General features: G+C 37.1%; 58 protein-coding genes, 1 other RNA gene, 3 pseudogenes and 1 other annotated feature (1 of these 63 cut by a window edge). Of the genes and pseudogenes, 3 read left to right on the top strand and 59 right to left on the bottom strand.

Features of this window, described 5'->3' with window-relative positions; translation table 11 throughout:
• Positions 1-471: 471 nt before the first annotated feature.
• A complete protein-coding gene (gene rpsT / locus APS80_RS05400; RefSeq protein ID WP_059107257.1) occupies positions 472-723 on the top strand; it encodes a 30S ribosomal protein S20 in 252 nt (83 codons plus the stop codon).
• Positions 724-792: 69 nt separating this feature from the next.
• Here the strand turns inward: rpsT and holA are convergent, their stop codons facing one another.
• The 34 genes and pseudogenes from holA to APS80_RS05235 all read right to left on the bottom strand — a co-directional run bounded on the left by holA (position 793) and on the right by APS80_RS05235 (position 31,256).
• Positions 793-1,767, bottom strand: coding sequence for a DNA polymerase III subunit delta (gene holA, locus APS80_RS05395; protein ID WP_059107256.1), 975 nt, complete (start codon positions 1,765-1,767; stop codon positions 793-795).
• 74 nt (positions 1,768-1,841) lie between these two features.
• Entirely contained in the window at positions 1,842-2,267 is a 426-nt protein-coding gene (locus tag APS80_RS05390) for a ComEC/Rec2 family competence protein (RefSeq protein WP_059107255.1), read from the bottom strand.
• Positions 2,249-3,859, bottom strand: a complete 1,611-nt coding sequence (locus APS80_RS05385; RefSeq protein WP_169791255.1) for a ComEC/Rec2 family competence protein — start codon at positions 3,857-3,859, stop codon at positions 2,249-2,251. Before APS80_RS05385 ends, APS80_RS05390 begins: the two co-directional genes overlap by 19 nt.
• A 212-nt stretch (positions 3,860-4,071) precedes the next feature.
• On the bottom strand, positions 4,072-4,533 hold the full coding sequence (locus APS80_RS05380) for a ComE operon protein 2 (protein WP_059107253.1): 462 nt from the start codon (positions 4,531-4,533) through the stop codon (positions 4,072-4,074).
• 129 nt (positions 4,534-4,662) lie between these two features.
• The gene (locus tag APS80_RS05375) at positions 4,663-5,361 is read right to left on the bottom strand and encodes a helix-hairpin-helix domain-containing protein (protein WP_059107252.1); all 699 of its coding nucleotides are present in this window, start codon (positions 5,359-5,361) and stop codon (positions 4,663-4,665) included.
• 55 nt (positions 5,362-5,416) lie between these two features.
• Complete coding sequence (locus APS80_RS05370; protein ID WP_059107251.1) at positions 5,417-6,133, bottom strand: class I SAM-dependent DNA methyltransferase; 717 nt, start codon at positions 6,131-6,133, stop codon at positions 5,417-5,419.
• Between the two features lie 2 nt (positions 6,134-6,135).
• Entirely contained in the window at positions 6,136-6,489 is a 354-nt protein-coding gene (gene rsfS / locus APS80_RS05365) for a ribosome silencing factor (protein ID WP_059107250.1), read from the bottom strand.
• The gene (gene yqeK, locus APS80_RS05360) at positions 6,490-7,074 is read right to left on the bottom strand and encodes a bis(5'-nucleosyl)-tetraphosphatase (symmetrical) YqeK (protein WP_059107249.1); all 585 of its coding nucleotides are present in this window, start codon (positions 7,072-7,074) and stop codon (positions 6,490-6,492) included.
• Complete coding sequence (gene nadD / locus APS80_RS05355) at positions 7,067-7,636, bottom strand: nicotinate (nicotinamide) nucleotide adenylyltransferase (protein WP_059107248.1); 570 nt, start codon at positions 7,634-7,636, stop codon at positions 7,067-7,069. Before nadD ends, yqeK begins: the two co-directional genes overlap by 8 nt.
• Positions 7,636-7,926, bottom strand: coding sequence for a ribosome assembly RNA-binding protein YhbY (yhbY, locus tag APS80_RS05350; RefSeq protein WP_059107247.1), 291 nt, complete (start codon positions 7,924-7,926; stop codon positions 7,636-7,638). The genes nadD and yhbY overlap by 1 nt, the downstream gene beginning before the upstream one ends.
• 18 nt (positions 7,927-7,944) lie before the next feature.
• Complete coding sequence (gene aroE, locus APS80_RS05345) at positions 7,945-8,742, bottom strand: shikimate dehydrogenase (protein WP_059107246.1); 798 nt, start codon at positions 8,740-8,742, stop codon at positions 7,945-7,947.
• Positions 8,743-8,754: 12 nt separating this feature from the next.
• Positions 8,755-9,861: a ribosome biogenesis GTPase YqeH gene (yqeH, locus tag APS80_RS05340; protein ID WP_059107245.1), complete on the bottom strand. Its 1,107-nt coding sequence runs from the start codon at positions 9,859-9,861 to the stop codon at positions 8,755-8,757.
• 3 nt (positions 9,862-9,864) lie between these two features.
• Positions 9,865-10,389: a YqeG family HAD IIIA-type phosphatase gene (locus APS80_RS05335; protein WP_059107244.1), complete on the bottom strand. Its 525-nt coding sequence runs from the start codon at positions 10,387-10,389 to the stop codon at positions 9,865-9,867.
• An 11-nt stretch (positions 10,390-10,400) separates the two neighbouring features.
• Complete coding sequence (locus APS80_RS05330) at positions 10,401-11,093, bottom strand: 5'-methylthioadenosine/adenosylhomocysteine nucleosidase (RefSeq protein ID WP_059107243.1); 693 nt, start codon at positions 11,091-11,093, stop codon at positions 10,401-10,403.
• A 259-nt stretch (positions 11,094-11,352) separates the two neighbouring features.
• A pseudogene (locus APS80_RS05325) lies at positions 11,353-12,578 on the bottom strand (NRAMP family divalent metal transporter).
• Positions 12,579-12,581: 3 nt separating this feature from the next.
• Entirely contained in the window at positions 12,582-13,340 is a 759-nt protein-coding gene (pxpA, locus tag APS80_RS05320) for a 5-oxoprolinase subunit PxpA (protein ID WP_059107242.1), read from the bottom strand.
• Complete coding sequence (locus APS80_RS05315) at positions 13,340-14,698, bottom strand: acetyl-CoA carboxylase biotin carboxylase subunit (RefSeq protein ID WP_083498171.1); 1,359 nt, start codon at positions 14,696-14,698, stop codon at positions 13,340-13,342. Before APS80_RS05315 ends, pxpA begins: the two co-directional genes overlap by 1 nt.
• 29 nt (positions 14,699-14,727) lie before the next feature.
• Positions 14,728-14,955: pseudogene (locus tag APS80_RS11175) on the bottom strand (acetyl-CoA carboxylase biotin carboxyl carrier protein); the annotation flags it as partial.
• Between the two features lie 116 nt (positions 14,956-15,071).
• Positions 15,072-15,180 (bottom strand): annotated as a pseudogene (locus APS80_RS11170) (acetyl-CoA carboxylase biotin carboxyl carrier protein subunit); the annotation flags it as partial.
• Positions 15,181-15,183: 3 nt separating this feature from the next.
• The gene (locus tag APS80_RS05305; protein WP_059107239.1) at positions 15,184-16,188 is read right to left on the bottom strand and encodes a 5-oxoprolinase subunit C family protein; all 1,005 of its coding nucleotides are present in this window, start codon (positions 16,186-16,188) and stop codon (positions 15,184-15,186) included.
• Positions 16,178-16,912, bottom strand: a complete 735-nt coding sequence (gene pxpB / locus APS80_RS05300) for a 5-oxoprolinase subunit PxpB (RefSeq protein WP_059107238.1) — start codon at positions 16,910-16,912, stop codon at positions 16,178-16,180. Before pxpB ends, APS80_RS05305 begins: the two co-directional genes overlap by 11 nt.
• Before the next feature lie 355 nt (positions 16,913-17,267).
• Positions 17,268-17,744 carry a transcription elongation factor GreA gene (gene greA / locus APS80_RS05295; RefSeq protein ID WP_059107237.1) on the bottom strand — a complete coding sequence of 159 codons (477 nt, stop codon included), beginning with the start codon at positions 17,742-17,744 and terminating at the stop codon, positions 17,268-17,270.
• A 23-nt stretch (positions 17,745-17,767) separates the two neighbouring features.
• Positions 17,768-18,391 carry a uridine kinase gene (udk, locus tag APS80_RS05290; protein ID WP_059107236.1) on the bottom strand — a complete coding sequence of 208 codons (624 nt, stop codon included), beginning with the start codon at positions 18,389-18,391 and terminating at the stop codon, positions 17,768-17,770.
• Positions 18,388-19,620 (bottom strand): peptidase U32 family protein, encoded by a 1,233-nt coding sequence (locus tag APS80_RS05285; protein ID WP_103170828.1) that lies wholly within the window; start codon positions 19,618-19,620, stop codon positions 18,388-18,390. Before APS80_RS05285 ends, udk begins: the two co-directional genes overlap by 4 nt.
• A 54-nt stretch (positions 19,621-19,674) precedes the next feature.
• Positions 19,675-20,598: a peptidase U32 family protein gene (locus APS80_RS05280; protein ID WP_059107234.1), complete on the bottom strand. Its 924-nt coding sequence runs from the start codon at positions 20,596-20,598 to the stop codon at positions 19,675-19,677.
• Positions 20,595-21,236 carry an O-methyltransferase gene (locus APS80_RS05275; protein WP_059107233.1) on the bottom strand — a complete coding sequence of 214 codons (642 nt, stop codon included), beginning with the start codon at positions 21,234-21,236 and terminating at the stop codon, positions 20,595-20,597. Before APS80_RS05275 ends, APS80_RS05280 begins: the two co-directional genes overlap by 4 nt.
• A 459-nt stretch (positions 21,237-21,695) precedes the next feature.
• Positions 21,696-22,016 (bottom strand): DUF1292 domain-containing protein, encoded by a 321-nt coding sequence (locus tag APS80_RS05270; protein ID WP_059107232.1) that lies wholly within the window; start codon positions 22,014-22,016, stop codon positions 21,696-21,698.
• A gap of 15 nt (positions 22,017-22,031) precedes the next feature.
• Positions 22,032-22,460, bottom strand: a complete 429-nt coding sequence (gene ruvX, locus APS80_RS05265; protein WP_059107231.1) for a Holliday junction resolvase RuvX — start codon at positions 22,458-22,460, stop codon at positions 22,032-22,034.
• A 12-nt stretch (positions 22,461-22,472) separates the two neighbouring features.
• Entirely contained in the window at positions 22,473-22,727 is a 255-nt protein-coding gene (locus APS80_RS05260) for an IreB family regulatory phosphoprotein (RefSeq protein WP_059107230.1), read from the bottom strand.
• 79 nt (positions 22,728-22,806) lie between these two features.
• Positions 22,807-25,437, bottom strand: coding sequence for an alanine--tRNA ligase (gene alaS, locus APS80_RS05255; protein ID WP_059107229.1), 2,631 nt, complete (start codon positions 25,435-25,437; stop codon positions 22,807-22,809).
• 331 nt (positions 25,438-25,768) lie between these two features.
• Positions 25,769-28,198 carry an SF1B family DNA helicase RecD2 gene (gene recD2 / locus APS80_RS05250; protein ID WP_059107228.1) on the bottom strand — a complete coding sequence of 810 codons (2,430 nt, stop codon included), beginning with the start codon at positions 28,196-28,198 and terminating at the stop codon, positions 25,769-25,771.
• 1 nt (position 28,199) lies between these two features.
• Positions 28,200-28,868 carry a tetratricopeptide repeat protein gene (locus tag APS80_RS05245; protein WP_059107227.1) on the bottom strand — a complete coding sequence of 223 codons (669 nt, stop codon included), beginning with the start codon at positions 28,866-28,868 and terminating at the stop codon, positions 28,200-28,202.
• Between the two features lie 132 nt (positions 28,869-29,000).
• Positions 29,001-30,113: a tRNA 2-thiouridine(34) synthase MnmA gene (gene mnmA, locus APS80_RS05240; RefSeq protein ID WP_059107226.1), complete on the bottom strand. Its 1,113-nt coding sequence runs from the start codon at positions 30,111-30,113 to the stop codon at positions 29,001-29,003.
• Positions 30,114-31,256 (bottom strand): cysteine desulfurase family protein, encoded by a 1,143-nt coding sequence (locus APS80_RS05235; protein WP_059107225.1) that lies wholly within the window; start codon positions 31,254-31,256, stop codon positions 30,114-30,116.
• Between the two features lie 311 nt (positions 31,257-31,567).
• Here APS80_RS05235 and APS80_RS05230 point away from each other — a divergent pair, with 311 nt between their 5' ends.
• The gene (locus APS80_RS05230) at positions 31,568-32,569 is read left to right on the top strand and encodes an LLM class flavin-dependent oxidoreductase (RefSeq protein WP_059107224.1); all 1,002 of its coding nucleotides are present in this window, start codon (positions 31,568-31,570) and stop codon (positions 32,567-32,569) included.
• A gap of 238 nt (positions 32,570-32,807) precedes the next feature.
• Here the strand turns inward: APS80_RS05230 and APS80_RS05225 are convergent, their stop codons facing one another.
• Both APS80_RS05225 and cymR read right to left on the bottom strand, forming a co-directional pair.
• On the bottom strand, positions 32,808-32,993 hold the full coding sequence (locus APS80_RS05225) for a CsbD family protein (RefSeq protein WP_059107223.1): 186 nt from the start codon (positions 32,991-32,993) through the stop codon (positions 32,808-32,810).
• A 306-nt stretch (positions 32,994-33,299) separates the two neighbouring features.
• Entirely contained in the window at positions 33,300-33,719 is a 420-nt protein-coding gene (gene cymR, locus APS80_RS05220; protein ID WP_059107222.1) for a cysteine metabolism transcriptional regulator CymR, read from the bottom strand.
• Positions 33,720-33,811: 92 nt separating this feature from the next.
• On the opposite strand from cymR, the gene APS80_RS05215 reads away from it, so the two are divergent.
• Entirely contained in the window at positions 33,812-35,092 is a 1,281-nt protein-coding gene (locus tag APS80_RS05215) for a replication-associated recombination protein A (RefSeq protein ID WP_059107221.1), read from the top strand.
• A 220-nt stretch (positions 35,093-35,312) separates the two neighbouring features.
• Here the strand turns inward: APS80_RS05215 and ssrS are convergent.
• From ssrS to APS80_RS05110, 23 genes are all read right to left on the bottom strand, one after another.
• Positions 35,313-35,502: non-coding RNA, 6S RNA (gene ssrS, locus APS80_RS10595), on the bottom strand.
• Between the two features lie 70 nt (positions 35,503-35,572).
• Positions 35,573-37,339: an aspartate--tRNA ligase gene (aspS, locus tag APS80_RS05210; protein WP_059107220.1), complete on the bottom strand. Its 1,767-nt coding sequence runs from the start codon at positions 37,337-37,339 to the stop codon at positions 35,573-35,575.
• A gap of 15 nt (positions 37,340-37,354) precedes the next feature.
• Positions 37,355-38,623, bottom strand: coding sequence for a histidine--tRNA ligase (gene hisS, locus APS80_RS05205; RefSeq protein ID WP_059107219.1), 1,269 nt, complete (start codon positions 38,621-38,623; stop codon positions 37,355-37,357).
• 333 nt (positions 38,624-38,956) lie between these two features.
• The gene (locus tag APS80_RS05200; protein ID WP_059107218.1) at positions 38,957-39,832 is read right to left on the bottom strand and encodes an N-acetylmuramoyl-L-alanine amidase family protein; all 876 of its coding nucleotides are present in this window, start codon (positions 39,830-39,832) and stop codon (positions 38,957-38,959) included.
• Complete coding sequence (gene dtd / locus APS80_RS05195; RefSeq protein WP_059107217.1) at positions 39,829-40,281, bottom strand: D-aminoacyl-tRNA deacylase; 453 nt, start codon at positions 40,279-40,281, stop codon at positions 39,829-39,831. The genes APS80_RS05200 and dtd overlap by 4 nt, the downstream gene beginning before the upstream one ends.
• A 13-nt stretch (positions 40,282-40,294) precedes the next feature.
• Complete coding sequence (locus APS80_RS05190) at positions 40,295-42,484, bottom strand: RelA/SpoT family protein (RefSeq protein WP_059107216.1); 2,190 nt, start codon at positions 42,482-42,484, stop codon at positions 40,295-40,297.
• Positions 42,485-42,813: 329 nt separating this feature from the next.
• Complete coding sequence (locus tag APS80_RS05185; protein WP_059107215.1) at positions 42,814-43,332, bottom strand: adenine phosphoribosyltransferase; 519 nt, start codon at positions 43,330-43,332, stop codon at positions 42,814-42,816.
• Between the two features lie 16 nt (positions 43,333-43,348).
• On the bottom strand, positions 43,349-45,628 hold the full coding sequence (recJ, locus tag APS80_RS05180; RefSeq protein WP_059107214.1) for a single-stranded-DNA-specific exonuclease RecJ: 2,280 nt from the start codon (positions 45,626-45,628) through the stop codon (positions 43,349-43,351).
• A 265-nt stretch (positions 45,629-45,893) separates the two neighbouring features.
• Positions 45,894-48,170, bottom strand: a complete 2,277-nt coding sequence (secDF, locus tag APS80_RS05175) for a protein translocase subunit SecDF (RefSeq protein ID WP_059107213.1) — start codon at positions 48,168-48,170, stop codon at positions 45,894-45,896.
• Positions 48,171-48,480: 310 nt separating this feature from the next.
• A complete protein-coding gene (gene yajC, locus APS80_RS05170) occupies positions 48,481-48,741 on the bottom strand; it encodes a preprotein translocase subunit YajC (protein ID WP_059107212.1) in 261 nt (86 codons plus the stop codon).
• A 15-nt stretch (positions 48,742-48,756) separates the two neighbouring features.
• Positions 48,757-49,896 carry a tRNA guanosine(34) transglycosylase Tgt gene (gene tgt / locus APS80_RS05165; RefSeq protein ID WP_059107211.1) on the bottom strand — a complete coding sequence of 380 codons (1,140 nt, stop codon included), beginning with the start codon at positions 49,894-49,896 and terminating at the stop codon, positions 48,757-48,759.
• 20 nt (positions 49,897-49,916) lie between these two features.
• Positions 49,917-50,942, bottom strand: a complete 1,026-nt coding sequence (queA, locus tag APS80_RS05160) for a tRNA preQ1(34) S-adenosylmethionine ribosyltransferase-isomerase QueA (RefSeq protein ID WP_059107210.1) — start codon at positions 50,940-50,942, stop codon at positions 49,917-49,919.
• A 1-nt stretch (position 50,943) separates the two neighbouring features.
• On the bottom strand, positions 50,944-51,951 hold the full coding sequence (ruvB, locus tag APS80_RS05155; RefSeq protein WP_059107209.1) for a Holliday junction branch migration DNA helicase RuvB: 1,008 nt from the start codon (positions 51,949-51,951) through the stop codon (positions 50,944-50,946).
• Positions 51,952-51,979: 28 nt separating this feature from the next.
• Positions 51,980-52,588, bottom strand: coding sequence for a Holliday junction branch migration protein RuvA (ruvA, locus tag APS80_RS05150; RefSeq protein ID WP_059107208.1), 609 nt, complete (start codon positions 52,586-52,588; stop codon positions 51,980-51,982).
• A 14-nt stretch (positions 52,589-52,602) separates the two neighbouring features.
• Complete coding sequence (locus APS80_RS05145; protein ID WP_059107207.1) at positions 52,603-53,058, bottom strand: ACT domain-containing protein; 456 nt, start codon at positions 53,056-53,058, stop codon at positions 52,603-52,605.
• An 11-nt stretch (positions 53,059-53,069) separates the two neighbouring features.
• Positions 53,070-54,362 carry a GTPase ObgE gene (obgE, locus tag APS80_RS05140; RefSeq protein WP_059107206.1) on the bottom strand — a complete coding sequence of 431 codons (1,293 nt, stop codon included), beginning with the start codon at positions 54,360-54,362 and terminating at the stop codon, positions 53,070-53,072.
• 120 nt (positions 54,363-54,482) lie between these two features.
• A complete protein-coding gene (gene rpmA / locus APS80_RS05135; protein ID WP_059107205.1) occupies positions 54,483-54,767 on the bottom strand; it encodes a 50S ribosomal protein L27 in 285 nt (94 codons plus the stop codon).
• Between the two features lie 11 nt (positions 54,768-54,778).
• A complete protein-coding gene (locus tag APS80_RS05130; RefSeq protein ID WP_059107204.1) occupies positions 54,779-55,099 on the bottom strand; it encodes a ribosomal-processing cysteine protease Prp in 321 nt (106 codons plus the stop codon).
• Positions 55,100-55,101: 2 nt separating this feature from the next.
• Positions 55,102-55,410, bottom strand: a complete 309-nt coding sequence (gene rplU, locus APS80_RS05125) for a 50S ribosomal protein L21 (RefSeq protein ID WP_059107203.1) — start codon at positions 55,408-55,410, stop codon at positions 55,102-55,104.
• Between the two features lie 12 nt (positions 55,411-55,422).
• Positions 55,423-55,497, bottom strand: a sequence feature (ribosomal protein L21 leader region).
• A gap of 29 nt (positions 55,498-55,526) precedes the next feature.
• Positions 55,527-56,051 (bottom strand): rod shape-determining protein MreD, encoded by a 525-nt coding sequence (gene mreD, locus APS80_RS05120; protein WP_059107202.1) that lies wholly within the window; start codon positions 56,049-56,051, stop codon positions 55,527-55,529.
• Positions 56,051-56,893 carry a rod shape-determining protein MreC gene (mreC, locus tag APS80_RS05115; RefSeq protein WP_059107201.1) on the bottom strand — a complete coding sequence of 281 codons (843 nt, stop codon included), beginning with the start codon at positions 56,891-56,893 and terminating at the stop codon, positions 56,051-56,053. Before mreC ends, mreD begins: the two co-directional genes overlap by 1 nt.
• A gap of 534 nt (positions 56,894-57,427) precedes the next feature.
• Entirely contained in the window at positions 57,428-57,577 is a 150-nt protein-coding gene (locus APS80_RS10845) for a hypothetical protein (protein WP_169791254.1), read from the bottom strand.
• Positions 57,578-57,647: 70 nt separating this feature from the next.
• A protein-coding gene (locus APS80_RS05110; protein WP_059107200.1) for a DUF4930 family protein crosses the window boundary here: on the bottom strand, positions 57,648-57,671 show its 3' end. Its footprint extends 438 nt past the window's final position; 24 of the gene's 462 nt are visible here — the last part of the coding sequence; the start codon falls outside the window, past its right edge — the gene reads right to left on this strand; its stop codon occupies positions 57,648-57,650.

The raw sequence follows: 57,671 nt of genomic DNA, 5'->3' as shown, positions 1-57,671 counted from the left end.
TATTCTAACCGATTTAAATCTTCAATATCGTAGTAATGTTAACGTTTTTACTACGCGAATGCAACTTACTTTTTAGTTCTATGATTAAACAGTTGCTGTTACAAGGTCATTTGACTTCAACATTTTGTAAAATATGCTATGATGACTCAAAGTGCATCATTTTTATCATTTATGAATCATATTATTTGAACTGCAAAGGTTCTTTATTACATGATCATGAATCAGATCATCATCAATGAATCTACAACGTTAATTATAAAGCTAATGCGCTGTGTTTCCAACTGGAGAAATCGCACAATGTGTAAAACAAGCTATTTTTATTTTATCTGATCTGGTGTATGAATCGCTTGAGTGAACCAGAGATGTTATACTCAAAAATCATTGCACAAATACCTTTGCTTTGGTAAAATATTTCTTGTTGTAATTAAATTTGAATTTGATGCCTTAGCGCACTTTTAGGAGGTGACAGATATGCCAAATATTAAATCTGCAGTAAAACGCGTTAGACGTACAGAAACAGCTGAACAACGCAATAACTCTCAAAAAAACCAAATGCGTACAGCAGTAAAAAGAGCGAAATCAGCTATCGAAACTAACGCAGACAATAAAACTGAATTAGTAAACTTTGCTACTAAAAAAGTAGATAAAGCTGCTAAAAACAACTTAATCCATTCAAACAAAGCTGATCGTATTAAATCTTCATTAATGACAGCTAACAAATAAGAATGACTGAGTTAAACAAAAGAAATGACAAACTGCAAGGTCTTTAGGACTTAGCAGTTTGTCATTTTTTTATAGGGATAAAATAAAAAGTTCTAAAATTAAGTTTTTATCCATGTAAGAAGATTTTAGTTTATAGTCTGTCTCTGCACAGCTATCAATAATATTGAGTAATGACGGCAATGCATATCGGCGAGCTTGATTCCAAGCTAGTTTCACTCGATAAGGATGAGCATTGACCGTTTTAGAAATCTGTTGATTACTATAACCTTTTTGTTGCAAAATCTTGCATTGATAATATAAGCGATAATTATTCGTGATTAATGCGAGCAGTTTAATCGGTTCCTCTTTCATCGCTATCAAATCTTTCACTAATTGAACTGCTTTTGCTTTTTTATTCTGTTGAATATAGTCCGTTAATAAGAAAACATTCTGTTCTAAACTTCTATTGACGATTTGTTTCACATCATCTTTATTAACAGTATTGCGATCTCCTAAAAACAAAATTAATTTTTCTAATTCTTGCTTAACGATGTTGTAATTGATACCTGTCAATTCTATAAATAAGTTGAGCGCATCTTCTTTGATATCTTTATATTCATGATTCAAATATTGCTTAATCCACTGTTTCATATCTTGTTCAGACATTTGCTCTATTTTACTGAGCCGCGTATGTTTTTTTAATGTTTTAACTACTTTTTTTCTTTCATCTAGCTTCGCTTGATATACTTCAAATACGATTAAATTTTGGCCATCATATTTTTCTAGAAATTCCGTCAGAGCTGAAGTATTGGGTTGTTGATCTTTAGCGACCTTTTCCCCTGTAAACACAAAAGCATTCTTCACTAAAATAGCTTTCTTATCTGAGAAAAAAGGCAAAGTTAAACTTTCCTCTATAATTTGGTTGATATCATGATCATATAAATTATATTTTACAAAATTGAAATCATCTTTTTCTTCGCCTAAGTATTTTTCAATTAATTGATTAGATTCCTTTTCGACCAGTTCAGGCACTTCACCATAAACCGTTACGATATTGTCACTCAACGTCAGCACCCTTTCTACTTTTCACAGATAAATACTATATCATAGTTAGCTAAAAATACAGTGTAAAGCATTCACTAACGTGCTGTTTGGATGTGTAATGGGTGTGCTAAAGTAAGCGTCACTTCCCCAACTTCTGCCGTATTAATAATGGTAGATTGATGATCGAGTAATAAAGCTTCCACTTCTTCGTTTGGTAATTTATAACGGTTTTGATTACCAGATGAAATGAGGCTAATATCAGGTTGAATCGTACGTATAAATGCTTCACTCGAGCTCGTTTTACTTCCGTGGTGTCCTACCTTTAAAATATCTATTTTAGGCAGCTCGTATTTTTTTAATAAAATGGCTTCGTTTTCCTTCGTCGCATCTCCCATAAAAAGGACATGGTAATGGTCAATTTCGAGAAGCGTGATAATCGACTGTAAATTTGCATCTTCACTTGTTGGCACTGTAGCATCTAATAATTTTAGTATACCGTAAGTTAATGATATATCTGACATATCTCTGACATATCTCTGAAATCACTCACATGTGTGTCTAATTTAGCTGCGTAATGTTTTAAATAAGCCAATTGTTCAGGATTGAAACTGTCCACATTAATGATGAGTTGTTTTACATGGATTTGTGTCATGATATAATCTAGCTCTCCGATATGATCCGCATGGGGATGGGTAATAATTAAATAGTCGAGCTTCGTGATTCCTCGCTTTTTAAATGTAGACAAAATTTGATACTTACTAATTGAATGATTATTAACTTCGTTCTCCCGTATTGCCTTACCACCAGTATCTATCATGACTGTTTCACCAGCTTTATTTTGAAATAAAAAAGCATCACCTTGTCCCACATCTAACATTGTAAGTTGATTGGTATGTTGAAGTGGCACTTTTGTTATGATAACTGCAAATATCATGAACATGAAGACTGCACTAACAAAGCGACGTTTCACAAAATAATGAAGCACCATTAGTAAGGCAAATAAGACGAAACACAACCATATAGAACTAAGTTCTGGAATAAACCACTTAAATTTTACAAAGTACAAACAGATATCGACGCATTGGTCATGAATGAAAAACAGAAAATTAAGTAGCTGGTCTAATAAATAAAATGGAAACGGTAAATGAAGTAAAATAAACCGGAGTAAAGCGAGCGGAAATAGTAAAAAAGTATAGAAAGGCACAAAAAGTAGATTTGAGATGAGGCCCATCCATTGAATTTCATTAAAGTGGAAAGCGCTAATCATAAAAGAGCCTAATTGAGCTATAAAAGTGAGGTAAAGCAAGTTGAGCCAACCTTGTTGAGTTCGTTCAAAAAGTGGTTTTGATAATAAGATAAATAGAGTGATTAAAAAAGAAAATTGGAAGCCAATATCATATATAAAGTGAGGAAAAATTAAGCTGATAAATACGAAACATAGCCCTAATGTATCGACACCTTGGTGCAGCCATTTTCGCGGTAAAAAGAGTATGAATAATACTGTAATAATAGACCTCACCGCACTAGGTGCTAAATCAGTGTATAACCCAAAGACAATCAAAACGACACAAAGTACTATTTTGATAAACACAGTGGGTACACGTAAACCTATTAACACCGTAAAAATAATGGCACTCAGAGCAGTCACGTGTGAACCACTGACTGCTAATAAATGATAGATACCTATCGCTTTAACATCTGTGAGTTCTTGCTCATCCAATTGAGATACATCACCAGAAATTAGCGCTACAATTCGACCTGGAAAATGGATAGCTGTCTCTTGTAATTGATCAGTTATGAACTTTTGATGCTGCTTTAAATAATCGTGCTGCCTTTCAGGCGTCGCAGTACAACTACCAAAGTCCACGGACTTGATAAATAAGTGAAACGGACTATGAATGTGATCGTTAATAGGCTTGAATTGTCCTCGAATCTGACACGTTAAATGAAACAGTTGTTCCCCGTGACCTAAAGCATCTTGCTCTTTTTTAGGATAATAACTATACTTAAAACGCTCATTTCGTACGTTCACAAAACCTTTGAACTGATTCCCTTTTTTAACGGGCTGTTGTGTAAATGTCGCTACGCCTTGATATTCACTTTGTTGTTGCATCTTATTGAACTGCGCGGTCTGAACTTTTTCATGATGCTGAAAATAAAAATGACTCAACACAACTACAGCAAAACAAAGCAGTAAGAATATGAACGTAAAACGTTTTTGAATCGCTATGAAAATCAATATGGCAGCTAAAAAAGTGCCAGAGGTTTGACATGTAACCATAAAATACCAATTAAAAAACTTAGTGCAAGATAAAACAATATGTCCTATTGATCCAATAAATATTGTGCTACATGTGCTTTATCAAATGGAATTCTTTTATATTTTACTCCAGATTGTTCTAATAATTTTATAGCGTATTCATGGTTGTGATAATCTTGCGCGTAATAAATTTCTTTAATTCCTGCTTGAATAATGGATTTCGTACAATTTAAACAAGGAAAATGTGTGACGTAAATCGCTGCCCCTTCAGTTGACACACCTTGCTTCGCACATTGCAAAATCGCATTCATTTCAGCATGTATCGTTCTGATACAATGGCCATCTTCAATCAAACATCCCTCATCAATACAATGCACTTCACCTGCAACAGATCCATTGTAACCACCTGCGATGATACGATGATCTTTAACGATGGTTGCCCCTACAGATAAGCGTTGACATGTGGATCGTAATGATAATAAATGGCTTTGTGCCATAAAATATTCTTCCCATTTAATGCGTTCCATATCTGAAATACACACTATATCCGACTATCAAGAAGCTATTGCCTTAATAATGGGTATAGTTACTCCTTTCTATTGTCTATTTATCCTATCATTTAGATTAATCGTTAGATGACTGAGATGCAACAATATTTATATTGTGAGATAAGGTGCGAGATTTTCAAAAGTCTTCTCACCGATGCCTTTCACTTCTTTAAGTTGATCGATGGAAGAAAATGAACCTTGTGTTTCTCGAAATTCAATAATCGCTTTAGCTTTTGACGGCCCAATGCCAGGTATGGTCTGCAGTTCTGTTTCAGTCGCTTGATTAAGGTTCACTTGCGGTTTATCGGTAGTACCTGTTTGTGGCGTACCAGCAGCACTTCCGCTTGTCGATGTCGTAGCAGTAGCTGTATTTGATGGTTGATCCGCTTCACCCTTTTTAGGTATATAAATCAATTTTTGATCGACTAACTTTTCGGATAAATTGATCGTAGATAAATCTGCATCTTCATTGACTTTCGCTTTGTCGAGTAACTGCTTCATGCGATCACTGATCTTCATTTGATAAATATTTGGATGTTTGACTGCACCTTTAATATCCACATATATATCCTCAATCTTCTCGTTTTGTTTTGCGTAACCTTCTGCTTGTGTTTGTTTATATGTCGGAGATGACTTTTGCTTTGTTCCATTTTCAGCTTGTAACAGTGCAGTCGATTCAAACGGAGCGTCATCTATATCCTGATGTGACCATGTAAAAGCCATAAATAAGATCACACATACTACACCTATTAAAATGAACCATTTCCACTTGTTGAGCCATTGTTGTATCGTTTCCCAGTTTGTCATTATAAAAAATCACTCCTTTCTCTATATACACGTAGAAAGAAGTGATTTTACTTTTTTATTTAGTTACGATGAAGAATAAACGATGTCCTTTGTCACTATGGTTTTGAACATCAAAGTCTACAAATGTTTCAATATGTTTAAACCCAGCTTGTAACAACATTTGTTTATAATCATCTTCTGCATATGTACGTTGATAATGTGATTCGTCAAAACGACGATACGTACCATCTGCTTGCGCTACAAAAAATGACATATCGTGCCAAACACTATCAGGTTCTTCACCCTTAACTGCTTCCCAAGCTAAAAAGACTTGGTCAGTCTCATCGATATAACATTGGTCATTAAACAGTGTCGACATTTTATACAGTGTATGTACATCAAACATGAATACACCATCATCTTTTAAATGATGAAAGACGCGTTCAAACGTTTGTTGTACATCTTCTGTCTCACCCAAATAGTTTAACGAATCACAAAAAATAGTAATTGCATCAAACTGTTGTTGCAAGTCAAAATCAGTCATGTCGCCTTCAATCCAATTAACTGCATTAGATTTTTCTCTGGCAACCGCTAACATATCTACACTTAAATCCATACCAGTGACATGGTCAAATTGATTGAGTAATGTGGTAAACGAACCCGTACCACACCCCAAATCTAGAATTGAATGTTTTTGATTACTAAATTGTGTTACGATGTCCAACCACGTTTCATAAGGCTGATCCATCGTTAACTGATCATAAAATGAACTCATTTCTTCGTACTGGACCATTTTTAATAAACAGCCTGTCCGTAAGAACCTAATGGAGCATCTTGATATAATTTCTCTAGATTATAATAACTGCGTTCATCTTTATGGAAAATGTGAACAACGACATCAGCAAGGTCAATCAAAATCCAACGTGCTTCGTTATAGCCTTCCATGCGTTTCACTTCAATACCTGCTTCGTGAGCTGCATCTTTCACTGCTCTCGCGATGGATTGAACTTGTCGTTCATTATTACCATGACTGACTACGAAGTAATCCGTCATATCACTGATGCCTTTCATATCCAAAGAAATTACATCTTCTGCTTTTTTATTTTCTGTTGCTTTCACAGCAATATCTAATAATTGTCCCGAATTCATTTAATCATCCTTTACTCTTTCATCACTATAATTATAATAATTCAAACATGCAAGGGTATCGTCATAAACGTTAATGTCTTTACTAATCAAGTGTAACACAGTGCGCTTAGAAATTTCATAAATTGTTTTATCTAAGCTACCTTGATTGTATGCCATATCGCGGATTTCTTCAACGCCTGGGGTTTTTCTACCTGGTTCAATATAATCCGCAATAAATACTAGTTTTTCTGTTTTTGTCATTTGTGCACGTCCAGTTGTATGATAATGGATCGCTAGCAAAATTTCTTCATCTGTAATACCAAATTGTTCCCGCATAATCACAGATGCTACAGGTCCATGTAAGATTTCTGCACCGTAGCTCAATAAGTTTTGATCTAAATCGTATTGTCTTACGATTTGGTACATGGAACTCAAATCATCATATTTGCAGTAATCGTGTACGATACCTGCAAGCTCAGCTTTCTCTGCGTCTCCTTCATATATTTCTGCGAGTTTCACGGCTGTATCCGCAACTCTTAAAGAGTGTTCATATCGTTTTTTCGGTAACTTGTCTTTGACAGCTGCTTTAGCTTCTTCACTATTCATATAAACCTTCCTCTCTAATATATTGTTCAACGGTTGGAGGAACAAGTACTTGAATATTTTGTCCGTTTTGAATTCGTTTTCTAATCATACTTGAACTGATGTCGATTCGAGGTATATTCACAGCTAACATCCCCGCTTCAACGTCTTGAGAAGATTGATTTCGGTTTACGACCACAAAGGTCACCATTTGTTTCAATTCTTCAATTCGATACCATTGATCCAACTGATCATATTGATCAGTACCAATGACCACGTAAACGTTGACGTCACCATAATTATCTATGATTTCTTTAATCGTATCAAATGTATAGCTTTGTCCACCACGCTCTAATTCTGTATGATTAATTTCTCCAAATTGTAAAATATCAATCACTGATTCGATCATATGTACGCGATATTTCGAATCTAAGAAAGCATCATGCGTTTTCAACGGCGACATATAACTAGGCAAAAATATAAACTCGTCTGGTTGGATTTGATGATAAACTTCACTAGCGACGACCATGTGTGCAGTGTGGATTGGATTAAATTGCCCACCATATATAACAATTGAATGTGTCATTATGGGAGTTCAATCTTTTTATTTTCAGTAGATTCTTTATAGAGCACGATCATAGAGCCAATCACTTGGACAATTTCACTCTCTGTTGTTTCACTGATGGTTTGAGCTAAATCATCTTTATCATCAAAATTATTTTGTAATACATGTATTTTTATCAATTCACGTTTTTCTAAAATGTCGTTAAGTTGTGCCACCATATTTTCATTCACTCCACTTTTACCAACTTGGAAAGTAGGTTCGATATGATGCGCTTTACTTCTTAAAAATCTTTTCTGTTTCCCAGTTAACATCTGTTTGTCTCCTTTTCTTTATAAATGTTGTAAAACCGTCTCTTTCATAATATCAATACTTGCTTGATGACCCGTCCATATTTTATAACTTTCTGCACCCTGATATACAAACATATCTAAACCGTTATATATAGGATTCCCTTTTTGTTCAGCATCTAACAAAATCGGAGTTTTCGCTGGAATGTAGACAATGTCACTGACCAGTGTCTCTGGTGCTAAGTGATCGAGTGAAATCACTTGTCCTGTATCACCATTCATTCCCGCTGGAGTTGTGTTAATAATGATATCAAACTGTCCAAGTGCGTTTTCCGCTTCTTCTAAAGTCATCTGATTAACGTCAAGTGACCAGTGTTCAAAGCGACGCATCGTTCTATTTGCGACTGAAATCGGATTTGATACTACTTCGTCTAATGCATGTGCAATTCCTTTACTTGCGCCTCCAGCTCCTAAAATTAAAATACGTGCCTCGTTCAAGTTAGGATAGACTGAATTTAGACCCTTAACATAACCAATACCATCTGTGTTATATCCAATCCAACGACCGTCTTGAATATGCACCGTATTGACGGCACCAATATCACGTGCTTTCGAATCAATATCATCTAAATATGGTATAATACGTTCTTTGTGTGGAATAGTGACGTTAAACCCATCCAATTCCTTTTCAGTGATAATATCTTTAATGTGATGAAAATGTTGTTCGGGGATATCTAAAGCTTCATAGGTATGATTTTCTCCTAATACACTAAAATTCTCATTGTGCATGACTGGAGATAACGAATGTTTAATTGGATGTCCGATGACAGCGAACTTCACACTTACACCACCTTACATAATTGATTTTCTTAAGATGACATCTACTGCTTTTGGTACACGTACAATCACTTTCGCACCTGCTTCTATCGTAATAAAACCTAAACCAGCAATCATGACATCTTTTTTCTCTTTACCTGTCTCAAGACGTACAGCTTTCACTTGTTCTAAATCGAATTGAGCTGGATCACTTGGCGGTGCAAGTACAGAACCAAGTTGGTTTCGCCACAAATCATTCGCTTTTTCTGTTTTAGTACGATGAATATTTAATTCATTAGAGAAGTAACAAATTAACGGACGTTTACCTCCACTGACGTAATCAATTCTAGCTAATCCACCAAAAAATAATGTCTGTCCTTCATTCAACTGATAGACGCGCTGTTTGATTTCTGATTTCGGCATGATTGTTTTGAGTTCTTTATCCGTAACATAATGTGTCATTTGATGCGCTTGGATAATTCCAGGTGTATCGAACATAAAGTGTGTTTCATCTAATGGGATATCTATCATGTCTAACGTGGTACCTGGGAAACGAGATGTTGTAATGACATCTTTTTCGCCCATTGTCCGTTCGATTAATTTATTGATGAGTGTAGATTTCCCAACGTTCGTTGTACCGACAATATAGATGTCTTCATCTTGACGAATGCGATTGATCGCATCGAGTAAATCTTCAATACCTTGGCCTTTTTTAGATGAGAGTAACACGACATCTTCTGCGACAAGGCCATACTTGCGAGATGTTTTCTTCAACCATTCTTTCAGGCGGCGTTTATTCATTTGTTTTGGTAATAAATCAATCTTATTCGCAGCTAAGATAATCTTTTTATTACCGACGATGCGTTTTAATGCATTAATGAATGAACCTTCGAAATCAAAGACATCGACGACATTCACCACGATACCTTTTTGATCTGCTAAGCTATTTAACAAATCTAAAAAGTCATCACTATCTAAACCAACATCTTGAATCTCGTTGTAATTTTTCAAGCGAAAACAACGCTGACAAACGACATCTTCTTTGAACAAATTATGTTCAGGTACATAGCCCGGTGCACTTGGATCTTCTGATTGTAAAGGTGCACCACAACCTATACATTTTAATACTTCTGTATCAGACAAATACTATTCCTCCCACTTAATATATCCTCTATTTTTAAAGTGATGTAACAACCGTCTTTCAATAATACGATTACACTTCGTCATCATACCGTCCGTAGATTTAATAGGCACGACCATGATCGTATACAGATGGTTCCGATTACCACCAAATACATCTGTTAACATTTGGTCACCAATGACGACGACTTCTTCAGGTTTTAACCCCATTTGATGGACCGCTTTTTTAAATGATTTACCCATTGGTTTACGTGCTTTGAAAATATAATCCACATTGAGTGCTCGCGCAAAACTAGCTACTCTTTCTTCGTGATTGTTTGAAACAATCGTAACCGTTATATCTGCTTCTTTAAGAGATTGAAACCAGTTTTTAATCTCTTCTGTCGGTTCTGCCACGTCCCAACCAACTAAGGTATTATCTAAATCCGTTATAATGCCTTTAACTCCAGTCTCTGCTAATTGTTGAATATCAATTTCAAACACCGATTGCACGTACTGATTGGGCATAAAATTACTTTTTAATAATCCCATTTCTTGTCACCTTATTCATCTAAACTTTCGATTAAGTATCTTACCATGTCACTTGAAGATTTGGCTGCTTCACCTAAAAATTCATCAAATGTTACATTAGCTTCACCGTTTGATTTATCAGAGATCGCTCTCGTAATAATAAATGGTACATCAAATTGGTAACAAGTTTGTGCGATGGCACCCGCTTCCATTTCTACTGCAAGTGCTTGATTAAAATGACGTTTGATCGTTAAACGTTGGTCATTTGTACCGATAAAACTGTCACCTGAAACGATTAAGCCAGTGTGTGCAACAAGTTGTTGTGCTTCAATCGCATCAATCGCTTTTGCAAGCAACTGTTGATCTGCATTATAGACAGCTGGCATATCTGGTAACTGTCCTAAAACATAGCCAAAAGCACGGGCATCTGCATCGTGATAACCCACTGTTTCACTCACTACGACATCACCAATATTCAATTTATCATCCAACGCACCCGCTGATCCTGTATTAATAATGATAGAAGGATTAAATTCATTGATGAGTAGTGCAGTTGAGATGGCTACGTTAACTTTTCCGATACCACTTTGCGTTAACACAACAGATTTGCCTTTTAACGTACCTTTATAAAATTTAACATGAGCAATATTGATTTCTTCTAATGATTGTAATTCATCTTTTAATATAGCGACTTCCTCTTCCATCGCACCAATAATACCTATCATGCCTGTCACCTCTACTATATATATTTACTTTAGCTATTTTATCATATTTAAGAATAGAGCTCGATATCAGATCGTTGTTCTATCTTATTTTACCTGTTTACGAAAATCAACAAACATCTTTCGTTTGAGTCTTCAATACTTTGAACAAGGAATGGCCTATGATACAAGCACTTATTATACAGTGCACAAAAAAGAACTTAAAATAAAACATGACGTTTCAAATTAAGTTCTTCATCACATCTATCCCTTTTAATTATCATTATTTAAAAAGATCTAATAAGCCTTGTAATGAGAAAATACCGGCAAAAATCGTGATGACAACAGCTACAATACCGAAAACGAGCATCCAAGTTGGATGGCGATAGTCACCAACGATTGAGCGACGTTTACTCGCAATTAAAATCGTACCTAATGTAATTGGTAAGATTAAGCCATTTAAAGCACCTGCGATAATCAATAATGTCACCGGTCTACCTACAGATAAGAAAATAATTGTTGAAATAACAATGAACGTAATGACAATTAAGTTATTTTTATTAAATAATGATTTATGCATTGTCTTAATGAATGTCGCACTCGTATAAGCAGAACCAATCACTGAAGACATCGCTGCTGCAAATAAAACGATACCGAAAATATTTTTACCTATTGGGCCAAGCACATGTTCAAAGACTGATGCAGGTGGATTTTCCGAACTAAGCGTTACGCCTGTTACGACAACACCTAAGACAGCTAAGAATAACAATGCACGTAGAACGCCCGTTGTTAAAATACCAGTAATCGCTGCTTTATTAACAAAAGGTAGAAAATCTTGACCTTTAATGCCCGAATCTAAAATTCTGTGGGCACCAGCAAAAGTGATATAGCCACCTACAGTCCCACCAACTAATGTGATAATAGGTAAAACAAGTGCAAATGGTTGTTCAGGTAACACCATATGTGTCAGTGCTTCACCATAAGGTGGCTTGCTTTAAACATAACAAACGCTACGATAATAATCATGAGCACACCTAAAAACATTGTGACAACGTCCATGATTTTTTGGCCGCTCTTACTCACGAAGATGAGGATTGCTAAGACAGCTGTAATCGCTGCGCCCCATTTGACATCTAAGCCAAAGATCGCATTTAGACCAAGTCCTGCACCTGCAATATTACCGATATTAAAAGCAAGGCCTCCAATACCGATTAAGATGGAAATGAACGTTCCTAATCCTTTAAAAACATCATTCGCAATTTCTTGTCCTCGTTCACCTGTAACTACGAGCACACGCCAAATATTAATCTGTGCACCAATATCTATCAAGATTGATAGTAAAATCGCGAAAGCAAAACTAGCTGCAAACTGTGCTGTAAAAACCGCAGTTTGCGTTAAGAACGCAGGACCAATGGCCGATGTCGCCATCAGAAAGACTGATCCTAGCAATAGCCTCCTGTGATTTTTTGTGATTTTAAACGCCTCTGTTTGAGGTTTCTTTTCTCCCATAGTTTAACCCCCTAATTGTGTAATCGAAATACCTTCTTTCGATAACGCTTTTCTAATTTGCGTGACGAACTCTAAAGCATGTGCACCATCGCCGTGAACACAGATGGTATCTGCTTGTAAATCTATTTCTTTACCAGTTCGACTGATGACTTTGTTTTCAGTCACCATTTTTAATACTTGTTGAATGGCTTCGTCTGTATCTGCTATCACAGCATCATCCTCCTTACGGCTTACGAGTTGTCCATCTTCTTCATAACGACGGTCAGCAAAGACTTCTGATGCTGTGTTTAATCCGATTGCTTTAGCTTCAGAAATTAACAACGTATTTGATAATCCTACAAATATCAATGATGGATCAAAATCATATACGGCTTGCGCAATTGCTTGAGCAATATCCTTATTACGTGCGCCCATTTGATATAACGCACCGTGTGGTTTGACGTGATTCATTTTAACGTCATGAATACTGCAAAAACCTTGCAACGCACCTAATTGATAGACCACGATGTTATAGATTTCTGCTGCTGAGATATCCATATTACGACGACCAAAACCTTGAAGATCAGGTAAGCCTGGGTGAGCCCCAATGCCTACGTCATGTTGTTTTGCGAGTTCAACTGTTTCATTTAAAACGTTCCAATCACCTGCATGAAAACCACAAGCGACATTGGCTGAAGTAATCAATGGAATAATCTGTTGATCTCCACCGAATCCATAATTACCAAACGCTTCACCTAAGTCACAATTCAAATCCACTTTCATCATGATTCCTCCTTCGCGATTTGATAACGATCTAAGAATTTAATATCGACATCTTTCGCATCATTTTCCACATAAACTGGATATGAAAGTACAGCATATAAGAAGTCAGCTGTAGTTGTGAAACCATCTATGACCATTTCATCTAACGTCATTTTCAACTTGTGAATGGCTTCAGCACGTGTCGTCGATTTTACGATCACTTTAGCAACTAAAGAATCATAGTAAGGTGAGACACGATAACCTTGATATAAGAGTGAATCGACACGTACGTTAAATCCTTGTGGTAAATGTAATGCGTCCACACGCCCTGGTGTCGGCTGGAAGTTTTTCTGTGGATTTTCAGCATTTATTCGCGCTTCAATCACGTGACCGTCAAACTGAATATCTTCTTGTGTAAATGGCAATGTGCCATGCACCATTAAATATAATTGTGCCTGTAATAAATCTCTGTTGGCTCTCATTTCTGTCACGGTATGTTCAACTTGAATCCGTGCGTTCATTTCTATGAAATAATACGCGTCTTCTGTCACGAGAAATTCGATGGTTCCTGCGCTACGATAATCTGGAGCTTTCGCAACTTTTACTGCGTCTTCACACATGTTTTGTCGTTTTTCGTCTGAAAGTGCAGCACAAGGTGATTCTTCGATGAGTTTCTGATTTTTACGTTGGACAGAACAATCACGTTCTCCTAAATGTATGTATTCAGATTGGCCATCGCCTAAGACTTGGACCTCTACGTGCTTAGCTACTGGGATAAATGCTTCTACGTATACACGGTCATCATTAAAGTACTTTTTACCTTCACTTTTAGCTTCTTTTAAGGCTTTTGGTAATTCTTCCGCCGTTTTTACGATACGAATACCTTTACCGCCGCCTCCGCTAGCTGCTTTTAGCACGACAGGAAAATCAATGTCTTTAGCGATTTCCTCTACTTCTTCCACGGTGCTCACTGCATCGGTTGAACCAGGTATAATCGGTACACCTGCTGCATCTACCGTTTGTCTAGCCGTAATTTTATCTCCCATCATTTTCATTGTCTGTTGCGTTGGTCCGATAAAGTAAATATCATTTTCTTCTACTTTTTTAGCAAATGATGGGCTTTCTGATAAAAAGCCATAGCCTGGGTGAATAGCATTAGCGCCAGTAATCATAGCTGCTGAAATAATACGGTCTTCATTTAAGTAACTATCTAATGGATTTGCATCTCCAATACAAACAGCTTGATCTGCTAAACTGACATGTAAGCTGGATTCATCACCTTTAGCATAAACTGCTACTGTTTCTATATTCATTTCTCTACAGGCTCGAATAATTCGAACTGCGATTTCTCCTCTATTTGCGATTAAACAACGATACACTGCTTTCGCCCCCATTTGTCAAAAGTTGATTATTTTACCTTGATAATCGTCTGATCATACTCCACATTAGATCCATGATCCACAAGGATTTCTTCTACTGTACCCGAAACATCACTAGTGACTTCATTCATGACTTTCATCGCTTCAATATAGCCTACGATGTCACCTTCGTTAATTTGATCTCCGACTTTAACGACTGGTTCAGTCAATTCTTTTTCATCTTGAAGATAGAATGTGCCAACCATTTGCGTTTTAATTGCTTTAAGATCATCTGAAGCCGCTGATGCTTGGTCACCTGAAGAGGTATGCGCACTATTTTCACTACCAGAAACGACTGATGTTTGTTCGACTTGCTGTGGTGCTTGTTGTTGATCTTGAGTAAAATCTAATTCTATTTCATGTTCATAGTCTTTGTATTTAAACTTTTGTACTTCATTATCTTTAACTAGTTTAATTATTTTTTCTACTTGTTCAAAATTCATTATCTATTCTCCTCGTAACAATTTTTGTAATCTTTGAGACGTCGTTCTTAACTGTGACAAAGTGAACAACGGCGCCGAATCTATTTGATCTAATTGTTGTTTGAATGCTTGAATTTTTTCGTTATAACGTTTTGTAGCTTCTTCCGTTGATATCCATTCAAAATTGATGGTATCTCCTGGCTTTTTCTGTGCTAAGAATGGAAGGTCTGCTTTGCAAACCGTCGCGATTTTCGTATAACCGCCTACCGTTTGTTTGTCATTGAGTAAAACGATAGGATTGCCATCATTTGGTACTTGGATACTACCTAATGCTACAGGTTCAGAAATAATATCTGAACTGTTTTTAGGCGCTAAATTAACACCTTGTAAACGGTAACCCATGCGGTCTGCTTGATCAGAAACCGTAAAATCATTGTTAACGATGGTTGCTTTGGCTTCATCTGAGAATGCGTCGAATTGCGGACCTTCAATGATGTGAAATCGAGATGTGTCTTCTGGCAAGAGTGATACATCACTACCTAAACCAGCATATTTGTGATATCCTTCATGATCACTCATTTGAATGATGTCGTTTGCTTTTAGCACGCGTCCATGAAAGCCACCTATACCACTTCGCGTATGAGTGGAATAACTGCCAGCTACGCATGGAACATCTATTGGATTACCAAAGTGGATATAAGCTCTGACACCTTCTACCGCTTGATTCAACGCGAGTACATCACCTTTGTCAGCCATGATGACACTTTGATTAGCAACAGGTTGATCATTTAACGTTGCTTTAAAATGTGCACCCGTAATCACAAATGTATTCGGTTCTAAAAATTCAATCGTTGGACCAATCATCGCGCATTCGATAGCTGGCCCTTCATTATGGATCAAAGCCTGTCCAAGCTGAAAATGTAATGGATCTAATGCACCAGCAGTTGAAAACCCTTGGTCTTGATAACCAAAACGACCAAGATCTTGAATCGTTGAAAATAAACCAGGTTTAACAATTTTAATGCTCATGACTAACTTTCACCCACTTTTCCATCACTTGTTCCCCGTTCTCTTGAGCAGAAACAATTTCATCATAAGTTTCTTTGTCTATTTCATAGAATTTTATGTAATCACCAGGTTGATACATAACCATTGGATCTTGATCCATATTCAATACTTTAACTGGTGTACGGCCTATAATCTGCCAGCCACCTGGAGAAGCACTAGGGTATAAACCGGTTTGATTGTTCGCTATACCGACAGAGCCTGCTTCTAGTTTAGTTCTAGGTTCCGAACGTCTTGGTGTATGAAGTCGTTCGTCTAAGCCACCTAAAAACGGGAATCCAGGCATGAAGCCTAACATATATATTAAATATTGATTCGCTGTGTGTAAGCGGATTACTTCGTCTGTAGAAAGCTGATTATGTTCCGCAACCGCTTCGATATCTGGTCCGTATTCATCTCCATAAAGGACGGGTAAATGAATCACACGTTTGGAAGCTTTCTCTTCAGCCATGTTTTCAAGTTGAGTTTCAGAGATGTCTAATGACTCTAGTACAGCTTGCGGTGTGCTCACAGTCATATCTATGATGAGCATCACCGCTCTATAGGAAGCAACCGTCTCAACGATGGCTTCATGTTGTTGCTTATGTATGTAATTTACAAGTAATTGAACTTTGTCATATGTTTTGGGATCTATTTCATCTTCGAAATAAATCATAATCGTTTCTTCGTTAATAACTTGAAAGTCCAAAAAGAAATCCCCCTTTTAAGTCCTTAGTGAACTTTAGAATATACAATACAAACTAATTATATCATCTTACAATATTAATTGTTTAATAAAGATTAGTTATTGAATTGCATAATGTATACTTATTGTAACACGACAGTGTAATACATAGAAATTATATTTCATTCCATTTAGAACATTCTGACTTTTGTCACACCTTTATACCAGTAGTTTTAAAAGTCACATATACTATTCTATTTTTATTTAGCCATCATATCAACTATATCTGTTCATAATAAACAGATTTATGTATTATAACACTCAAAATATGTAAAAATTCCCAAACAAATCCACCATTTGTTTGGGAATAGAGTTATTTTTATTCAATACCAACGATTTTAACATCGATTTCAGCACCATTTGGTAAAGCTACACGTACTTCATCGTTTAAGTGTTTACCAATTAAACTTTGTGCCATTGGTGATTCGTTTGAAATTTTACCATTAAATACGTCTGCTTCTGCAGAACCTACAATTTTATAGCTTTCTTCTTCGTCACCAGGTAGTTCAACGAATGTAACTGTTTTACCGATTTGAACGACATTGTTATCGCCGTTATCTTCAATAATTACAGCGTATCTAATCATGTTTTCAACACGTTGGATATCTTGTTCGATGAAGCCTTGTTCATCTTTTGCTGCATCGTACTCAGAGTTCTCAGAAAGGTCCCCGAAAGAACGTGCTACTTTAATTTTTTCTACGATTTCAGGTCTTTTAACTGTTTTTAATTCTTCTAATTCTTGTTCTAGTTTTTCATAACCTTCACGAGTCATTGGGTATTGTTTTTGATTTTCCATAGTTTCATCTTCCTTTACTTTATTTATTGTTTACTGACTAATGTTTGTATTTTCGTCGTCATGATATCGATAGCAACCTTATTACTGCCACCTTCTGGAATAATGATATCTGCATATTTCTTCGTCGGTTCGATGAATTGGTTATGCATAGGTCGAACCACGTTTAAATATTGGTTAATCACTGATTCCATGGAGCGACCGCGTTCTTCAGTATCTCGAATGAGACGTCTGAGGATACGCAGGTCTGCATCGGTATCGACATATATTTTTACATCCATTAAATCACGTAATGTTTTGTTTTCAAGGGTGAAAATACCTTCCACTATGATAACATCTTTAGGTTCAAATGTAATCGTTTCACTACTGCGTGTATGATTGGTGTAATCATATGTCGGTACATTGACGACCTTGCCTCTACGTAAATCCTGTAAGTTTGAAATTAAGAGATCATTATCAAATGCAAATGGATGATCGTAGTTCGTTTCCAATCTCTCTTCAAATGTTAAATGAGATTGATCTTTATAATAGTAATCTTGTGCGAGTAATGCAACACTATACCCTTCAAGATTTTTCATGATTTCATTTGTCACGGTTGTCTTTCCTGAGCCTGAACCGCCTGCAATACCAATTATCGTCGTTCCGTTCATTGTCCAATTTCCTTTCTCATCATATTGTTCGCGTAGAGTGGATGTTCGACTTTGATTTGAACGATTTGTAATGGATGTCTTGCAGCATCTAGCTCGTTACCTTCTTCATCATAAATCGCATCGACGACCTGTCTGAAGGTATCGATTTCTGGACCGTAAAATTCTATCTCTTGCCCTGGTTTAAAATGATTCCGTTGTTGAATCGTTGCTATCTGAGTCGTTTCATCATAATCCAGTACTAAACCACAAAAATCATATTTAGACATTTTAGATTGTTCTCTTTTACCGAACATTTGCTCTTCATATCCTGGTGTGCCTTCAAAAAAGGCGGGTGCGGTATCACGATTTGCACATTTATCGAGTTCTATCAACCAGTTAGGATCAATTTTAAAGTTTTCAGGATCTGCTGCATAAGCATCGATCACTTTTCTATAAACTGATACAACAGTCGCGATATAATGAATCGATTTCATGCGCCCCTCAATTTTTAATGAATCAATACCAATATCCATCATCTTAGGAATAGATTCGATTAATTTCAAGTCTTTGGGGCTCATCGCAAATGGTGTGACATCTGATTCATCATACAATAAATCTAGCTCGCCATCATCATCGATTTTAAGTAAATCGTAATCCCAGCGGCAACTTTGGCAACAGCCACCTCTATTAGAGTCACGCGCTGTCATATGATTACTTAACGTGCAACGTCCAGAATAGGCAATACACATCGCACCATGTATAAATGCTTCGATTTCAATGTCGACTTTATCTTTCATTTCTTGCATTTCCATCGCACCAGTTTCACGTGCAAGGACGACGCGATCTAGTCCTTCTTCTTTCCAAAATTCCACCGCTTTGTAATTGGATAATGATTGTTGTGTAGAAAGATGGATCTCTAACCGAGGTGCCACTTTTTTACAAGTTTCAATTATTAATGGATCGGCAACGATAATCCCATGTACACCCGCTTCTTCAAGTGACTTGAGATATGTATCTAGACCCTCCATATTTTCATCGTGAGCAATAATGTTCGTCGTTACATAAATTTTCGCACCGTAACGTTCAGCGAAAGCCACTCCTTCTGCAATTTCTTCTATTGTAAAGTTGTCCGCATTTGATCTCAAACCGTATTCTTGTCCACCTAAAAATACGGCATCTGCCCCATAATGAACTGCAATTTTTAATTTTTCCAGATTACCTGCTGGGGCCAATAGTTCTGGCTTTTTCATTTTAGCTTTCGTAGATACGGGCGCTTTTTCTAAAGTTTTCACAGACAATCCTCCTTAATATACAGTTTGTTTATATAAGAAGCCTTCATCAAATGGTCGATGTTCTGGTCGAATAGCTTCAATAGGATCCACCAACATGAATTTTTCATCATCATATGCTTCAGGATCTTCTTCATAAAGATCAATCGCTTCACGGTATTGTTCCGTACAGACATTAATATATTCTTCTGTTTGCAGTACGCCATCTATTTTCAATGCATCGATACCTGCTTCAAATAACGGTTCGAGTTCTTCTATTAAACAGATGTCATTGGGTGACATGATGTGTGTACCATTATAATCTTCAAACACAGGATACATGTTTTCGCGTTCTTCATCATAAAGCAGTAAATCGTGATCGTCATCTGAACGTTGGATCTTCATTTGTCTATCTTGGAAGGTATAATAATTACCTAACAGCATACGCTTAGACTGGAACATGCATGTCATTCCATGGACTTGAACTTCAATTTCAACATTCGCATGTGCTTTAATATTTAGGATTTCTTCTAGACTTAATTCTCTCGCAAGCACAGCACGACTAGCACCTTTTTTACCCCAATAGTTACATTGGAAATAGTTTGTAACTAGCGTTTCTGCGTCCCAATGAAGTGAAATAGGATTTTGTTCATTTTTCACGTACATCACAACGGCAGGATCCCCAAATATAATGCGATCCACGCGAATTTCATGGAGAAAACGGATATAATCTTCTAATGCGTTTAAATGATAGTTGTGAAAGATACCATTTACCGCAGCATAAGCTTTTTTACCGTGTCGATGAATTAAATCCACCGCTTCTTCCATCGCGTCGCGGTTAAATTCACCTGCTAAACGTAAACCAAATTTTTGTTCCCCGAGGACAAATGCATCGGCACCTTTATCGATCAACGTTTCGATATGTCCAACAGATTTAGGTGTTACTAGTAATTCTGTCATACAGACGCTCCTTTAATAGATATTGCTACGCCATCATCCATATTTAAAAAAGTTGTTGCGTATTGAGTTTGTTCCATTAACCATTTATTATAAGCGTTAATTTTTTTCGCCATTTGTCGTTTGTTACGAGATTTAACCGCATCGATGTTCGCTACAAAGTCGTGATACAACACGTTATCAGTAATAACAAGACCACCTTCACGTAAATAAGGTGTATATCGCTCGAAAAACTTCTGTGATTGTGCCTTTGCCGCATCAATAAAGACCATATCGTACGTGCGGTCAGCGACTTGGTCCATCACTTCTAACGCATCCCCGTGTATTTGACGAATTTGTTGATCATAATTGAATGCTGAAATATTATGTTTCGCACGTTGCTGCATCGTTTCATCACGTTCAATCGTCGTTACTTCTATTTCTGGAGATACAGAAGCAAAATGCATTGCGCTGTATCCAATCGCAGTACCGATTTCAAGAATGTACGTCGTTTTGTGCATTCGAATCAGTTGCTTAATCAACTCAAGCGTCAATTTATCAACAATCGGTACATGATTGTCTTCAGCATAAGGACGCAATGATTCAATCTCATTATCATTATGTTTTAGTAGCTCTAATAAATAGTTTTGATTATGATCCATCTGATATCTTCCTTTAATATTCGAAATACAATTTAATATAATAAAATAAACCAGCCAAACATTGCTGACTGATTGTAGGATATCTCCTCAATAATAATCGTTACGATCACATTGGTAAAATATTTCTAGAAGGTTGGTCGCCACAATTAAAATGAGGTTTAAATTGATTGAAGCCTTGTTTTGACTTTCACTACTCGCTTGTCGTTCCTTAAAACATTGCTCGTACAAATTAACTCTAAATATTTTATCATATTTTCATTTACTTTACTATATTAAATATATCCTTAACGTTAATCTGTTCACATACTTTTTCAATTACATGTCAATAATCTACATTTCAGCACAAAATAAAAGCGAGCGGAGTAAGGAACTGCATCTGCTCGAAATCCTATCACCTAGATAGTTTCTCACGTTCTACTTCCTACTGCTCCGCTCACATTCAATCACGCATTCATTATTTTATGCGTCTGCTTCATCGTCTAATTCTGTATTGACGATTTCTTCAATCATATTCCATTCTTCATCAGATTCAACTGGTAACAATTTGCCACCGTCACCGCTTTCATCTGTTTCGTTAATCATAGGAATAAGCTCGATTAAATCATCATCGTCTGCTTCTGCGCCTTCTTCAGCGAGAATAACATATTCTTTTTCGAATTCGGGATGATAGAATTCAAGCATTTTACGATATAGGACTTCATCGCCATTTTCATCGTATAATGTGAGTAATTCTTCTTCATTATTAACTCGTAATTCTGCATCGTGATTATGTTCAGCCATTGATAATCTCTCCTTTTATTGTATAGAATCTAAATAACCTTGCAGTATAAATACGGCAGCCATTTTATCAATGACTTTCTTTCTTTTCTGTCTTGATACATCAGCTTCTAGTAGTGATCGTTCAGCTGCTTTCGTACTTAAACGCTCATCCCACATAATAATTTCTAAAGTGGGCATCGCTTGTTGCAACTGTTCTTTATATTGTAACGAAGCTTCACCACGAAAGCCAATAGAATTATTCATATTTTTGGGCAGTCCAATGACAACTGTCCCAACATTTTCATTCTCTATGATCTCAACGAGTTGATCTATCCCTAGTTCGTTCTTTTCTTCATTAATATGGAGTGTATCTAATCCTTGTGCGGTCCATCCCATCAGATCGCTAATTGCTATGCCTACAGTTTTACTTCCAACATCTAATCCAATAATTTTTTGCTTTAACATATAATCCTATTTCTAATTTTGTTTTAAATAATGTGACACGAGTTCTTCCATAATGTCATCACGATCGATGCGTCGAATTTGATTTCTAGCTTCATTGTGACGTGGAATATAAGCTGGGTCTCCAGAAAGTAAATAACCTACGATTTGATTTACTGGATTGTAACCACGTTCTTCTAGCGTTTGGTAGACATTAAGAAGTACTTTTTTGACTTCATCTTTTGGAACTTCTTCATAATCAAATTTCATTGTTTTATCAAAGTTTGCCATATTAACACTCCTTTATAATGCATAAGAATGATACGCATATATTTAACACGTCTCCATTTTACACGAGACGGATAGAGAGTTATAGCGATTTAATATAATTTTTAATGAAACTTAATGATTCTGTTATGTTCTCAGGTTGGGAACCGCCACCTTGTGCCATATCAGGTCGTCCGCCACCTTTACCGCCTACAACAGGTGCCATTTCTTTGATGATGTTACCGGCTTTGATTTGGTCTGTTAAATCTTTTGGAACCGTTGCAATTAATGATACTTTACCACCGACATCGCTCACTAAGATGATAATCGTATCTTGAAGTTTAGATTTAAAGTCATCCATTGTTTCTCTGATTGCTTTACTATTAGCGACTTCAACTTGTGTTGCGAGGACTTTGAAACCATTTATTTCTTCAACTTGATCTTGGATGTCACCCATTTTCAGACTTGTTACTTCTTTATTTAACTGCTCAACTTGTTTAGATAAATCTTTGTCATGTTGTTGAAGTTGCATGATTTTATCGTAAACTTGATCATCAGCTTTAGCTTTGACTTGTTGTTTAACCGCGTTAAATTTATCTTGAATAGATTCTAAGTATAAGAACGCTGCTTTTCCAGTGAGTGCTTCAATACGACGCACACCCGCACCTGTACCAGATTCACTCATGATTTTGAACAAGCCAATTTCAGATGTATTACTTACGTGGATACCACCACAAAGTTCAATAGAGAATGGAGACATATCTACGACACGGACGATGTCGCCATATTTTTCACCGAATAGTGCCATCGCACCCATCGCTTTCGCTTCATCGATTGGCATCTCTTTGATGGATACATCTAAACTATTCCAGATTTCTTCGTTAACCCGGCGTTCTACTTGATCAATTTCTTCTTGTGACATCGGACCAAAATGAGAGAAGTCGAAACGTAAACGATCGGGTTCTACTAATGAACCAGCTTGGTTAACATGATCGCCTAATACCTCTTTCAGTGCAGCGTGTAGTAAGTGAGTTGCACTGTGGTTTTTCTTAATAGAGCGACGTTCATCGTGATTGACAGTTGCTTTAACTGTGCTACCTGTTTTCACTTGACCGAATTGTACTTCACCTTTATGCAGATTTTGTCCATTTGGTGCTTTAGTGACTTCTGTAACGACAATTTCAAAGGTATCACTTTGAACCGTTCCTTGGTCTGCAACTTGTCCACCGCTCACTGCATAGAATGGTGTTTCGCTTAGTACAAAATAAATCACTTGTCCCGCTTCAGCTTGATCTACTGCTTCGCCATTGTAAATGATGTCGGTTAACGTAGTATCTTGATCCATCACATCGTAACCAACGAATTGGCTATCAGTATGAATGTTTTTCAACACTTCACTTTGAACTTGCATAGATTGTGAATTTTGACGTGCTTGACGTGCACGTTCACGTTGTTTGTCCATCTCTGCAGCAAACGTATCCATATCAATCGTTAATCCTTCTTGTTCAGCAATTTCTTCAGTGAGTTCAATAGGGAAACCATACGTATCATACAGTTTAAATGCATCTTTACCATCGATTTCACCATTTGCTTCTTTCGCATTTACGATTAAGTCGTTGAGGATAGCTAAACCATCTTCAAGTGTTTCATGGAAACGTTCTTCTTCTGATTTAATCACACGTTTGATGAAGTCCGCTTTTTCTTTCACATTTGGATAATAAGGTTCCATAATATCTGCCACTATATCGACGAGTTGATATAAGAATGGTTCATTGATATCTAACGATTGACTGAAACGCACGGCACGACGAAGTAATCTTCTTAAAACATAGCCACGTCCTTCATTCGCAGGTAATGCGCCATCCGCAATAGCAAAAGCGATGGTTCTAATATGATCTGCAATCACTTTGAATGCGATGTCGTACGTATCATTTTCTAGATATTTTTTATCAGCAATATTTTCAACTTCATGAATGATAAGCATGAATAAATCTGTTTCATAGTTTGTACGCACATCTTGTGAAATGGAAGCCATACGTTCGAGACCCATGCCGGTATCAATGTTTTTATTTGGTAACGGTGTATACGTGTGGTCTTTGTTATGATTGAACTCACTAAATACTAAGTTCCAAATTTCTAAGTAGCGTTCATTTTCACCACCTGGATACATTTCTTCTTCAGGATCCTCTGCACCGTATTCTGACCCGCGATAATAGAAAATCTCAGTGTTTGGACCAGATGGGCCTTCACCAATATCCCAGAAATTTCCTTCAATACGAATGATACGGCTTTCTTCAAGTCCGATGTCTTCGTGCCAAATGCGATAAGCTTCTGTATCTTCTGGATGAATTGTGACGTATAAACGTTCTGGTTCAATCGCCATCCATTTCTCGTCTGTTAAGAATTCCCATGCATAAGCAATCGCTTCGTTTTTAAAGTAATCACCAATAGAAAAGTTACCTAACATTTCAAAGAATGTATGGTGACGCGCAGTAAAACCTACATTTTCAATATCATTTGTACGAATTGCTTTTTGAGAGTTCACAATACGAGGTAAACGCGGTGTTTCGCGACCATCAAAGTATTTTTTCAACGTCGCTACACCTGAATTGATCCATAGTAAAGAATCATCATCGATCGGAACGAGTGAAGCTGATGGTTCAACCATATGACCTTTATCCACGAAAAAGTCAATAAAATTTTGTCGTATCTCGCTCGCTTTTAAATTTTTCATTCTTTTCTCATCCTCCATTTTTAACAGCATAAAAAAATGCTCATCCTCACTGAAGGGACGAACATTCGCGGTACCACCCTAATTATAAGTCGTGACGTCATCACTCACGAAACTTATCTCTCATTAGTTATTTATGAATTTGACATCAAGTAGCGTTCAACTTCACTAGCTGTATCTCTCAGCAACTGATACATCTCTGTGTGCGTAGTAAAAGTTTACTCGTCTTCATGTTTTAATCTCATTGGTCTGATGTGTGGATTGTACATTTCACATAGACATTCATATATAAATTAATTTTATAGTCTTATTGTATTGATTTTCAAGCTCAAAGTCAATCATCATTGAAATCGTAAGGCGTAACTTTTCCCATATTAATCATTGGATCAATGCTGAACATATCCGTTTCCGTCAATACAAAATTAGCTTCTTGTGTTGGTGTTTCTGCTTCCTCACTATCTGCATCAGTCACTTCAGAATTGTGTTCTTCTGTGTTGTTATCTTCATCTTCACCGAAGTATTGTTTTAAGAATGTACAAAGCTGTGTCATCCGTGCCTTACCTTCAGTATTAAGACCAATGTCAAAAGCTTGGGGATCTCCGAGTAACACCAGTGATTGTTTCGCCCTTGTTAACCCTGTATAAAGGATTGGTTTTTGCAACATGCGATAATATTGTTTCACCATTGGCATGATCACGATTGGGAATTCCGAACCTTGAGATTTATGGATCGAAGTGCAATAAGCATGAGTTAATTCAATTAAATCTTGTCGTGTGAAGGTAATTTCATTGCCTTCAAAATCAACGACTAAGACATCTTTATTCAGCGCATTTTCTTTAGCCCAAAACACTCCTACAATAACGCCAATATCTCCGTTGAAGATATTATCGTTAGGTCGATTGACAAGCTGTAATACTTTATCGCCCTTACGGAAGACCACATCACCAAATTCAATTTCACGTGAGTCTTTCGCTTTCGGGTTTAAAATGTCTTGCAGTACTTTATTGAGCTTTTTAATCCCTGCTGAGCCTTTATACATCGGTGCAAGGACTTGAATATCACTCATGTCGTAACCTTTCGTTACAGCATTCGATACAATCTGCTCGACAACATTCGGAATTTGTTCTGCACCACATCTGATGAAATTTCGATCGTGATACCGTTTCGTAATATCAATCGGTTGACCCAATTTAATGTGATGGGCGAGTTCAATAATACTTGAACCATCTTGTTGACGATAAACTTCGGTTAAGTTCACCCTAGGAATGACTTTCGATTCAATTAAATCTTTGAACACTTGACCTGGTCCAACAGATGGAAGCTGGTCTTCATCACCGACAAAGATAATCTGTGCATCTAACGGCACAGCACTCATAAATTGATGGAACAACCATGTATCTACCATCGACATCTCATCGATGATAATCAACCGAGCATTAATTTCATGATCTAAAATGTCTTCCGGTTGGGTATCCTGATTCCATCCAATTAAACGGTGAATCGTCATCGCTTCTAAGCCTGTCGCTTCAGCTAACCGTTTCGCTGCACGACCTGTAGGCGCTGCGAGCACTACTGGATAATCATCTTCGCTATAATCATCATAATCGAGTGAAATACCATGGACTTCTGCATATAAATCAACAATACCTTTAATGACTGTTGTTTTACCAGTTCCGGGGCCCCCTGTGAGCAACATGACTTTCGTATTCATCGCTGTCTGTAATGCTTCTTTTTGTAAAGCGGCATAACTGACTTCTTGTCGTTCTTCAATTTCTCCGATATGTAATTGTAAATCTGATAATTCAAATTCTGTCATTTTATGTGTGTAGCTAAAGACTCTATACAGTGTTTGGACACTCTTTAATTCGGAGTAATAGAGGCTAGGTATTGCGAGCTGATCTTCGTGTTCAATTAATTTAGTTTCCTCAATCAATTCCTGCGTCATGCTTTCAACTAACGCTGTCTCAATCGTTTCTTCAGGTGGTTGTGACAACATGTCTACTGTCATCTCATAAACATATGATGTTGGGAGATACGTATGACCTTGTTTCACACATTCTTCTTCGAGAACATAAAGTAAACCCGCTTTAATGCGTTCTGGATCGTCATAAGCAATACCAATATTACGTGCGAGTGTATCTGCTTTATTAAAACCAATACCCTTAACATCATAAACGAGTTGGTAGGGCTTTTTCTCTACAATCTCTAACGTATCACTCATGTATGTTTGATAGATATTCATTGCCAGTTTAGGTCCGAAACCTAAATCATGTAACCGGATAATAATTTTTTCTGTTTCTTGGTTTGCATTGATTTGTTCAGCAATTTGTTGTTGTTTCTTTTTCGAAAGCCCAGGCACTTTAGACAGTAATGTTTCATCATTTAATATGTCATTAATCGCATTATCTCCAAGGGCATTCACAATACTTTGAGCAGTTTTTTTACCGACACCTTTAAAAAGATCGCTAGATAAATAACTGATGATGGCTTCTTTTGTTTGAGGTAATTCTTTTTCAAACGTTTCGGCTTTTAGTTGCTTACCATATTTGGTGTGATTAACAATTTGGCCTTTGAAGGTATACACATCACCTTCTACAATGTCAGGAAAGAACCCTACAACCGTTGGCGTTGAATCAAACGTTTCATCTGACTCACTAGGCTCTACTTTTAACACAGTATAAAAATTATCTTTATTTTGGAATACGATTGCGTCAACAGTGCCTTTCACTGTCGTCTGTTCAAACAATGTAGGGCCTTCCTCCATGTTAATCCTCCTCTTCTGCTAATTGTTCAAATGTTTTTATCGCATGCTGGCTCATGACATGTTTAGGATCTATGTCTACCGCACGTTTAAAATAAGGCATCGCTTCGGTTGTATCTTCTGTTAACATATAGGTAGCTAATCCTAAATTGTACAGTGCATCGACATGTTCTTTGTCTATTTCTAATACCAATTTAAGTTGTTTTACTGCCGCTTCAAACATTTCCAAATGACATAAAACTAAACCATATTGAAATTGCACTTCAGCATCTTTGTTCGGTTCTAATTCAGCTGCAGTCATAAGAAATGGCATTGCTTCTCTGAATGCACCCAACTGATTAAATGACATGCCAATCATGTAGTTCGCATCTACTTTTTCCATATTGAATTGAAGTGCTTGTTGATATAGTTTAATCGCTTCATTATAACGGCCTTCATTGTAATATACATTAGCTAGATTATAATAAATTGCGCCGTTTTCAGGATCCAAAGTAATCGCACGTTGGAAGAAGCGCTCCGCATGTTCTACTTCGCCCGCTTCGGCGATTAAAATACCTGCATTGATATAATTTTCTACTTCTTTTGGATTTGCTTCAATATTATCAAAGAGTGATTGTAACGCTTCTTCAACCTTGCCATCTTTGATTAATTGATAAATCTGTTGTTGTTCCACTGAAATACCTCATTTCTTACATATCATTATAACATGTGCTTCTTTCCATGTGTGAAAAGACAAAACAGGACAAGACTGTGTGATTGTCTCGTCCTATTTTGTAATGGTTACATATAATTTTACAAACACAATTTACAATACATAACTTAATTGACCTGAATTTTTGTAGACTTCATCGATTGTTGCACCGCCTAAGCACACTTCTTCATCGTAAAAAACAACCGCTTGTCCCGGTGTAATTGCACGAACAGGTTGATCAAATGTAACACGTAACGCATTATCATTTTCTCGTTGTACAAATACTTTCGTATCTTTTTGACGATATCTGAATTTGGCTGTACATTCAAAGCCTTGTTCAAGGTCTACTGGATTAACAAAGGAATAATCAGATGCGATCAGACAATCACTATAAAGTGCATCATGATCAAAACCTTGTTCTACATATAGTACGTTATCTGCTAAATTTTTACCTACAACGAACCAAGGATCGCCATCGCCACCGATGCCTAAACCATGACGTTGACCGATCGTATAGTACATCAACCCACTATGCATCCCTTTTTTCTCACCATTAAGTGTACGCATTTCACCTGATTGAGCAGGTAAATATTGAGATAAGAATGTTTTGAAATTACGTTCTCCAATAAAGCATATACCAGTTGAATCTTTTTTCTTAGCAGTGGCTAAGTCTTGTTCTTCCGCAATACGACGTACTTCTTTTTTATCCATATCGCCGATTGGGAACATGACATGAGACAATTGTTCTTGAGAAAGTTGATTTAAGAAATACGTTTGATCTTTATTGTTATCGACACCGCGAAGCATTTCAACGTGGCCGTCATCATGACGGCGAATACGTGCGTAATGACCTGTGGCTACATAGTCAGCCCCTAGTTTTAAAGCGTGTTCTAAGAAAGCTTTAAATTTAATTTCTTTATTACACATGACATCTGGATTTGGTGTGCGTCCTTTTTTATATTCATCTAAGAAATATGTGAACACTTTATCCCAGTATTCTTGTTCGAAGTTAACAGCGTAGTACGGTATACCAATTTGGTTACATACTTCAATGACATCATTATAATCTTCAGTTGCAGTACATACACCGTTTTCGTCCGTGTCATCCCAGTTTTTCATGAATATGCCGATCACTTCATAGCCTTGTTCTTTTAACAAGTAGGCAGTCACAGAACTGTCTACACCACCAGACATGCCTACAACTACTCTTGTATCTTGATTTGACAATTAGTTTACCTCCCTAAATCGATGATATATTTTATGAATTTCTGCAGCTACCGTTTTAATTTCTTTTTCAGTCGTTAATTCGTTAAAGCTAAAACGCACAGAATGGTTTGCGCGATCTTCATCATTATACATTGCTGTTAAAACGTGTGATGGTGTCATTGAACCCGCTGTACATGCTGAACCAGCTGAAACATAGACTTGTGCTAAATCTAATAAAGTAAGCAAGGTTTCAACATCTATAAATGGAAAATATAGATTAACTACATGTCCTGTGGCATTCGTCATAGAGCCATTCAATTCAAACGGTATCGCTCTTTCTTGCAATGTGACTAAAAATTGATTTTTTAAATTCATTAAATGGACGTTATTGTCATCCATGTTTGTAACAGCTAAGTTCATCGCTTCTGCTAAGCCTACTATTTGTGGTAGGTTTTCAGTACCTGCACGGCGTTTGGTCTCTTGTTCACCACCAAATTGACTATATTGAATCGGTGTCTCTGCTTTAACATAAAGCACACCTACACCTTTAGGACCACCAAACTTATGAGCTGTAATACTCATCGCGTCGATATTAAAATCTGCCATATTAATATCTAAATGCCCCACTGCTTGCACTGCATCAACGTGTAATAATGCATTGGACTCGGAGACGATTTGGTCAATGTCATACATTGGTTGAACCGTACCAACCTCGTTGTTCACAAACATGATTGAAACGAGTGTAGTCTCAGGCGTCAGAGCCTCACGTAATTGGTCCAAATCAACGACGCCTTCTTCATTTACATCTAAATACGTCACGTCAAACCCTTCACGTTCTAATTGTTCGAACACATGGAGTACAGAGTGATGTTCTATTTTAGTGGTAATGAGATGTTTACCTTTTGCTTGATTAGCATATGCGATGCCCTTAATCGCTGTATTACTAGATTCAGTTGCGCCACTCGTAAAGATAATTTCTTTAGGAGAAGCCCCGATTAATTTAGCGACTGTACGACGAGCTTCATCTAAATACTTACGTGCATCTCTTCCTACTGAATGGATTGAAGAAGGATTTCCGTAATGACTTTGATAAATATTCATCATTTTTTCTATGACCTCAGCACGCACTGGTGTCGTAGCTGCATAATCAAGATATACTTCCATGGGTTTGACACTCCTCATTTTTAAAATCATTATCCCTATCATAGCACCATATATATGAATTTTCTAGTTGACAGTTTATGACTAAATGGATAAAAAATAGGTTTTCAAATGCATGATTCATCATTCTCAAATAGTTTCCTTATTAATCATTAACGAAAATCAAATTTTAGAATTTATATTTAAAGGAACATTTTTTACACTTGTAAAATTTTAACAGAAATTATGCTGAGTGCAAGAGTGAGCAATATTTTACGAGCGGCAACATTTCATTGTTATAATTATAATAATTGTAGAAGAAGGAGTGTCATTGAATGGAGAATTTGAAACTTTCTGCACTCAACCTTGTACCTGTACGTGATGGACAAGATGATGCAGATGCTTTAAGCGATATGGTCTCACTTGCGCAACATCTTGATGACTTAGGATACGAACGTTACTGGATTGCGGAACACCATAACGCACCTAATTTAGTCAGTTCTGCAACAGCTCTATTAATACAACACACCTTAGAACATACCGATCATATTCGTGTTGGTTCTGGAGGCATCATGTTACCCAACCATGCGCCACTAGTTGTCGCTGAACAATTTGGTACGATGGCAACGCTTTTCCCTAACCGTGTAGATTTAGGTTTAGGCCGTGCGCCAGGTACAGACATGATGACAGCTAGCGCGCTACGTCGTGACCAACACAATGGTGTATATCAATTTCCTGAAGAGATAGAAGAACTTCAAACCTTCTTCAGTCCTGAAAATGAACAAGCTTACGTCAGAGCTTATCCAGCTGCAGGAAAAGATATTCCTTTATATGTGCTTGGCTCTTCAACTGACTCAGCGCATTTAGCAGCTCGAAAAGGATTACCTTATGTCTTTGCTGGACACTTTGCGCCACAACAAATGAAAGACGCAATTCAAATCTATAAAGAATTATTCCAACCTTCTGATGTGTTAGACAAACCTTATATGATTGTCTGCTTGAATGCGATTGTTGCAGAAACCGATGAACAAGCTCAATACTTAGCCTCTACACAGGCACAAGTGATGATTAGTATTCTTCGTGGTAAAATGCAACCCGTTCAACCACCTACAGACGATTTACGTAGTGTGCTTACTGAAAGAGAATATGAACTTGCGCAGCAACGTTTCCGCACTTCATTGATTGGTTCAGAAGATACGGTCAAAGAACAATTAAAAGCGTTTATGGACCATTATGGTTCTTTCGATGAATTAATGGTTGTAAGTTATATTTATGATCAAGATCTTCAAAAAGAATCATACAGTCGTTTAAAACATGCGTTAAACGATGAAAAATAAAGTTAAGAAATAGTTGAAAATGAAGAAGTCCGCTTATACAAAACAAAACAATTTGTATAAGCGGACTTTTGTATGCGTGAGACAAAATTTAAGAGGCTAGAACGCAATACGTTCTAGCCTCTCAATTCATACAGTCATTCAATTTGTATTCATGCTGTTTTATAAAATCAATGATTTAATCATCGAGGTTACTTCAAATATAAAATAACTCTATGATCTTTCGGTTAATAAGGTGAAATTATTTTTTGAATTTATCAATAACGTCGTTAGCTTTTTCTTTTACGTTGTCAACGACTTCTTTAGCTTTACCAGAAGCTTTGTCTTCTTTACCTTCTTTTTCTAAATCTTTATTGTTAGTTGCGTTACCAACTGTTTCTTTCACGTTACCTTTTGCTTGTTCTAATTTTTTGTTTTCCTCTGCCATAAGTAATTCCTCCTTTGACTGTATATACAGATAATACCACAGCCGTTGAATGTTAAACATAATTTTTAATTCTTTATTTATCAATTTTTTATGATCTTTCATTAAGTAATTATAACTTACACATTTTCTCTTAAAAAATCAACTAAAAACATTCAAATTTACATGTTTTTAACGTAATTATTAAAATGTGTAGCTATTTGATTACTCAATCATTCAATGACTCAAAGTGTATTATTAGAAGGTACCTTTCTTACATAGTTCATTGAATATGGGTAGTTTATATAATTGAGTTGAAGATGTCAACACTTAAATGTAAAACATGTATCCATCGAGATTATCTGTTTCTTTATAATCAACTAAGTCTTTCAAGGTTGTATTATCTAATACATCTCTCACTGCGTCTCTCATGCGTATCCAGAGTTCTTTTTGAGCTGGGGGTTCTGAATCGATACTTTCGACAAAAGTAATCGGTCCTTCTAATAAACGAATGATATCACCAGCTGTAATATCTTCAGCAGCTATTCGTAATTGATAACCACCTTTAGCGCCACGTACACTTCTGATGAGCCCTGCATTTCTTAAGGGGCCTACAAGTTGTTCTAAATATAAATCACTAAGATTGTTTTCTTCGGCTATAGATTTTAATGATATACAACCTTGCCCTTCTTTTTTGGCTAAGGAAATCATTAATGTTAATCCATATCTCCCTTTTGTTGATATCTTCATTATATAACCTCTCTAACTGTCTTATTTTAAAACTATTTATTCCCATTCTATCATTTTTTACGTTAATATAGAATGAGAAAGGTGTGAACGAAGTGACTAATGAACCACTTGCATTTCGAATGAGACCAAACAATATTGATGAAATCCTCTCACAACAACATCTTGTTGGACCTAAAGGCATTATACGTCGGATGGTTGAGACAGAGCGATTATCATCAATGATCTTTTACGGTCCTCCAGGTATTGGTAAAACAAGTATCGCAAAAGCGATCTCCGGTAGTACAAAAAGCAAATTCAGACAACTCAATGCCGTCACAAATACCAAAAAAGATATGCAATATATTGTAGAAGAAGCAAAAATGTCTGGTCAAGTCGTACTGTTACTCGACGAAATTCATCGACTTGATCAAGCGAAACAAGATTTCTTATTACCTCATTTAGAAAGCGGTAAAATCATCTTAATTGGTGCGACTACTTCTAATCCCTATCATGCCATTAATCCGGCCATTCGTTCAAGAGCACAAATCTTTGAACTTTATCCACTAGAAGATGATGATATCCGCACCGCTTTAGATCGTGCATTAGAAGACGAAGCGCGTGGCTTAGGTCAGTATCAGGCGACCGTTGACAAGGATGCAATGGAATATTTTTCTACTCAAAGTCAAGGTGACGTCCGCAGTGCATTAAACGCGTTAGAACTTGCCGTGTTAAGTGCAGATGAAACGGATGGCACGCGACATATCACACTCCAAGATGCGAAAGATTGTTTACAAAAAGGTGCATTTGTCAGTGATAAAGATGGTGATATGCATTATGATGTCATGAGTGCATTTCAAAAATCAATCAGGGGAAGTGACGTTAACGCTGCCCTTCATTACCTCGCACGTTTAATCGAAGCAGGAGACTTACCTACGATTGCTCGTCGCTTACTCGTCATCAGTTTTGAAGATATTGGGTTAGCTTCTCCGAATGCAGGCCAACGTACACTTGCAGCAATTGAAGCTGCTGAAAGACTTAGATTCCCAGAAGCACGTATTCCACTTAGCCAAGCTGTCATAGAACTCTGTCTTTCACCTAAATCAAATTCAGGTATTTCAGCCATCGATGCAACGCTCAGTGATATTCGTAAAGGAAACGTGGGTCAAATTCCCGATCACCTCAAAGATGGTCACTATTCTGGTGCTAAAAAACTCGGCCGTGCCATAGGTTACAAATATCCACATAACTATGATAATGGTTTCGTTCCACAACAGTATTTACCAGATAAATTGAAAAACCAAATTTATTACGAACCCAAAACAACATCTAAAAGTGAACAACAATTCAAGACTATTTATGATAATTTAATGCAATCACAAAAAGAAAATAATTAACGCACTGTTAGCTATAAGTCTATGAATAAAAAGAACGTCTATCATTACAAACGATAGACGCTCTTTTTGTGCGATAAGTCGCATTGCATCATAGCAATCACATAGGCTCATCCATTGATGTTGTCTGAGTTCTAAGCTATAGCAAATCCAGCTAAACGAGCATTATCTCACCTTAAAAATTTCCATAAAAAAACACGTAAGACAAAAGCCTTACGTGCCGATAGACTCCGTTGATGCCGTAGTTGTAATAGCTTGATCATTCGGCCTGCTGTGTACAGGTGGGTGCCCTGTTTCTTGGTTTGCAAGTCCTCAATGAGAGGCATGTGCGCCGCAAGAAAACCTATTGGGCTCCCGGATCAAAGAGTGTTAGGCCCAAATAAAAAGCAAACTTACGAACACTACAGACATCTATCTTGTGCCTATCATCATAACACATACAGCCACATAAGCAAGAAATAAAGCCTTGAATTTAGTGTCTAATTAGTGTCTAATGCGTAATGATAATTCTTGAAGTTGCGCATCAGAAACTTCCCCTGGTGCATCGGTTAAAAGACATGTTGCAGATGCTGTTTTAGGGAATGCAATCGTATCTCTTAAGTTAGTACGTCCTGTGAGCAGCATTACTAATCGGTCTAGACCTAATGCAATACCACCATGTGGAGGAGCTCCGTATTTGAATGCATTGAGTAAGAAGCCGAACTGTTCTTGCGCTTGTTCTTCTGTAAATCCAAGCACTTCAAACATTTTAGCTTGTAATGCGCGATCGTGAATTCTGATTGAACCACCGCCGAGTTCATAGCCGTTAAGCACGACGTCATACGCATTCGCTTGCGCATTTTCAGGTTCGTCATCTAATTTTTCAATGTCTTCTGGTTTAGGTGATGTAAATGGATGGTGTGCAGCCACATAACGTTGTGCTTCATCGTCATATTCTAACAATGGCCAGTCAGTCACCCATAAGAAGTTCAGTTTTTCAGGATCGATTAAATCTAAATCTCTCGCAAGTTTTTGACGTAATGCACCTAAACTTTGTGCAACAACGTCTTTACTATCAGCGACGAATAAGACTAAGTCACCTGCTTTTGCATCTGTTAGTTGTTTTAATGTTTCAATATGTTCATCTTCAAAGAAACGGGCGATTGGGCCACTTAAACCATCTTCTACGACTTTAACCCAAGCTAAGCCTTTCGCTCCATAGATGTTTACAAACTCAGTTAAGCCATCGATATCTTTACGTGTATATTGGTCTGCGGCACCCTCAGCAACGATTGCTTTCACTTGGCCACCACTTTCTACAGCACCTTTGAATACTTTAAAGTCCATTGTGTGACCTAATTCTGAGACATCGATGAGTTCCATGCCGTAGCGTGTATCTGGTTTATCTGAACCATAACGTGCCATCGCTTCATCGTAAGTCATACGAGGGAATGGTGTAGGAATATCTTTCCCTTTTACATCTTTTACGACTTTTTGAAGCATTTCTTCGCCCATTTCAATGACGTCTTCTTGATCGACAAAGCTCATTTCCATATCCACTTGTGTGAATTCTGGTTGACGGTCTGCACGTAAGTCTTCATCACGGAAACATTTGACGATTTGGTAATATTTATCGAATCCACTAATCATCAATAATTGTTTAAAGATTTGCGGTGATTGAGGAAGTGCGTAGAATTCCCCTTCATGTACACGAGATGGCACGAGATAGTCACGCGCACCTTCTGGCGTAGATTTAGTTAATACAGGTGTTTCAATGTCATAAAAACCTGACTTATCAAGGTATTCACGAATAGAACGTGTAATTTGATGGCGCATTTTGAACGTTTGAGCCAATTCTTGACGTCTCAAGTCTAAATAACGATATTTCAAACGAATATTTTCATCTACATTTTGGTTTTCTTCGTTAATCGCAAACGGTGGTGTTTCAGATTTGTTTATAATTTCGATGCTTGAAACTTGAACCTCTACTTGACCAGTAGGAATTTTAGGGTTAACTGTTTCAGCATCTCTTTTTTTAACGATACCAGTTACTTCTACGACATATTCAGAACGAATAGATTCAGCAACTTCGAGCGCTTCTTTTGAAAATGAAGGGTTGAAAACAACTTGTACAAATCCTTCACGGTCACGTAAGTCAACGAAGATAAGGCCGCCTAAGTCACGTCGATTGTGTACCCAACCTTTTAAAGTCACTTCTTGATCTAAATACGATTCTGTAATTAAACCGCAATACGTTGTTCGTTTACTCATTTCTTATCAATCTCCTTATTTATGTGCTTTGAGATAATCAGCGATTTCATCTAACTGAACAGTGTCAGATTCACCTGTATCCATATTTTTAATATCAATTTGTTTGCTTTCTAATTCTCTGTCCCCAATCACGATGGTATAGCGCGCATTTAATCGATCGGCTTGTTTCATCTGACCTTTCATTTTACGTGACATGTAATCTTTATCTGCGCTAATACCTTCATGACGTAATTGACTTAAAAGTTTAACTGCGTAACGGTCTGCTTCTTCTCCTGTTGTCACCACAAATAAATCAAAGTCTTCTTCCACATCTAACTCAATGCCTTCTTCTTCTAAAGCCATGAGCAACCGTTCGATGCTTAACGCGAAGCCAATACCTGTTTCAGATGGACCGTCAAGCAATTCAAGCAAGCCGTTGTAACGACCGCCACCACATAGAGTGGTGATCGCACCATCATAGTTAGGATCATCAATCATTAATTCAAAAGCTGTATGTGTATAATAATCCAACCCTCTCACTAAGTGTGGATCTTCCACATAAGGAATACCTAAATCATCGAGATGTGATTTCACTTCTTCATAGTATTGTTGTGAAGCATCATTCAAGTATTCTGTAATGCTTGGTGCGTTTTGTACCGCTTCATGATTTCGATCGACTTTACAATCTAGGATACGCATCGGATTCGTGTGAAGACGTGCTTGACAATCATCACAGAATTCATGAATCACGGGCTCAAAGTGATCCACTAACGCATCGTTATAAGCTTTACGTGAATCGATATCACCAATACTATTGATGACTAATTTTAAATGTTTTAGACCAAATGATTCATAGATGTGCATGACCATCGCAAGCACTTCAGCATCGATACTCGGATTTTCAGCGCCAATCGCTTCGACCCCAAATTGAGTGAATTGACGATAACGCCCTTTTTGTTTCCGTTCGTATCTGAACATAGGTCCATTGTAATAAAGTTTAACCGGTTGGTTCGGATCGCCGTGCATTTTATTCTCAATATAAGAACGTACCACTGCAGCTGTACCTTCTGGACGTAACGTCATGCTGCGTTGCCCTTTATCTTCAAAGGTATACATTTCTTTTTGAACGACATCGGTAGAATCACCTACACCGCGTGCAAAAAGATCTGTACTTTCAAACATTGGCGTACGAATTTCTTTATAATTATATAGTTTCATCAGTTCATGTAATTTGTTTTCAATATAGCGCCATTTTTTGGTTTCACCTGGCAAAATATCTTGTGTGCCTCTAGGGATTTTTATCATTCGACCAATCACTCCTTTTTGCAATAAAAAAGCCCTTGCATGACGCTCATGTCATACAAGGGACGAAATTCCGTGTTGCCACCCTAATTGGTTATAATTACTTATAACCCGCTCTTGACGAATAACGTTCGTTACACGGCTTTAAGTTACTAAAGCACCTCTTCTTGTGTCCATGATTTATACTACGCAGCGTAATTTTTCAGCCTAGAATTACGTCTCTACACACAAATCATTTGTGCTACCTTATTGTGAATAATCACCCAAGAATACGTACGGTTTTAAATATATTATTCTTAATTATCATAACGAGTTTTTTTATAATTTGCAAGTCCTTTATTCCATGAAATAATTACGTAACCCGTCTACAATTGCTTGTTCGATAATTTGTCTATGTAGTTTGTTATTGATGAGTTTTTCATCAGTGGGATTGCTAATGTATCCCAGTTCTAGTAAAACAGCAGGTGCATTCGTTTGTCTTAATACTTGAATATTTTGCTGTCTTGCACCCCGATTACTAAATAATGCTTTCTTCTGAATACTTTGGTTCAATGTTTCTGCTAGAGCTGCTTGATCTTTTTTAAACCAGAAAACAGTAGCTCCATTTGCATTATCTGAGTCTAAGGCATCGTTATGCAAACTGATAAATACATCGCCTTTAAGATTGCGATCTCCAAGACTGACGTACTCATCTTTGGTACGTGTCATTTTGACTTTAGCGCCTTCTTTTTCAAGCAACGGTTTTAATTCTTTCGCTGTCTTTAACGTGGATACTTTTTCTAAACTTTTATTCTCAGTATTACTAGAAGCGCCTTGGTCTTCACCACCATGACCCGGGTCGAGTACAATCGTTTTACCTTCGAGTGGATTTTCATTTTGCGTTTTATTTTTCGCAATATTTAAGTTGGTATGCCAACCTGCAACCCACCCTTTCCGTTTGCCGTCTGAAGATTCGACTTCAATCCATTTGCCGTTTTCACCGAGTTTATTAAAATGTTCACCTTTCCGAATTGGGTACAATTCAGGATAAGACGCATTCGGTCCGGTACGTATTTCTGCATCCTCAGTGACGTAAATCTTACCGCTATCTTTATCGTTATAATTTAAAAACGGGAAAAGCAAGATCACAAATAGAATGAATGCAATCGTTACGATGAGTGTTGGCACATTGAACATATGATATTTCGTTAACCAACGCTTGATCTTTGTCATATCACTTTGCCATCCTGACTTTCATAGATAATTGTCACAGGTCCATCATTTTCAATATCGACCAACATATCTGTACCGAATTGACCTGGTAGCACATTTAAGTCATAGCTACGTAAAGCATCGTTAAAGTATTCGTACAGTTGATTAGCCGCTTCCGGATCCATCGCATTCGTAAAACCCGGACGGTTTCCCTTTCTCACATCTGCGTATAGTGTAAACTGAGAAATAGAAAGTATTTCACCGTCAACTTGGCTAATATTTAGATTCAATTTACCATTTTCATCTTCGAATAATCTCGCATTCGCTATTTTTTTAGCTAATGCATCGGCATCTTGTTGGGTAGAATGTTGACCCACGCCTACGAGTAAACAATAACCTTGCTCAATCTGGTTGTTTATTTCTTCATTTGTTACAGAAGCTTTTTTTACTCTTTGTAACACAATTCTCATTTATATTGCACCTCTAATTCCATACTCTAGTTACGGTATAAACATCACCAAGTTGTTTGATTTTATCTACAACTTTATATACATCATTTACATTTTTAACCATGATGCTCAGGTTAATGATAGCATTTTTATCTACGTCTGAGCGACCAGAAACTTTGATGAGTTGACTTTTCGTCGCGTTCACTGCTTGTAATACCTCATTTAGAAGGCCATTTCTATCATACGCTGACACTTCTAAATCTACTTGATATTTCTGCGTTGTATCTCGTGATTTGACCCATTCTACGTCGATGAGTCGTTCTTTTTCATTTCTGATATTAGGACAATCGGTGCGATGAACTTTGATGCCGTGACCTTTCGTAATATATCCTACGATATCATCTCCCGGAATTGGGTTACAACATTTAGATAATTTGATTAACACATTTTCAATACCTTCGACATAAACACCACTATCTGTGACGATATTTTCTTTAATCGGCATTGATTTGTTGACTTCTTGTGCTTCATTGAGCGCTTTTTGTTTATCTAAAATGCGTTGTTTTTCTGTGAGTTTATTAACGACTTGTGTCGCTGTAATACCGCCAAATCCCACTGCAGCATAGAGGTCATCATGATTAGCAAAATTGTAGCGCTCATTCACGACTGCGATATTATTGTCAGTTAAAATATCTTCAACACGGTAGCCTTGTTCTTTAATTTCTGCTTCTACCATGAACTTACCTTTTTCAATGTTAGATGAACGGTCTTGTTTTTTAAAGAAACTTCGAATTTTATTTTTCGCACTGGAGGATTTCACAATTTTCAACCAGTCACGACTTGGGCCATATGAATGCTTGCTCGTTCTAATCTCAACGATATCACCGGTTTGTAACACATAATCTATCGGCACGATCTTACCGTTGACTTTGGCACCAATCATCTTATTACCTACTTCACTATGTATAGCGTAAGCGAAATCAATCGGTACCGCGCCATACGGTAATTCCATGACGTCACTTGCTGGAGTAAATGCATAAACCTTATCACTTTGTAAATCGAATTTGAGTGATTCCATAAATTCTTCTGCGTCTGTTGCAGTCTTATCTGTTTCAGCAAGTTCTCTGAGCCAGCTGAGTTTGTTGTTAAAGGCTTGCGTTTTTTCATTGACTTGGACACCCTCTTTATAAGCCCAGTGTGCAGCCACACCGTGTTCTGCGATTTCATGCATTTCAAACGTACGAATTTGTATTTCCAATGGATCGCCATTTGGACCAACGACGGTTGTGTGTAACGATTGATACATGTTTTGTTTCGGCATGGCGATATAATCTTTAAAACGCCCTGGCATCGGTTTCCATAACGTATGAACAAGACCCAGTACTGCGTAACAATCATTGATTGAATTGACGATGACCCTGATTGCGAGCAGGTCAAATATTTGATCGAATTGTTTCTTCTGCTTCACCATTTTACGATAAATGCTGTAGATGTGTTTCGGTCTACCACTGATTTCTCCAGTGATATTCATGCGATCGAGTTCTCCTTGAATGCGATCGATTGCTTTATCGATATATGCTTCACGGTCGCTGCGTTTTTTTCTCATTAAATTAACGATTCTGAAATATTGCACGCTATCTATATAACGAAGTGCCGTATCTTCGAGTTCCCACTTAATCGTATTGATCCCTAATCGATGTGCTAGTGGTGCATAGATTTCTAACGTTTCTTTTGAAATTCTGATTTGCTTTTCACGCGGCATTGCTTTGAGCGTCCGCATATTGTGTAAGCGGTCTGCGAGTTTGACTAATATAACGCGGACATCTTTGGCAATCGCGATAAATAATTTTCTGTGATTTTCTGCTTGCTGTTCTTCTTTAGATCTGTATTTCACTTTTTTCAATTTCGTCACACCATCGACAATGACAGCAACTTCTTCGTTAAACATTTCTTTGACGTCATCAAAACTATAGCTCGTATCTTCTATGACGTCATGTAGGAAGCCAGCAACAATCGTTGGACCATCAAGATGCATCTCCGTTAAGATACCCGCGACTTGAATAGGATGCATTATAAAAGGTAACCCATTTTTACGAAATTGACCTTGATGTGCTTCGTAAGCAAGATGATAACTTTTTAAAACATATTCATATTCTTCTTCAGCTAAATATGATTTGGCCTTATACAACACTTCATCTGCACTATATGGATATTCATTATTCATTACCAACACCTCTATTCTCTTAACTATTACTCAATTCTTACGCTGTATTTGCGGGTTCAATAACTGACTGTCAGGGCCTTTCACCCATATCATAAGTTATTCGTTCTATTTTTATTGAAATAATAGTTCTATGATACTACATCTAGAAAAATAAATAAATAAGTTCGAAATACAACAGGATTCATAAAATTGTCCGGCACTGATTTGATGCATCTTGAAAGATAGCCGTCGCATCCTTTATAGAACTAAGACGTAGCGTTTTAGATCTTTTTAGCTAATAGAAAAGGCCAGGGTCTGAACCCTAGCCTCATGATGTAGTGATTGCGCTATTAAGAATCGTATGAAATTAAACTCATTACGTCATAATCTTTAATACGTTCAATGCCATTTAAATATTTAAGTTCAATAATAAATGCGATGCCGACAACGATGCCACCAAGTTTTTTAACGAGTTTAATCGCCGCTTCAACTGTACCACCTGTCGCTAATAAGTCATCTGTAATCAAAACACGTTGACCTGGACGGATCGCATCTTTGTGCATCGTTAATACGTTTGTTCCATATTCTAAGTCATACTCATATTTGATCACTTCACGTGGTAATTTGCCTTCTTTTCTAACTGGAGCAAAGCCAATACCCATTGAGTATGCGACCGGGCAACCGATGATAAAGCCACGGGCTTCTGGTCCAACGACAACATCTATTTCTTTATCTTGTGCGTATTGTACGATTTGGTCTGTCGCATAACCATAAGCTTCACCATTATCCATAATTGTTGTAATATCTTTGAAGTTCACTCCTTTTTCAGGCCAATCTTGAACCTCAGAAACATATTGTTTTAAATCCATTGTCATTTCCTCCTACTTAATTAACAGTTAGCTCTGACTTTATCCATGCTTTCAGTTTCGCAAAATCTTCATAAAGGAGCAATTGTTCTACTTCAATTCGTTGCAATCTTGCTTGATACAACTGACTTGATTCAATGCTTTTCTTCTCAGTCTGTTGATTTACAACGATGCGATCTGCTTCATTTTGAATAAAACCAAGTTCTAAAAATACTTTTAACATAAACATCAATATATTCGGTTTTACATTTAAGAACTGACAAAGTGGCATGCCATCTTCAGCCAGATGCAACTCACCTTTTTTCAATAAGGCCTTGTAACAATTTTTAAAGGTATCAATCTTTGGCATACCTTCAAAATAAATCGATTGATCATGCTTCAACTCAAGATATATTTGTGATAAATCGACATGTTGAAGCGTCGTCTCCACGTCTTCTAATTTAGCTGGCAAATCTCTGAAGACGTATTTATCATAGTGTTGCTCAATCTCTTCACCATAGTAATAATAATTATCCGCTAATTTTTCACTTTTAGGATGAATGAGAAATGCAACATCTGACATGTGCTGATCAAATTGATTCCATTTATTTTTACTGCGGTAGTCTAATATTTGAAGTTGATTGGTTCCTAGATCATCAATGATAAATTGCGGTGACTGATGTCCATTCCATTCGTTGATTTGTAATGTACCAATGATATCTATAGGTTGTTGTGTCTCTAGTTCTCTAATTAAGTTCCCATTATTCCAATATAGCGCTTGTAAATGCGAGTCACCAAGTGTGAGTTTCAAGTGTTTCCCTTCTTGACCAATCGCTTTAGCTTGTACCATTGGGACTTCTTGAAGTTCAAAGCAAGGACTTGAAAAATCAGTGCCAAAAGGTCTGAGACGATAGATATCTTGAATGTTCTTGATTGAAATATCTGCTTCAGATAGTTTCACATCTACTTTTTTCGTATGCACTAATGAAGTAGATGCTGTAATGCGTTCCATGCTTTCGTTTAGCGCTTTTCTTAACGGTTCGACTTGATCTATCGCTAATGTCATCCCTGCAGCCATGTGATGGCCACCAAATTTACTAATCAACTCAGCGTGCTCATTTAATATATCAAACATAGAGACTTGCTCAATGCTGCGTGCTGAACCTTTCGCATGTTGTTGTTCCGTGTCTATATTCAATAGAATCGTCGGTAAACTATATGTTTCGACAATACGTGAAGCTACGATGCCTAGCACACCTTCATGCCAATCCTCTTTCGCCAAGAGCAAAAATTGGTTACCTTGTTCCACTTGTGATTCAGCCATTTCCATCGCTTCATCGACAATTTGAGAGACAATATTTTTACGTTCTTGATTAAAGAACTCCACTTGCTCAGCTAAGAATGTGGCTTCATCTTCAGTGTCCGCCATCAATAACTCTGCTGCCATCGCGGCATCTTCTAAACGACCCACCGCATTTAAACGTGGCCCAATAACAAAACCTATTGTTTCTTCGGTAATGTCATCTTTATAACTTGCTTGAGCTAAGATTGCTTTAATTGATTCAGGACAATGCGTATTTAAGACTTCTAAACCTTCTTTGACGATGGTGCGGTTTTCATCTGTGAGTGACACCAAATCTGCAATAGTTCCAATCGCTGCCAAAGCTTTAAATTTCTCAGGTGGCTCATTGAGTAACGCTTGAGATAACTTGTAAGCGACACCCGCACCACATAGATATTTAAACGGATAGTCATGCTCAGGGTGCATCGGATGTACAATCGCATAGGCATCAGGTAACGTGTCACCAATTTCATGGTGGTCCGTAACGATGACATCGACACCTAACGATTGCGCGACTTCAATAGGTTGATGTCCTTGGATCCCGTTATCAACTGTGATGATCAGTGACACACCTTCGTCATGCGCGTTTCTAAACGCAAGTTCGTTCGGTCCATAACCTTCTGAAAAACGGTTTGGTATGTACCAGCCCACGTGAGCACCTAATTCTCTTAGCGTTGTAACTAATATCGTTGTAGATGTCACACCATCCGCGTCATAATCCCCGTAGACCAATATCATTTCATTTTGGTCAATCGCGTGATTAATACGTTCGACGGCTTTATCGATATCACTAAGTAGATTAACATCATGTTCCGGTGTAGGCTGCTCTAAAATTTGAGCGATATCTTGTTGTTCTGTAATCCCTTTACTTTCGAGTACTTTTTTAACGATAGGAGTGAGTTTAAATTGATCTGCTGTCTTATCAGAGATCGTTGCTGTTGTAGATTTTGTATCCCAATGATATTTTGGTTTAATCATGCTACGCTCCCTCTTTTCCACAAGCAATTATACATAATATCTAGCTAAATAAAAAGTACTAGCAATTCATGAATCTAAGCAAATTTTGTTCAATATATGAAAAAAGAGGCCGAACCTCCGAAACAGCAATAGCTTAGCTTGAATTGTGCATTGCATTGTCAGAACATTGCTTAACATGTTGCACGATAACTTTGCTAAAGCTCATTTTAGTATGGGTTGCTTAATCAACTCATGCTTCGGAAAGGCGCTCGACCTCTTAGATTAATTAAACTAATATTTTTTCTTCGTTTTTACGTTTTTCTTTATGAACCACTAATTTATGGTTATCAGATTTTTTCAGTTGATGTTTTTTCATGATACCCCAAAGAGGTACGGCAATGAATACTGATGAGAACACCCCAGAAATTAAACCGATGAGTAATGCTAATGAGAAGTTGAAGATGCTTGAAGCACCTAAGATGAGTAATGCAATCACGACAACGATGACTGTCAGTACAGTATTGATTGAACGTGTCATGGTTTGTCTTACTGAACGGTTAACTATATCATCAATTTGTTCTGGTTTCGTGATGACGCGCATTTTACGTAAGTTCTCACGTACCCTGTCGAATGTAACGATCGTATCGTTAATAGAATAACCAACAATCGTTAACACGGCAGCGATAAATGTGATGTCGACTTCGATTCTGAATAAACTAAACACCGCAATAATCATGAACGCATCATGAAGCAGTGCGAGCACGGAACTGAGACCCATGCGCCATTCGAATCTGAAAGTAACATAGATGATAATACCAATCGCTGCATACATTAAGGCTAACATCGCATTTTTAGCTAGTTCTTGACCTATGACTGGTGAAACGGTATTAACAGTCGGATCATTACCGAATTGATCATGTACCACGTCTTTAATGTCTGATACCTGATCTTTGGATAAGTCTTTTTTGAATTGAGCTGTTACATTTTTACCATCGTTACTTAATGTGACTTGGTCTGGATCAAAGTCTTCTGATTTCAACACTTGTTCGACTTTAGGTTGAGTGACTGCATCTTCTGATTTAAAGTCAACACGCGTACCACTTGAGAAGTCGATACCTAAGTTGAGCTTGAAGATGGAAAGGATGATCGCACCAATAATAATGATGACGATACTTGCGCTAAACAATGGTTTAGCCAGTTTCATAAAGTCCCAACGTTCAAATGATGTTTTCAATTGATGTACATCGATGCCTTCGTTGATATCGTGAATTTTATTTTTATTCACACCGAACAACCAAGGACGTTTTTTGAAGAAGTTGGATGAAACAAGTAGTGAAAGTAAAATTCTTGATAAGAATACAGCTGTAACAAAGATCATTAAAATACCAAGGAGTAACATGGTAGCGAAACCTTTAACTGAACTTTCACCAAAGAAGAACAGAACGGCAGCTGCGATTACTGTTGTTAAGTTCGCATCGACAATGGTTAAGAATGAGCTGCTGTTGGCTTTTTTGTACGCTTGTTTAAGCGTTCGTCCGACCCTGAGTTCGTCTTTGATCCGTTCATACATGATAATGTTCGCATCGACAGCCATACCTACACCCAAGACGAGTGCGGCTAAACCAGGTAATGTAAGGACCCCGGATATTAAATTAAACGCGACGAGCGTTAAGTAGATGTAAGTCGTTAATGCAATGACGGCAACGATACCTGGTAATCTATAGAATCCAACCATGAATATGTAGATTAATGCGATACCGATCGCAGCAGCAAGGATCGTTTTATCCAATGCATCTTGACCAAACTGCGCACCTACTGAATTAGAATAAATTTCATCTAGTTTAACAGGAAGTGAACCAGAGTTTAATAATTCAGCAATTTGTTTTGCTTCTTTAACCCCTTCGTTACCTGAAAAACCACCTGAAATTTCTACGCTATCTGAATTAATCGGTTGATCAACAGTAGCGGCAGAAACATATTTGGGTTCGTCTTTTGTTACTTCTTTGTGGTAAGAATCACCTTTTTCAAAGTCTAACCAAACGACCATAATATTTTCTTTTTTCTTAGATATTTCTTCGGTAACTTCTTTAAATTTCTCTTTATCTTTTAATTTAAAAGTTACTGCTGGCGAATTTGTATCTTGTTTGAACTCTTGTTTTGCTGAGCCTTGTTTGATATCCTTACCAGTCAGTTTAACATTATCGTCTGCATCTCGGATTGTTAAATTGGCTTGTGAAGATAACAAATCACGCGCTTGCGATTGGTTTTGAACCCCAGCTAATTGAACGCGAATACGGTTATTTTCCTCAACTTGAATCTTAGGTTCAGAGACACCAAGCACATTGACACGTTGTTCTAATGTTCTAGATGTTGCGGTGACGGCTTTATTATCAATTTTATCCCCGTCATTTAGAGGGTTAACTTGATAAAGGACTTCAAATCCACCCTGTAAGTCCAAGCCTAAGTTAACATCTTTAACTACTTTCTTATATGTAAGTCCCATCCCAGCAAACAATAGGACTACAATCAATACGAAAGCAATTATTCTACTACTTTTCTTCACATGAACACCTCATTATTTACTTATGTATTAAGAATAATCGAAAAGTTAAGCGTTGCGCAAGTTAAATTCAACATTGTTTTTTACTCGCCGCTTAACATCATAACACATTACTGTAAGCAGCTAAAGAAACAACCATCATCTCAAGGGTTAGCGGAATATAATAAAAGAGGCTGGAATTTCAATCGTTCCAGCCTCTTTGATAGCTTTTTTAGCCTTGACTGGGGTCTTGCTAAACGGCACTGATATGCGCGTTAACTTCCCCCAAATCTATACTGATTATTTTGAATCAGTTATCATCTTTATTCATTAATTATGATGGATCAACTTGTCTAACTGATTGTTTTTCAAGTGTGATTTCTGTGCCACCGTTGTTAAGTGTTAATACAACAACAGTTTCATCTACACTACGTACAGTACCTTTGATACCACCAATTGTAGTAACATTTTGGCCTGATTGTAATTGGTTAACCATTTCACGGTGTTGTTTAGCTCGTTTTTGTTGTGGTCTAATTAATAAGAAATAAAATACTACGATTAATAAAATCGGTATTAATAATGAAGTAAGTTGCATGAAATATTCCCTTCCTTAAAAGTTTTTTGGGTTATCTACGTTAAGTCCATACTGTTCGAAAAACGTTTCTTTAAAATCGAGCAAACGATCTTCTCTGATCGCCTGACGAATATTTTCCATCAATTTAAGCAGAAAATATAGGTTATGATAAGTAGTAAGACGTATACCGAAAGTTTCTTCTGCTTTGATAAGATGTCTCAAATATGCTCTGCTATAATTGCGACATGTATAACAATCACAATTATCATCAAGCGGTCCAAAATCATCTGCATACTTAGCATTTTTAATGACTACTCTACCATGAGAAGTCATACACGTTCCATTTCGAGCAATACGTGTAGGTAGTACACAGTCAAACATATCCATACCTCTAATACTGCATTCAATTAATGCATCGGGAGAACCGACACCCATTAAATAACGCGGTTTATCTTTTGGCATAAATTGTTGTGTGTATTCTACCATATCGTACATCACTGGTTTAGGCTCACCGACAGATAAACCACCGATAGCGTAACCTGGAAAATCTAAAGCTACTAATTCTTCAGCGCTTTGCTTTCTCAAGTCTTTGTATTCTCCACCTTGGATAATGCCAAATAATGCTTGATCTTCAGGGCGTTGATGGGCTTCTAAACAACGTTTTGCCCATCGTGTCGTACGCTCTAAAGAATCTTTCACATATTGATATTCTGAAGGCATAGGTGGACATTCATCAAATGCCATCATAATGTCTGATCCTAAATCATTTTGAATTTGCATTGATTTTTCAGGACTTAAAAATAATTTAAAGCCATTTTTATGGTGTCTAAATTCTACGCCTTTTTCAGATATTTTTCGTAAATTACTTAAACTGAAGACTTGGAAGCCTCCAGAGTCAGTCAGTATTGGACCATCCCAATTCATAAATTGGTGTAATCCCCCACTCTTTCTAACGATATCATTTCCAGGTTGCAACCACAAGTGATAAGTATTTCCTAAAATAATTTTAGTGTTCATTTCATGTAACTCTTCAGGGCTCATCGTCTTCACAGTTGCTTGTGTTCCTACTGGCATAAACATCGGTGTTTCAAACGAACCATGCGGTGTGTGAACGATCCCGAGCCGTGCACCTGATTGCTTACATGTCTTTATATGCTCGTATGTTACTGCAGGCATAATTTATCTCCCTTCAATCCTTATATAATGAACATCGCATCGCCAAAGCTAAAGAAACGATATGACTGTTGAACCGCTTCATGATATGCATTTAAAATATTTTCTCGTGTACTAAATGCAGAGACTAACATCACGAGCGTAGATTTTGGTAAATGGAAATTGGTAATTAAACCATCGATTGCTTTAAATTCATAGCCCGGATAAATAAAGATGTCAGTCCATCCACTTTTGGCTACAAATTGATCTTCTGAAGAACGAATCGTTTCTAATGTTCTCGTTGAAGTTGTACCTACCGCGATAATGCGGTTGCCTTTCGCTCTTGTCTCATTTAATAAATCGGCCGTTTCTTGTGACATTTGATAATACTCGCTATGCATCTCGTGGTCATCAATATTTTCCACACTGACTGGTCTAAAGGTACCTAAACCTACGTGTAAGGTAATAAATGCCATATTGACGCCTTTATCTTTGATTTCGTCTAATAGTGCTTCAGTAAAATGTAACCCAGCAGTCGGTGCTGCAGCAGAACCATTTTCTTTCGCATAAACGGTTTGGTAACGTTCAGGGTCTTCCAAGCGCTCTTTGATATAAGGTGGAAGTGGCATCTCTCCTAGTTCATCGAGTCTTTCTTGCAAAATACCATCATAGTGTAAGCGCATAATGCGTCCACCTTGTTCTAGCACTTCGATACATTCGGCAACGATCTTATCATCACCAAATGATAAACGGTCTCCTACTTTAATGCGTTTTGCTGGTTTAAGTAATACTTCCCAATCATTACCTTCAAGTTGAGTAAGCATCAACATTTCAACTTTTGCACCTGTACCTTCTTTAAGACCAAATAAACGAGCTGGCATAACTCTTGTATCGTTTAATACAAGTGTATCACCAGGCTCTAGATATGAAATGATATCTTTAAAGGTATGATGGCTCACTTCGCCTGTTTCTCTATCCATCACTAATAAACGACTTTCATCGCGTTCTTTTAAAGGTGTTTGTGCGATGAGTGATTCTGGTAATGGGTAGTCAAAATCTTCAATATTCACTTTATTCCCTCTTTTCACTTTCGCTGTAACCAAAATGTTCGTAAGCATATGGCGTTGCTTTACGTCCACGTGGCGTCCGTTCAATAAAACCTTGCTGTATCAAAAATGGCTCGTATACATCTTCTATCGTGACACGGTCTTCTCCAATCGATACAGCAATCGTGTCTAATCCAACAGGACCGCCTTTGTATTGTTCTAAAATGCAGTTCATCACTTTATGATCGATATGATCTAAGCCCATATCATCCACTTGTAGCAAGCGTAAGGCTTTTTTCGTAATGTCAATATTGATAAAGTCCGCTTCTTCGACTTGTTGAAAGTCACGCACACGTTTTAACAGACGGTTCGCAACTCGAGGTGTACCCCGGCTCCGTTTCGCCAGTTCACGTGCGCTTTGTTTATCAATCGTAGTATCTAATACATCTGCAGTACGTGAAATAATGTCTTCTAATTCATCAGTTTGATAGTATTCTAATCTTAAATGTACGCCAAAACGGTCTCGTAACGGCGCAGTTAAACTCCCCGCACGTGTCGTTGCACCTACTAATGTAAAGGGTGGTAAATCGATACGGATACTCCGTGCTTCTTCACCTTTACCTATGACAATGTCTAAGTAAAAGTCTTCCATTGCTGGATAAAGTACTTCCTCGACCACACTACTCAAACGATGAATTTCATCGATAAATAACACATCACCTGGTTGTAAACCGGATAAAATAGCTGCCAAATCACCTGGACGCTCAATGGAAGGTCCAGAAATGGTACGTATATTCACATCTAATTCATTGGCAATGATGTGAGATAACGTCGTTTTACCTAATCCAGGGGGACCAAATAATAAGACATGATCTAACGGTTCTTCTCTTAATTTTGCTGCTTTGATAAATACTTCTAAATTAGATTTAATCGTTTTTTGTCCGATATACTGTTTTAAATAGTTAGGTCGTAACGATAGCTCAAAATTTGATTCATCATCATGCAAAGATTGATCGACCATTCTATCATCCATTGAAGTATCCCCCTTTCTCTAGTTAAATTTAATGTACGAGTAATTGAAGTCCTTTTTTAACAGCCTCATCCACGCTCTCAACAGGCTCAGAAACTAATGCTTTTTCTACTTTGTTTAATTCACGTTTAGAGTAGCCGAGTGCTTCAAGCGCTAGCAATGCTTCTTTAATAATTGGTGATTGGCCATCTGCTTCTACTGTCTGGTCTTTAAGTAGCGCACCGCTATCTTCGTCAGAAATAATAACTTTACCTTTGAGATCTAACACGATTTGACGTGCTGTTTTTTTACCGATACCTGGGAATTTCGTAAGATAGCTATCATTTTCATTTTCAATGGCATATTTTACTTCATTTGGTGTGCTAGAGGCAAGAATAGCTAACGCAGATTTTGGACCTATTCCCGTCACTTTAATCAAATTGAGGAACATTTCTTTTTCTTCTTCGTTCATAAAACCATAGAGTATTTGCGCATCTTCACGTACAATCAATGACGTATAGATTGTCACCTCTTGATCTAAGTAGCGTTGAAAGCGATACGAGTTTGGTGTTTGTATTTCATAACCCACTCCAGAGGTAGTTTCTACTACGACATGCGTAGGAAATAATTGAGTTAATGTTCCTTTAATATATGCGTACATTGAATCTTCATCCTTTACATTGTCATACTAATCAATTCGACTCTTGAAACTTGGTTAATATTTCGTAATGTCGATACCACGTCATTAAATTCTAAATCTGTACCTTGTGCATCTAAAGAAAGCGTGATCGTTGCACGACCTTCCATAGGAATACTTTGATGAATTGTTAAGACAGAGAGGCGTAAATTAGATAACGTGTTAAGTACACGAGCGAGCACACCGACGATATCATTCACATAAAGAATGATGGTGAATTCGCGTGTACTAGACATTTTCTCATCTATTGGGAAAATAGTATTTCTATATTTGTAGAATGCACTACGAGATAAATCAAATTGTTTCACGGCTTCAAAAATAGATAAATTCGGGTCATTTTTTAAAGCCTCTTTGATTTGAAGTGTTTTCACGACAGACTCAGGTAGTACATCTTCGCGTATTAAATAGAAAGAACTATAATCTTTTTTATCCATTTGATACACCTCTATTCAACAAATTCAAATTCTCCTCCAAGAATTCTTACGATATCACCGTTTTCACAGCCACGTTCACGCAATGCATCATCGATACCCATTGAGCGCATTTGTCGTGCAAAGCGTCTCACTGCCGGATCACTATTGAAATCAGTCATCTTGAACATACGTTCAATAGATTTACCACTTACAACATAAGCACCATCATCGTCACGTGTAATCGTGAAGTTATCTTGGTTAGGTGTGTGTTTATAAAGTACACGGTTCACACCTGGTTCATCTTCTGTTTTCGTAAAGTCTACATCTTTTACTTTTTCGAGCTGATCAGCAATCGCATATAATAACGTATCGATATTATCGCGTGTATATGTAGACAATGGAATGATTTGTACATCTTCGTTGCCAAGTTCTTCTTTAAAGAGTGTTAAATTGTCTTCAGCATCTGGCATATCCATTTTGTTTGCGACTACAATTTGAGGACGTTCTTCTAAACGCTCTTCATAAGCACGTAATTCTTTATTTATGATTTGATAATCTTCGAAAGGATCGCGTCCTTCAGAACCACTCATATCTATCATGTGCACGATGACTTTCGTGCGTTCAACGTGTCTTAAAAATTGATGACCGAGACCAACGCCATCTGATGCCCCTTCGATAAGTCCTGGTAAATCTGCCATCACAAAGCTGCGATCATCAGCAGTAGAAACTACACCTAAATTAGGCTTTATTGTTGTAAAATGATAGGCACCGATTTTCGGTTTAGCCTTAGAGACAATAGAAAGTAATGTAGATTTACCGACACTAGGGAAACCAACTAAGCCCACATCAGCAAGCAGTTTCAATTCGAGTGTAATGTCGATTTCTTCACCTGGTTCACCATTTTCACTGAAATCAGGTGCAGGGTTTCGAGGTGAGGCAAAGCGAGAATTTCCGCGTCCGCCACGTCCTCCTTTGGCTACTACTGCACGTTGTCCTCCTTCTACGAGGTCTGCGAGTACTTCTCCATTTTCCTGATTTCTAATAATTGTACCTGGTGGCACACGCAAGATAAGATCTTCAGCATTTTTACCATGCATGTTACTACCTTGACCATTTTCACCTTTTTTAGCTTTAAATTGTCTTTGATATCTGAAATCGAGCAGCGTTCTTAGCCCTTCATCTACTTCAAAGACAACAGAAGCGCCATCGCCTCCATCACCGCCAGCTGGTCCGCCAAATGGGACATATTTTTCTCGGCGATACGCTGTAATTCCGTTACCCCCGTCGCCAGCTTTTAAAGATATTTCAACTTGATCGACGAACATGTTGCTCACCTCTTTTTTATATGATGTATTCATTTAATTATATCATTAGTTTGTTTCATAGAAAATATAGCAAAAATAAAACACCAGAAGTAATGACTTCTGGTGTTAACAAGAGACAGATTACTCAGCTGCTGAATATACAGAAACTTGTTTTCTGTCGCGACCTTTGCGTTCGAATTTTACAACGCCGTCGATTTTAGCGAATAATGTATCATCGCCACCGCGACCTACATTTTCACCAGGATGAATTTTAGTACCGCGTTGACGGTATAAAATAGATCCGCTAGTTACGTATTGGCCATCAGCACGTTTAGAACCTAAACGTTTTGATTCAGAGTCACGACCGTTTTTTGTAGAACTTACCCCTTTTTTAGAAGAGAAGAACTGTAAGTTTAATTTTAGCATTAGGTAGCACCTCACTTATAATTTAATCTAATATTTTCATTGTATTCTTCTTCAATCGTTTGAAGCGATACTAACATCGCTTGAAGAATTAATTGCGCTTTTTCATCATTTGTATTTACACTTCTGTAATGGAAGTGCCCACCATCATCGTCGTAATCTATATCTGGTTTTTCGTTTGTTAAGCCCATCACGGCATTAATACTACCGAATAATACGGCTGAAGCACCAGCACAAACTATGTCCTGACCATGAGAACCGTAATCCGCATGACCATCCATAATCACTTCATAGACTTGACCTTCATCATTTAACGTAATATCAACAGTAATCATAATTAAGCGTTGATTTTGTTAATAGTTAATTTAGTGTAAGGTTGACGATGACCTTGTTTACGTTTAGAGTCTTTACGACGTTTGTAAGTGAATACAGTAATTTTTTTACCGCGACCTTGTTTGTCGACTGTTGCGCTAACTGAAGCACCTTCAACTGTTGGCGCACCAACTTTAACAGAATCGCCACCTACAAATAATACTTTGTCGAAAGTGAATTCATCACCTTCGTTAGCGTTTAATTTTTCAACGAAGATTTCTTGACCTTCTTCTACTTTAATTTGTTTTCCGCCTGTTTCGATAATAGCAAACATACTTTGCACCTCCTATAATTTAAGTCACGCCAAGAACAGGTGACATATCATGTACTTAAACCTGAAATTGAGCGGTTGTATGTAGCTATAAACTACTCAACTACTGTAGTTTAGCATCATCTTTTTTTACTGTCAATATTCAGCTGTATTTTATGGAAGAATTTGTAGAGTAACGGTTCCATAATAATCAGTAAGACACCATTAATAATCATCGTTGGTATGAGTCGGAATAATACAAAATCAAATAAATCAAATGTGATTAAATCTAACATACCATAAATGATTGCTGTGTAGATTTCAAAGAATAATACACTCATTAAGGTCAACGCAAATAACATGACTCGGTCACGATAAAACGTTTTGAAGAATTGATCGAATATGACCACAAATAAGATGTAGCCAAATAAGTATAAACCATAGAAACTACCAAAGTATAAATCAGTTACGAGACCAAGGACTACTGCCATGATAAGCCCTACACCAAAGCTACGATAGATACTTAGTAACAAGATGTACATCAAGGTGAGATGCGGCACAAAGATAATGTCTTTTGTACCAATATGCATCGGTACGACCAAACTGATTTCGGCATCTAAGTAAAATACCAAGACGCCGATCAAAAAGTAATAAAGTGCGCGCATTAACGACCACCACTTTCATCATTAGCTACAGTATCGTCATCACGTTTAGCAACGTAAACATGAGATAAGTCACCTAAATTAGCGCCTGTTTTCACGCGGACTTCTTTAGATAAACCATAATCATCGTTAGATACTTTGGTTACTTCTCCCACATAAAGATCACTAGGAAGTTGATCTGCAAGACCACTTGTAACGACTTTATCACCTTTATCAATTTTGTCTTTATTATTGATATCAGTAATGACGAGCTCTTCACTTTTTTCATCATAATGATCGATTAAACCAAATACATTTTCACCATCGTGTTGTATATCTACTGATAAACGATTGCTTCGGGTATTCGTAGAAATTAAATCAACTTGAGATGAAAACTGATTTACTTTAGTCACACGACCTACAAGACCTTCTGTCGTCATTACAGCCATGTTTGTTTTAACGCCTGCTTTAGCACCTTTATTGATGACAAATCGGTTCATCCACTGGTCAGGATTTCTAGCTATTACTGTGCTTGAAATCGGATCGTATTGTGAAATATCATCCATATCTAATTCTTTTTTGTATTTTTTGTTTTCCGCTTTTAGGCGTTCATTTTCAGCCTCTAATTGTTTAACTCGGTTTGAGTCTGCTCCTGAATCATCATTTTGTAGCCAATTTTCAATAGAGCCTTTGACGAATTGAATTGGATAGCCGACTACCCTTTGACCCACGGATACGGAGTCGCTCACATATTGTTCTGCAGAAGTTTGGTTCTGAGAACGGATAGAGAGTCCAATTAAGGCAATAAATACAATAATTGCACACAAAATAACAATCAGTTTGTTATTTCTGAAAAACTTTAACAATCTAAACACCTCAATTAACAGTTCAAATTTCTATAACACGGTACATCCACACAGTCAGTAGATATGAATGTTGATATACATGAAGTTATCTGTCTATCTCGTTTGAGACAAAATAAAACTCCTTATTCAAGATCCTCTTATGTATTTAAAAGCGAAGATAAACCTTAATACTACTAATATAATTTAGCATACTTTAATTTGTAAAATATAATTATCGAAGTAATAGTATAGATTCAAAAATGAATGTATATGATCCTCATATAATATACGTTGGTATGTGTTGTAATAAGACCGTGACTGTGTTTATCGCTACGCTATAGTATAACAATTTTTGCATGTTAAATTCTATTGTTCACACTTCTAACCATACAGAAAGTGGGAGCAAGCCTAAAATGAAAGTCACCCATTCTATCTAGTATCACTCATTAGAAGTTGAATCGTGTACACTTTCATTGCCTTGACTTGCTCCCTTTTCATGGCTGCATCTTTAGCATAGACGCACCATTTTTATAACAATTCATTTTTCATTTTATATTAATCATTGCCTTTAGATTCTTCATCAGAAGATGATTCTTCTTTTTTCTCATCTTCTTTATATAGCGTTTCATCTTTTCTCCAACGCGCAAATAAATTTTGTGCTTTAGCTTGTTCATCAGCTTGTTTTGCTTTTGATTGTTCACTCATGAATTAGTCACCAACCTTTTTAGCTTTTTCATTATTAGGCTAACGCACTTAATTTGAGAATTCAATCACATTACTCATACGCTTCTTTATATTT

The organism is Staphylococcus auricularis (assembly GCF_001500315.1).
Lineage (GTDB): Bacteria > Bacillota > Bacilli > Staphylococcales > Staphylococcaceae > Staphylococcus > Staphylococcus auricularis.
The sequence above is the reverse complement of the archived record's forward strand: the minus strand, read 5'-3'. Positions and strand labels throughout refer to the sequence as shown.

What these genes read in the sequence shown, in the direction of transcription:
- rpsT (WP_059107257.1), top strand. Translation starts at nt 472, where the DNA reads ATGCCAAATATTAAATCTGCAGTAAAACGCGTTAGACGTACAGAAACA.
- APS80_RS05390 (WP_059107255.1), bottom strand. Translation starts at nt 2,267, where the DNA reads ATGTCAGATATATCATTAACTTACGGTATACTAAAATTATTAGATGCT.
- APS80_RS05385 (WP_169791255.1), bottom strand. Translation starts at nt 3,859, where the DNA reads ATGCAACAACAAAGTGAATATCAAGGCGTAGCGACATTTACACAACAG.
- APS80_RS05380 (WP_059107253.1), bottom strand. Translation starts at nt 4,533, where the DNA reads ATGGAACGCATTAAATGGGAAGAATATTTTATGGCACAAAGCCATTTA.
- APS80_RS05375 (WP_059107252.1), bottom strand. Translation starts at nt 5,361, where the DNA reads ATGACAAACTGGGAAACGATACAACAATGGCTCAACAAGTGGAAATGG.
- APS80_RS05370 (WP_059107251.1), bottom strand. Translation starts at nt 6,133, where the DNA reads ATGGTCCAGTACGAAGAAATGAGTTCATTTTATGATCAGTTAACGATG.
- rsfS (WP_059107250.1), bottom strand. Translation starts at nt 6,489, where the DNA reads ATGAATTCGGGACAATTATTAGATATTGCTGTGAAAGCAACAGAAAAT.
- yqeK (WP_059107249.1), bottom strand. Translation starts at nt 7,074, where the DNA reads ATGAATAGTGAAGAAGCTAAAGCAGCTGTCAAAGACAAGTTACCGAAA.
- nadD (WP_059107248.1), bottom strand. Translation starts at nt 7,636, where the DNA reads ATGACACATTCAATTGTTATATATGGTGGGCAATTTAATCCAATCCAC.
- yhbY (WP_059107247.1), bottom strand. Translation starts at nt 7,926, where the DNA reads ATGTTAACTGGGAAACAGAAAAGATTTTTAAGAAGTAAAGCGCATCAT.
- APS80_RS05335 (WP_059107244.1), bottom strand. Translation starts at nt 10,389, where the DNA reads ATGGGATTATTAAAAAGTAATTTTATGCCCAATCAGTACGTGCAATCG.
- APS80_RS05330 (WP_059107243.1), bottom strand. Translation starts at nt 11,093, where the DNA reads ATGATAGGTATTATTGGTGCGATGGAAGAGGAAGTCGCTATATTAAAA.
- pxpA (WP_059107242.1), bottom strand. Translation starts at nt 13,340, where the DNA reads ATGAAAGTGGATTTGAATTGTGACTTAGGTGAAGCGTTTGGTAATTAT.
- APS80_RS05305 (WP_059107239.1), bottom strand. Translation starts at nt 16,188, where the DNA reads ATGAGCATTAAAATTGTTAAACCTGGTTTATTTTCAACGATTCAAGAT.
- greA (WP_059107237.1), bottom strand. Translation starts at nt 17,744, where the DNA reads ATGGAAAATCAAAAACAATACCCAATGACTCGTGAAGGTTATGAAAAA.
- udk (WP_059107236.1), bottom strand. Translation starts at nt 18,391, where the DNA reads ATGAACGGAACGACGATAATTGGTATTGCAGGCGGTTCAGGCTCAGGA.
- APS80_RS05285 (WP_103170828.1), bottom strand. Translation starts at nt 19,620, where the DNA reads ATGAAAAAGCCAGAACTATTGGCCCCAGCAGGTAATCTGGAAAAATTA.
- APS80_RS05280 (WP_059107234.1), bottom strand. Translation starts at nt 20,598, where the DNA reads ATGACAGAATTACTAGTAACACCTAAATCTGTTGGACATATCGAAACG.
- APS80_RS05275 (WP_059107233.1), bottom strand. Translation starts at nt 21,236, where the DNA reads ATGGATCATAATCAAAACTATTTATTAGAGCTACTAAAACATAATGAT.
- APS80_RS05270 (WP_059107232.1), bottom strand. Translation starts at nt 22,016, where the DNA reads ATGGCTGAACATAATCACGATGCAGAATTACGAGTTAATAATGAAGAA.
- ruvX (WP_059107231.1), bottom strand. Translation starts at nt 22,460, where the DNA reads ATGTTAAAGCAAAAAATTATTGGATTAGATGTTGGAAGTAAAACTGTA.
- APS80_RS05260 (WP_059107230.1), bottom strand. Translation starts at nt 22,727, where the DNA reads ATGGCAAACTTTGATAAAACAATGAAATTTGATTATGAAGAAGTTCCA.
- alaS (WP_059107229.1), bottom strand. Translation starts at nt 25,437, where the DNA reads ATGAAAAATTTAAAAGCGAGCGAGATACGACAAAATTTTATTGACTTT.
- recD2 (WP_059107228.1), bottom strand. Translation starts at nt 28,198, where the DNA reads ATGGAGGAAGGCCCTACATTGTTTGAACAGACGACAGTGAAAGGCACT.
- APS80_RS05235 (WP_059107225.1), bottom strand. Translation starts at nt 31,256, where the DNA reads ATGGAAGTATATCTTGATTATGCAGCTACGACACCAGTGCGTGCTGAG.
- APS80_RS05230 (WP_059107224.1), top strand. Translation starts at nt 31,568, where the DNA reads ATGGAGAATTTGAAACTTTCTGCACTCAACCTTGTACCTGTACGTGAT.
- APS80_RS05225 (WP_059107223.1), bottom strand. Translation starts at nt 32,993, where the DNA reads ATGGCAGAGGAAAACAAAAAATTAGAACAAGCAAAAGGTAACGTGAAA.
- cymR (WP_059107222.1), bottom strand. Translation starts at nt 33,719, where the DNA reads ATGAAGATATCAACAAAAGGGAGATATGGATTAACATTAATGATTTCC.
- aspS (WP_059107220.1), bottom strand. Translation starts at nt 37,339, where the DNA reads ATGAGTAAACGAACAACGTATTGCGGTTTAATTACAGAATCGTATTTA.
- hisS (WP_059107219.1), bottom strand. Translation starts at nt 38,623, where the DNA reads ATGATAAAAATCCCTAGAGGCACACAAGATATTTTGCCAGGTGAAACC.
- APS80_RS05200 (WP_059107218.1), bottom strand. Translation starts at nt 39,832, where the DNA reads ATGACAAAGATCAAGCGTTGGTTAACGAAATATCATATGTTCAATGTG.
- dtd (WP_059107217.1), bottom strand. Translation starts at nt 40,281, where the DNA reads ATGAGAATTGTGTTACAAAGAGTAAAAAAAGCTTCTGTAACAAATGAA.
- APS80_RS05190 (WP_059107216.1), bottom strand. Translation starts at nt 42,484, where the DNA reads ATGAATAATGAATATCCATATAGTGCAGATGAAGTGTTGTATAAGGCC.
- APS80_RS05185 (WP_059107215.1), bottom strand. Translation starts at nt 43,332, where the DNA reads ATGGATTTAAAACAATATGTTTCTGAGGTTCAAGATTGGCCTGAAAAA.
- recJ (WP_059107214.1), bottom strand. Translation starts at nt 45,628, where the DNA reads ATGATTAAACCAAAATATCATTGGGATACAAAATCTACAACAGCAACG.
- yajC (WP_059107212.1), bottom strand. Translation starts at nt 48,741, where the DNA reads ATGCAACTTACTTCATTATTAATACCGATTTTATTAATCGTAGTATTT.
- tgt (WP_059107211.1), bottom strand. Translation starts at nt 49,896, where the DNA reads ATGCCTGCAGTAACATACGAGCATATAAAGACATGTAAGCAATCAGGT.
- ruvB (WP_059107209.1), bottom strand. Translation starts at nt 51,951, where the DNA reads ATGGATGATAGAATGGTCGATCAATCTTTGCATGATGATGAATCAAAT.
- ruvA (WP_059107208.1), bottom strand. Translation starts at nt 52,588, where the DNA reads ATGTACGCATATATTAAAGGAACATTAACTCAATTATTTCCTACGCAT.
- APS80_RS05145 (WP_059107207.1), bottom strand. Translation starts at nt 53,058, where the DNA reads ATGGATAAAAAAGATTATAGTTCTTTCTATTTAATACGCGAAGATGTA.
- obgE (WP_059107206.1), bottom strand. Translation starts at nt 54,362, where the DNA reads ATGTTCGTCGATCAAGTTGAAATATCTTTAAAAGCTGGCGACGGGGGT.
- rpmA (WP_059107205.1), bottom strand. Translation starts at nt 54,767, where the DNA reads ATGCTAAAATTAAACTTACAGTTCTTCTCTTCTAAAAAAGGGGTAAGT.
- APS80_RS05130 (WP_059107204.1), bottom strand. Translation starts at nt 55,099, where the DNA reads ATGATTACTGTTGATATTACGTTAAATGATGAAGGTCAAGTCTATGAA.
- rplU (WP_059107203.1), bottom strand. Translation starts at nt 55,410, where the DNA reads ATGTTTGCTATTATCGAAACAGGCGGAAAACAAATTAAAGTAGAAGAA.
- mreD (WP_059107202.1), bottom strand. Translation starts at nt 56,051, where the DNA reads ATGCGCGCACTTTATTACTTTTTGATCGGCGTCTTGGTATTTTACTTA.
- APS80_RS10845 (WP_169791254.1), bottom strand. Translation starts at nt 57,577, where the DNA reads ATGAGTGAACAATCAAAAGCAAAACAAGCTGATGAACAAGCTAAAGCA.